Origin of the sequence: Burkholderia sp. AU39826, from assembly GCF_020419965.1 — a bacterium.
Classification (GTDB): domain Bacteria; phylum Pseudomonadota; class Gammaproteobacteria; order Burkholderiales; family Burkholderiaceae; genus Burkholderia; species Burkholderia semiarida.
Genome location: NZ_JAIZQG010000001.1, coordinates 456,037 through 513,707, shown reverse-complemented (window position 1 = coordinate 513,707; position 57,671 = coordinate 456,037). Strand labels below are relative to the sequence as shown.

The following is a 57,671-nucleotide window of genomic DNA, read 5'->3' as shown; positions in this document are numbered from 1 at the left end:
CGCTCACGTACGGATTTCTCGTGCGCTGAGCCGGGGCGCCGGCCGCGCCGTTGTCGCGCCCCCGTCGCGTGCGTTCAGGTTGTCGTACCAGGTTTGGCGCGTCGTTCCGGTTGCCGGGCACGCGCCTTTTTTGCGTGAGCGCCGCCGCAACACCGCGGCGCGTGTGTCGGCGCAAGGCCGCCGCGGGTCGGCCCGCGCGAGTTTGGTACGATGCAGCCTTTTCAGCCGAGCTCCACCCGCGTGAATCGCCGAAACGTGTCGTCAGTGCGTGCCTTGTGCGCCAGATGGGTCGCGCGCGCCCAACCCGTCGCAGCGGCCGCCGTCGCGCGGCTCAAGCCTCTCGCCGCCACCGCGTGGCGCCATGTCCGCCGCCCGACGCGCCGTGGCGTGCTGCTCTCGGCCGCCGCCGTGCCGGCGCTGTTCGCGCTGTACGTGGTCGTGCTCATCCCGTTCACGCCGGGCATCGGCGACATCCGCAAGGCGCGCGTCGACCAGCCCGCGCAGGTGCTGTCCGCCGACGGCAAGCTGCTGGCCGAATTCAAGCCGTCGAACCGCGAATGGGTGGCGCTCAAGCAGATCTCGCCGCACATGGTCGACGCGCTGATCGCGACCGAGGATCACCGCTTCTACGAACACCACGGACTCGACTGGAAGCGCACGGCGTCGGCCGCGCTCCATACGTTCTCGGGCAGCCGCCAGGGCGGCTCGACGATCACCCAGCAGCTCGCGCGCAACCTGTATCCGGACGAGATCGGCCGCGCGCCCACGCTCACGCGCAAGGTGAAGGAGGCGATCACCGCGCTGAAGATCGAGGCCGTCTACAGCAAGGACCAGATCCTCGAGACCTACCTGAACACGGTGCCGTTCCTGTACAACGCGTACGGCGTCGAGATGGCCGCGCGCACCTATTTCGACAAGTCGGCCGACGAGCTCGACGTGCTCGACAGCGCGACGCTCGTCGGGATGCTGAAAGGCAACAGCTACTACAACCCGGTGCTGAACCCCGAGCGCGCGCTGCAGCGGCGCAACACGGTGCTCGGCCAGATGGTGAAGTACGGCAAGCTGTCGCCCGCGCAGTTCGCGCAGTTGCAACGCCGGCCGCTGCGCATCGACTTCGAGCGCCAGAAGGAGCCGCCGGGGCCGGCGCCGCATTTCGCGCAGCAGTTGCGCAAATGGCTGATCGCGTGGGCCGACCGCAACGACTACAACATCTACTCGGACGGGCTGATCGTGCGCACGACGATCGACTCGCGGCTCCAGCAGATGGCGACGCAGGCGCTCACGCTGCAGGGCAATCAACTGCAGGGTATCGCGAACAATGCATGGAGCGGGCGCGACGGCTGCGGCACCGACAACGAGGTGTTCCGCACCTTCATGCGCGAATCGGCCGAGTACAAGGCCGCGCAGGACGCCGGCAAGGACGACGCTGCGGCGATGAAGCTGCTCGCGTCCGACCGCGGCTTCCTGCACGCGCTGTGCAAGGCGAAGACCGACGTGCAGGCCGGCTTCCTCGCGATCGACCCGCGTGACGGGCAGATTCGCGCGTGGGTCGGCAGCCGCGACTTCACCCGCGAGCCGTTCGACCACGTCGCGCAGGCGCGGCGTCAGCCGGGCTCGACGTTCAAGCCGTTCGTCTATGGCGCCGCGTTCGCGAGCGGGATGAAGCCGGACGATACGTTCATCGACCAGCCGGTCGAGATCCCGTTGAAGGGCGGCGAGATCTGGCGGCCGAACGACGACGTGCCGCCGTCGGGCAAGCCGATGACGCTGCGCGACGCGGTTGCGCTGTCGCGCAACCGGATCACCGCGCAGGTGATGGAGAAGGTCGGGCCGGGCGCCGTCGCGCGGCTGGCGCGCGACATGGGCGTGCGCGAAAGCCCGCTCGAACGCGTGCCGTCGCTCGCGCTCGGCACGAGCCCCGTCACGCTGAAGGAAATGGTCGCGTCGTACGCGACGATCGCGAACGGCGGGCTGTACGTCGAGCCGCAGATGGTCACGCGCATCGAGAACCGCCAGGGCGACGTGCTCGCCGAGTACGCACCGGCGCCGCCCGAGCGCGCGCTCGACGCCGAAACCGACAAGATGCTGCTCGACGTGATGCGCGACGTCGTGACGCGCGGCACGGGCGGCAGCATCCGCACGCGCTTCGGGGTGCGCGGCGACGTGGCCGGCAAGACCGGCACGACGCAGGACAATGCGGACGGCTGGTTCATCCTGATGCAGCCGGGCCTCGTCGCCGGCGCGTGGGTCGGGTTCGACGACGGCCGCGTGACGCTGCGCAGCGATTACTGGGGGCAGGGCGCGCACAGCGCGCTGCCGATCGTCGGCGATTTCTTCCAGCGCGCGCAGCGCGCCCGCATCGTCGATACGAAGGCGAAATTCGATACCGAGCCGTCGCCGGGCTGGTTCGGCTCGCTGCGCGAGCGCGTGACCGACCTGTTCGACACGTGGTTCCCGTCCGAGCCGAAGAAGGCGTCCGCGCCGGTCAGGACGCCGCGCGTCGAACGCCCGGCCGAGACCGACGAAGGGGCGGCGTCGGAAGCGTCGGCCGCGTCGGCCGCGTCGGCGCCGGATGCCGCGTCCGGCGGCATCGTCGAGGAATGGGTGCCGGCGTCGGAAGTAGCCGCGGCGCTGTCGTCGGGCGCATCGCAGCCGCCGCAGCCTGCGCAGCCGCCCGCGGGCGCGAGTACGACGAACGGAAGCGGCGCCGGTGCCGGCGCCGCCCCTTCGGCCGTGCCGGCCCCACCGCCGATGCCGGAGCCGGCGCCGGCCGCGCCTGACTCGACCGGCGCTTCGCAGTGACGAAGCCATTCAGATTCCGCGCGATGCTGCCGTAATCAAGTTGTCACGATAGCTCGCGCGGTCGCCCCCGCGCTTCTCCGATGCGACTTTCCACTGACTATGCCGCGCTCGCGCGCGACGACCTTTCCGTGGGCGTCCCGCTCGGCTTCGACCTCTACGACGCCGACGGCGCCGCGCTGCTGCCGGCCGGCACGACGCTGGCCGACCCGGCGCAGCACGCTTTCCTGTTCGACCATTTCCGCCCCGTGCGCCAACGCGACGTCGCCGACACCGATCCACGCGCGTCCGCGGCGACGGGCGCCCCCGCCACGCGCATGGGCTTGTCGGCGGGCGCCGCGATCGGCATCCGCCGGCGGGTCGGCACGGCGCGCGCGCTGCAGCGGTGCCGGCTGATCGGCGTCGGCGCGTCGGGGGCGCTGTTCGTCGAGCCGCAGCCCGCCACCGCGCTCGAGTTCGTGCGCGGCGACGACGTCGAAGCGGTAGCGGTCGGCCGCGCCGCGGTGTCCCGTTTCGGCGCGACGGTCGAATCGGTGCAGGCGTCGGGCGCGGCGCCATTCATGATCCTGTCGCCGCCCGGTTTCGTCGACCGGCTGCGCACGCGCGCCGAGCCGCGCGTGCCGGTGCGCATCGCGGCCGGCTGCCGCGGCGCGGCGGACGAAGCGGAAAGCATCGGGGTGATGCACGACATCAGCCTGAGCGGTCTGTCGATCGCCGTCGGCCGGGCGATCGCGGCACCCGGCGAGCCGTTGGGCGTGATGCTGCCGTACGAAACCGGCGGCCGTGTCGAGCGGCTGGCGCTCGCCGGCACGGTGCGGGCCGTGCATGCCGACCCGGCGGTGCCGGCGCTGACGCTGCACCATGCGGCGTTCGACGACATCGACGCCGCCGACCTGATTCGCCTCAAGGCACTGCTGTTCGACAGGCAGATGGCGTCGGCGGATATCGAACGCCTGCGCTGACGCCCGGCCCGCGCATGGCCGTCACCGAATCGCGGTATTTGGTGTACGAACGTCGATAATCATCTGATGAATCGGCCTATTCCGGCGCGATTGTACGGTTTCGGTCAACAGTGAATTTGCGATTTAAGTATTTACCCTGATAGTCGAGCCTCCTAGACTTTCACTCATGCGCAACGACTCCGAGTCCGAAGCGCCTGACAAAACAATCCTGGAGGTAACGCATCATGAAATCGCTGATCAAGGCAGTTGCACTGGCCGCCCTGGTGGCCGCACCGGTCGTCTCGTTCGCCCAATCGAACCAGCAGCCGCTGACGCGCGCGCAAGTGCGCGCCGAACTGGTCCAGCTCGAAAAGGCCGGCTACAACCCGAACGACTGGATCAACTATCCGGAAAACATCCAGGCCGCCCAGGCCAAGATCGCAGCCGCGCAGAACGCCGGCGCGCAAGCCGACGCAACCGGCTATGGTTCGAACCCGGTCGCGACCTCGCAGTCGGGCCAGCGCGCGGTCGTGCCGGCCGTGAGCGACCGCTCGTCGGTGTACTTCGGTCACTGAGCCGGCTGTTGTCTCGCGGCCCCGAAGGCCGAGGCCGAAGCCGTATCGGAAAAGCCCGCACACGTATCGTGTGCGGGCTTTTTGCATCTCTTCCATCGAGTACGGCAACGCACGAATTGCCGTCGGCCGAACCGGTCGCAAATAGCCTGCGGCTTGCATGAGCGACACGCCGGCCACCGATCGGCGCTGATTCAGCAATACCTTGCCGTGAACGGGTCACGCCTCTTGCCGCGCCGACCCGCTGACAATCCGCCGCGCGTGCGCTAGCATCGCGGTCGATGTCGGCGCGGTGGCGCGGCCCATGCACACGGGGCGCGACAAGGCACCGGGTTCCACACTTCAACGAACAACAAAGGAGCATCCATGCGTGTCTTGACCGGTCTGCTGGGCTCGCTGGCGCTGGTGGCGGGCGTCGCCCATGCGCAGGCGAATTGCGCGGACGCGACGGATCAGGCGACGATGACGGCGTGTGCCGATCGCGCGTACAAGAAATCCGACGGGGAACTGAACCGGACCTACCAGGCCGTCACCGCGCGCCTGCGCGATGCGCAGCCGCTTGCCGACAAGCTCGTGAGCGCGCAGCGCGCGTGGATCGCGTACCGCGATGCAGAATGCCGTTTCTCGAGCGCGAATGTCGAGGGCGGCAGTGCATACCCGATGGTCGTATCGACCTGCCTCGACGATCTGACGAAAGCGCGCACCGAAACGTTGAAGGGCTATCTCGCCTGCGAGGAGGGCGACCTCGCGTGCCCGGTGCCGGCGAAGTAACCGCCATGCGCGGGCCCGCCGAGGCCCGTGCCGCACCGGCTACACGTCGCCGTTACACGTCGTCCGTTACACGTCGTCCGTTTCGTCGAGCAGCTTGTGCCGCATCGCGTAACGCACGAGCGCCGCTTCATGCGGCATCTGCATCTTTTCGAGGATCCGGGTTTTGTAGGTGCTGACCGTCTTCGCGCTCACGCACAGCGCATTCGCGATCTCGGTCAGCGTCTGGCCCGCGGCGATTCGCCGGAACACGTCGAATTCGCGATCGGACAGCCGCTGGTGCGGCAGCGTCTCGGCCGGCTCGTTCAGGCTCTGCGCGAACTGCTCGGCCATCGCCAGGCTCACGTAGACGCCGCCCGACGCCACTTTCGTGACCGCGCCGACCAGCTCCGCGCTCGCGCTTTCCTTCGTCAGATAGCCGGACGCGCCCGCGCGGAACGCGCGCACCGCGTACTGCTGCTCCGCGTGCATCGTCAGCACGAGCACGCGCAGCGCGGGCTTCTCGTCCTTGATCTGCTTGATCAGCTCGACACCGTTGCGGCCCGGCATCGACAGGTCGAGCACGAGCACCTGCGCGGGCGTCGCACGCACCAGCGCGATCGTCGACGGGCCGTCGCAGGCCTCGCCGGCCACCTCGAATCCGGTGGCGTTCTGGAGGATGTGCCGCAGACCGTCGCGTACGAGCGTATGGTCGTCGGCGATGAGCACCTTGATCATGTGATGAGCGTGTCCTGTTGAACGGTGGCGAGCGGAAACGCGACGGTAATCGAGAAGCCGCGCGCGAGCGCGGTGTCGATCGTCACTGTGCCGCCCAGCATGTGTGCGCGTTCGCGAATGCCGATCAGGCCGAACGACTTGTCTTCGTGGGCCGCACCGCCGGGCGCCGCGCCGCGGCCGTTGTCCGCGACGCGCAGCACGCAAAAGCCTTCCTCGACGTCGAGCCGCAACGCCACGCGCGTCGCATCCGCATGGCGCGCGACGTTCGTCAGCGCTTCCTGGACGATGCGGAACAGCGTGGTCGCACCCGCGCTGGTGAACGTGAGGCCGCCCGTCTCGATGTGGCGCTCGACATCGATCCCGTAGCGGTTCGTGAAATCGTTCGCGAGCCATTCGATCGCCGGCACGAGGCCGAGATCGTCGAGCATCACCGGCCGCAGGTCGGCCGCGATGCGCCGCACCGACGCGACCGTAGCGTCGATCAGCCGCCGCATGCCTTGCAGGTGGGCCTGCACGCCATCGTCGGGGTGCGCGCGGCCGGGCGTGCGCAGTTGCTGCTCGACGACCGAGAGGTCCATCTTCAGCGCGGTGAGCTGCTGCCCGAGGTCGTCGTGCAGCTCGCGCGCGATGCGCGTCTTCTCCTCTTCGCGTACGTTCTGCAGGTTCGCCGACAGTTCGCGCAATTCCTCGCGCGATCGCTTCAGCGCGTTCTCGGCCCGCAGCCGCTCGGTGATGTCGCGCAGCATCACCGTATAAAGCTTGCCCGACGCGTCGCGGATCTGCGAGATCGACGCTTCGATCGGGAATTCCTCGCCGTTGGCCCGCAGCCCGAACAATACGCGCTGGCGGCCCATCTGCCGCTCGGACACGCCCGTCACGCCGAACTGGTCGACGTGTTTCGCGTGCGCGGCGCGGAACCGCTCCGGAATGAAGCGCGACAGCGGCGCACCGATCGCCTCCATCGCGGACACGCCGAACACCTGCTCGGCCATCGGATTGAAGATCACGACCGTCTGCTTCTCGTCGATCGTGATGATCGCTTCCATCGACGAGCGGATGATGCCCATCATCCGTGCCTCGTTGAGGAGGCCGCGGCTGCTCGCGCCGGCATCGGCGCGGCTGCGCAGCAGCGCATGGACGAGCGCCGCGAACCCGAACGACGCGATCAGCCCGGCGGCGAGCACGGTGCCGGCCGCACGCTGCGCGCCGGTCGCGCTCGGCCGGCCGTCCGCGGAATAGGCGAGCGTCAGCGCGGTGCCGCCGAAATTCAGCACGTCGGTGCGCCGCATCAGGTCGGGCGACGCCGACGCTTCGTCGGTCGTCGTCTCGACGCTGGCGATCGCGCGCGGATCGCCGCCGGCGCTCATCCACAGGTCGATCCCGCGTTCAGTATCGAGCGCGCGCTCGAGCAGGCGCCGCGGGCTCAACGCCGCGAACAGCACGCCGTCGGCGGCGGTTTCGCGCGCGCCGGACGGTCTGGCCGCCGCAAGCGACGAGGCCGTCGCGGGCAGGAACAGCGTCAACGTGCGGGCGTCGCGGGACGTATCGTCGTCGGCCGAATGAACGCCGAGCGCGATATCGCCGGTCCGCAGCGCATGCGCGAGCGGCGCCGCGTCGGACGCGCCGAAGCGCTCGACCGGCGCATTCGACGCGGGGGCGCTGAGCGTCGCTGCCGCGAGCGGGCCGGCCGGCGGCGGTTTCGTGCCGGCGAGGGCGCTGCGCGCCGCGGGCGTCAGCGGCGCATAGCCGATCTGCCGGACCGGCGAGCGGGCGCTGTCGAGATCGAGCGTCTCCGCATAGCGACGCCATTGCTCGGGCGTCATGGTCGGGACGAGGCCGAACGCGCCGCGCGCGCCTTCGAGCACCGCGACGCCGGTCTGCAGTTCGTGGCGCAGCATCGCGGTCACGTGCGCCGTGCGGCGTTCGAAACGCGTATGAACGGTGGCTTGCCACTGCTCGCGCACCAGCAGCGCGACGCCAAGCGACAACACCGCGCCCGCGCACAGCGCAACGACGCCGGCCGCGAGCGGCTGGCGTAACATGATCTGCAGGGGCGCGGGCCCTCGGGCGCCACGCGTCGGGGTTCCACTGGCGGTCATTCGATGGCCATTCTGTTGTTCGGGCTACCCAAGGCGCTCGGGCAGGGCGGCACAACCGGAAAACCTCGCACCGGCTGCGTGCAACGACTATTTTGAAGATGAAATTGTGCGCGTTTTACACGTTTTTTGTAATGGGGTCGGTTGAAATCGCGGCAAACGGCGTGAAGCAGGGGCGCGCCGACCCACTTGATGCGCGTCAACGCGCGTGTCGGCACGTGGGGCAGACTGTTCGGCAGGCAAGCCGGCGCCAGGCCGGCTTGCGGCAACGGGCCTTCGTCGCGCAACGCGCGATGCGCGCCCGGTCGGAGGGACGGACCATGTACAAGCGGATTTTCGTCGGGCTCGACGGCAGCCCGAGCGCGCGTCTCGCGCTGAACGAGGCGATCCGGATCGCGGCGGCGTCCGGCGGCGAAGTGACCTGTGCGTACGTCGTCGAACATCGGCCGCAGCTCGTCGACGTCGACGCAGGCTTCGCCGCCGAGCGCGACGGCGATGTCGCGGCGACCGATGCCGCGACGCCGGTGCTCGACGACGCGAAAGCGGCGCTCGCGCAGCAGCATGTGCGGGGCACGGTGCGCGCGCTCGACGCGTATGGCGAGGACATCGCGGCGGTCCTGATGCGCACGGCGGCCGAAGCCGACGCCGACCTGATCGTGATGGGCACGAGCGGCCGGCACGGACTGCGCAGGCTGTTGCTCGGTAGCGTGGCGGAATCGCTGCTGCGCGCGGCCGACCGCCCCGTGCTGCTGGTGCGGCACGGCGAGGCGCGGACGTCGGCGACCGCGTAATCGACGGCGGTACGGTCGGCGATGCCGCCCGTGCCTCTGCGGGCAGCAGGCTGCCTCGCGCGCTTGGCCGGATATCGGCACGATCCGCGTGCCGGGGCGGGCCGCCGGGATTCTCGGCGGTGAGCGATCGAGCGTCGACGGTTGCATCCCGGCACGCAGTTCTGGCAGCATCGGCCGGTGTCCGCTTGTTCGCCGCGCGCATGGCCGCGGCGATCGACGCACGGACATCCGGCGGCACCGGTCGCCTGAATCGGGACCGGACGGGCCGCCGAATGCCGGTTTCCAACCTTACCGACGTCATCCGCCATGCCGATTTCCGCGACCGACCTGATTCGCCAGTTCGACCTGCAGCCGCATCCCGAAGGCGGCTATTTCCGTGAAACCTACCGCGCGATCGATTCGGTCGTGCGCCCGGCCGATGGCGCGCGACGTGCCGCATCGACCGCGATCTACTATCTGCTGTGCGACGGCGCGTATTCGTCGTGGCATCGCATCCGCTCCGACGAGGTCTGGCATTTCTATGCGGGCGACCCGATCGAAGTGTGGGTACTCGATGCGCGCGACGGGCTGACGATCCACCGGCTCGGCAACCCCCTCACGCATCCCGGCACCGTGTTCCAGGCGGTCGTGCCGGCGGGAAGCTGGTTCGGCGCGCGCTGTGCATCGCCCGAGCATGTCGCGCTCGTCGGCTGCACGGTGGCGCCGGGGTTCGAGTTCGCGGAATTCGAGCTGGCGGATGCGGCCGCGCTGGCGGCCGAGTTTCCCGACTACGCGGAACACGTCGCGCAGCTCGCGCCGCGCTCGGACGCGTGACTGTCACGGCCGCGTCACGCCGGGCGCAAAGCCCGTGCCGATGGTCGGTGTTCCGCGCGAGCGCGGCCAAACCCGTTTAGAATGCGCAGGATGCACCGGTCGGTCGCGGACATGCCGCGGCGGCCGTTGCGCCGCCGTACCGACGGCCCTGTCGCGCGGCCCGCATGTCTTCCAGGAGCGCCGCCGTGTGGCACTTTCCGATTGCTATTCCATCGTCGCTCGGCCCGTGGGCCGTCTTCGCGAGCGTGTTGATCACGCAGCTCGGCGTGCCGGTGCCGGCCGTGCCGATGCTGATTCTCGGCGGCACGATGGCGGCGATGGGGCAGGCGTCCTGGGCCAGCATGTTCGCGGCGGCGATCGGGGCGACGATGCTGGCCGATTCGCTGTGGTTCTTCATGGGCCGCACACGCGGCCGGCGCCTGCTGAATGGCCTCGTGCGCTTCTCGCTGTCGCTCGACACGACGCTGCGCTTCGCCCGTAACGTATTCGAAAGGTACGGCGCGCCGCTGCTCGTGCTGTCGAAATTCCTGCCGGGTCTCGGCCTCGTGTCGGCGCCGCTGCTCGGCACGACCGCGATCGGCATTGGCGTGTTCCTGTTCTGGGATCTGGCCGGCGCGTCGCTGTGGGCGGCGTTCTGGCTGATCGGCGGCGCGGCCATTCACGACCAGATCGTCCAGTTCGTGCTGTGGGTACGCGCGAGCGGCGGCACGATCCTCGACGCGTTCCTCGCGATCTTCATCACGTTCCTGCTGTACCGCTGGGTGCGCCGCGTGCAGTTCCGCCGCTATCTCGCGCAGGTACGCATCTCGCCGCCGCAGCTCGTCGAGATGATGACGTCCGACGAACCGCCGCTGATCTTCGATGCGCGGCCGAAAGCGATTCGCGAACGCGAGCCGTACCGGATTGCCGGCGCGCTGCCGGTCGATCTCGATTCCCCTGACCTGCTCGACCCGGAACTGCTGAAGCGGCCGATCGTCGTCTATTGCGTGTGCCCGAACGAGGCCACGGCCAAGCGTCTGATCGCGAAGATGCAGCGCAAGAAGATGATCCACAACATCCGGGCGCTGAAGGGCGGCCTCGATGCGTGGGAAAAGCACGGTTATCCGGTCGAGCCGCTGCCGGCCGATCTGGATTCGTCGCGGTACTTCGTGCGGCCCGATCACGGTGGGCTGGAAGGCGAATATACGGTGCGGGCGACGTTGTCGAAGTGATGCAACCGGCATTGCTGGTTTCGGCGCTCGAGAGCGCATATTTTTCCCATCTTGGTTTATACATTTTCGACAAGCGAGTTTCGCGACACTATCGCCGCTTATCTCGCGATCGGTCGGCCAACAATATCATGAGCATCCGGCCGCGATCGGACGATTGGCACAGTGTCTAAAGCCACGTCGAGCCTATCCCAATAAAATCTCATCCCACCTCAGAATTAACAATCTGAAAACATTATAAAAATATTAATTCTTCGGAATTTTTTAAAATCTCCGGCTCCGGAGCAGGGAACGCCGATGCTCCTCGTATCGCGTTAATCTTTTCTGACAGTGTGCGGTGATTGCTTCTGCTAGCATCGCGCAGTGGATAAGAGGAGACCCATTGCGAGCGCCGTCTCGCAATCGCGACATGCATGAGAGGCGTTGTCGCTCTGACTATCCGTTGCAAGCGCGTTCAAGACCACACAGCGAATTACGTTCGGTCCTATCGACGCTGAATTCAAATAAGACTGCAAGCAGGGGCGCAGTGCGCGTCAACGAAGAATGAACAAGAAATGCTATCGGGTTGTGTTCAATCGCGCGCGGGGCGCGATGATGGTCGTTCGGGAAAACGGTAGTTCACCGCATGCAGCCGGGAATTCCAAAGGCGTGAGTGCGCCATCGCGCTTGCGTATCGTTTGGCAGCCGATCGCGATGGCTGCTGCATTGCTGTTCGGTGTGCCGTTATTCAGCTTCGCGCAAATCGCGCCGACTCCGGGCACGAGGACTCATGTAATTCAGACGCAGAGCGGCATCCCGCAGGTGAATATTGCCGCACCGTCAGGCGCTGGCGTGTCGGTGAACACGTACAACCAGTTCGACGTACAAAAGCCGGGCGCGATCCTGAACAACTCGCCGACGATCGTCAACACGCAGCAGGCGGGGATGATCAACGGCAACCCGAATTTCGGTGCGGGCCAGTCTGCGCGGATCATCGTCAACCAGGTCAACAGCAATGCGCCGTCGCAACTGCGAGGTTACGTCGAGGTTGCGGGCAATCGCGCCGAAGTGATCTTGTCGAACAGTGCCGGTATTCAGGTTGACGGCGGCGGATTCATCAATACGTCGAGAGCCGTTCTCACCACTGGCACGCCGTATTACGGCGCCGATGGATCGCTGGGTGGATTCAACGTGTCGCGCGGCCTGATTTCCGTCAGCGGTGCTGGCCTGAATGCATCGAATGTCGATCAGGTCGACTTGATTTCGCGTGCAGTGCAGGCCAATGCAGCCATTTACGCAAAGAATCTGAACGTCGTTGCAGGTGCGAACCAAGTCAACCACGACACGCTGGCGGCGACACCGATCGCTGGCGACGGTGCCGCACCCGCTATCGCGATCGACGTGAGCCAACTCGGCGGCATGTACGCGAACAGGGTCTTTCTCGTATCGAACGAGAACGGCGTCGGTGTCGCGAACGCCGGGACGATCGCGGCACAAGCGGGCGACCTGACGCTGCAATCCAACGGGCAGCTCGTACTCACGGGCAAGACGACCGCGAGCGGAAATCTGACGGCAACCGCAAATAGCGTTCAAAACAGCGGCACGACGTATGCGCAACAGAGTGCAAACGTTTCAACAGCCGGTACGTTGTCGAACAGCGGCACGCTCGCCGCACAGCAAAATACGACGGTCAGCGCAGGCAGTATCAATTCGACCGGGACGCTCGGCGCGGGTGTAAATAGCGATGAATCCGTCGGTAAAAGCGGCGATCTGAATCTGTCGAGCACCGGCCAATTGACTGCGACCGGGCAGAACGTTGCAGGTGGGAGCGCATCGATTTCAGGTGCTGCGGTGAGCCTCACGGGTAGCCAGACGGCCGCGAACGGTAACGTGTCGCTGAACGCCAGCGCCGGGGACCTGAACCTCTCGAATTCGACAACGAGTGCGCAGGGCGCTCTCAATGCGAACGCGGCGGGTGCGTTGATCAACGATCACGGCACGCTGTCGAGCCAAGGTAACGCAACGTTGACCGCAGGCGGCATTTCGAATCAAAGCGGCAAGATCTCGGCGCAAGGTCCGCTGAACGTGCAGTCGAACGGCGCGATCGCGAATCAGGGCGGCACACTGGTTTCCGAAAACGCAATGCAGGTGCGCGGCGGTGCAATCGCGAACAACCAGGGCACGATCCAGAGCGCGGCCGGAATGAATATTTCGGGAAGCTCGTTGGACAACAGCGCAGGTCGCGTGACGTCGCTGAATTCGGACGGGCTGTCCATTGCCACGACGGGGCAACTGACGAATGCAGCCGGTACGACCGCACTCGGTGCCCAAGGCGGTGTCATCGGCGGCAACGGCGGCGTGGCGATTCAATCGGGCAGCGTCGTCAACCACGGCACGGTCAGTGCGCAAACGAATCTGAATGTCGACACGCAATCGCTCGACAACGGCAGCGGTACGTTGTCGGCTGCGCAAAACGCAGTGATCAATGCGGGTACGCAGTTGACGAACGGTTCGGGCAGCATCACGGCCGGACAATCCGCGACCATGAATGCCGCGACGCTGAGCAACGATGCGGGTTCGGTACAGGCAGCGCAGTTGTCGCTCGCGGCGACGAATTTATCGAACCACGGCGGCACCATTACACAAACCGGGACCGGCGCAATGAATGTCGCCGTCTCGAACACACTCGATAATTCAAGCAACGGCGTTATTCAGACCAACAGCACCGACCTGAACCTGACGCCCGCGACGCTGATCAACGACCACGGGAAAATCACTCACGCCGGAAGCGGTGCGCTGTCGATTTCGACCGGCGCATTGTCGAACCAAGGCGGCACGATCGCGACCAACGGTGCATTGAGCCTGAAAGCGGCGACCGTATCGAATAGCGCAGGTACGCTGGCCGCGCAGCGACAGGCAGCGCTCGACGTGCAGTCGCTCGATAACCATGCGGGCGGCTACGTCGGCGCGGACAGCATTACGTTGAAGGCTCAAGGCGCTGTCGACAACCGTGCGGGCACGCTCGAAGCGAACAACGGCGTTTCAGTGACGGCCGACAGTCTCGCCAATGATGGCGGTTCGCTCAAAAACGTAGGCACGAGCGCGCTGTCGGTTACGACGACAAATGCGCTGACGAATACGGCGGGCGGCACCATTGGCGGCAACGGGGACGTCTCAGTGTCGGCAGGCAGCGTCGATAATTCCGGTGGCTCCGTGCTGGCTGGACAAGCGCTTTCGGTGCAGTCGAACGGTGCGATCGCGAATGCAGCCGGTCTTGTTCAGGCGAACGGGAATTTGTCGCTGCGAGCACAGGGCGCGATCAACAACAACGCAGGGCAAATCGAAGCGAACGGCACGAATTCGACGCTCGCGCTGTCGGGGAGCAACGTCGACAACAGCGACGGGCGTATCGCGAATATCGGCAACGGTGCAACGACGATCGACGGCGGCGCGTCGATCACGAACACGAACGCGTCCGGCAAAGCGGGGGCGGGCACGATCGGCGGCAATGGCGATGTTACGCTGACCGCCCAAATGCTCACGAATGCACAAGGCGGTCAGACGCTTTCCGGCCACGATCTGACGTTGAACGTTGCGAATAACGTAAGTAATGCGAGTGGTGTACTGTCCGCCGCGAACAACCTCAAGCTGAACGCGGTAAACGCTGCGTTGTCGAATCAGGCCGGATCGATCCGTGCAAACGGCGTGCTGTCATTGAACACGGCATCGATCGACAACACGTCCGGCAAAATCGGCAACGACGCAGGCAGCGGCGGCAGTATTTCAATCCAGACCGGCACGTTTTCCAACCAGAACGGCGTTATCGGCAGCGATCAGGACCTGACGTTGACCGCGAGCGCGTTGAGCGGTGACGGATCGATCGTAGCAGGCCGAAACGGTACGGTGACGCTCGGGAGCGACTACACGCAAACCACGGCGAACAAGTTGCACGCAAACGGCGACCTCACGTTTTCCACGTCGGGCAAGCTGACAAACCAAGGCGTGCTGGACGCCAACGGCGCGCTGACGGTGAATGCCGCGAACGTTGAAAACCAAGCGGGCGCCGATCTGAATTCCAGCACGACGACCGTCAACGCGAACGGCGGCACGATCGATAACGCAGGTCGCATCGAAGGCGATACGGTCGCGACCAACAGCGCGACGCTGAACAACACCGCCACGATCATCGGGCGCGAAGTCACCACCAATGCGAGCACGATCACCAATACCGGTGCGGCGGCGGTGATCGCCGCAGCCGAAAGGGTGAATTTGTACGCGACCAACCAGTTTTCAAACACGGGCGGCGCGAATGTCTTCAGCGTTGGCGACATCAATATCGCCGCGAACGGTCAGCGCGATGCGAACGGGTTTCTCGCGAACCGTACGCAAAATGTCTTGAACGATCAGTCCACGATCGAAGCCCAAGGCAGCATCGAACTCGCGGCTGGCACATTCACGAACACGCGTCCGGCTCCGGTGGTGACCACTGAAACCACGAGCACGACGAGCAAGCACGAAACGAAGCGTCAGAAGTACATCGTGTGCGCGACGATGAATGCGGACCCGAACGGCGGGTGCTCGCAGGCAATGTGGGTGAACGGCTATAAGACGCCGCTCACCTCGACCTATAGCCCTTCGCAGGTTGTTTCGGAAACGTCCGGACCTAGCGCGACTGACAAGGTGTTGGTCGTGAACGTGAACGGCAAGCAGCAGACGATTTACTACAACACGCTGACGACCAACGCGGACGGTACGGTTACGGTCAACTATTGGGATGCGTACGATCCGCACGTCAACTACGTTCCGGATACGGAATACACGACGCGCAGCGATGGCCACAACGGTTATCAGCGTGTCGAAATCTGGCGCGACACGACGACCACGGTTCAGCAGGACAAGATCGCAAGCCAGGCGCAGCAAGCGCAACTCGTAGCTGGTAACAACATCGTGATGAAGAACGTCGGCACGATCAACAACGAATACAGCTCGATTGCGGCGGGCGGCGCGATCAAGATCGGCGATTCGGATGTATCCGGTAGTGCAGGCTCAGGCAGCTACGGCGGTACGGTCGTGAACAACGTCGGGCGGACGCTGTATCAGTATCAGACCGACAACATCGTATCGATGTACGCGTGGAACGAGGATACGACGCAGGATCGCGGCACGATCGTTCAGCCTTCGAAGGTGTATACACCGGTTGCCATCGGCGGCACGGGTGGCACGATCATCGCCAACCAGTCGGTGATCATCGACGCGAAGGATGTCAACAACCAGAACGTTGCCGCGCAGAATTCTTCTACTGGTGCAACCGGTGGCACGCTTGGAAACAATTCGGCCAATGGGGGCGTATCCGGTGGCAAGTTGACGCCGGTTGGGGCCGCAGGCGGCTCGTCGACACCGGTTGGCGCACAGCAATCGGTCGCGAATGCGTCGGGCGCACTGCCGATCACGTTGCCGACAAGCGGTCTTTATTCGATTCACGACGCCCCGGGCCAGCCGTATCTGATCGTGACCGATCCGCGCCTGACGAGCTATACGAACTTCATTTCGAGCGACTACATGCTCGGCCAGTTGAACCTGAACCCGGCGAGCATCGAAAAGCGCCTGGGTGACGGGATGTACGAGCAGCAGATGGTGCGCAATCAGATCACGCAACTGACGGGCCGCACGTTCTTGCCGGGCTACGCGAGTGCCGAGGATGAATATCGCGCGCTGATGACGAACGGGGCGAACTACGCAAAAGAGTTCGGCCTGGTGCCGGGGATGGCGCTGACGGCCGCGCAGATGGACGCGCTGACGAGCGATATCGTATGGCTGGTCGATCAGACGGTAACGTTGCCGAACGGCAGCACGACGCACGTGCTGGCGCCTGTCGTCTACATGGCGCAGACGCATGCGAACGATCTGCAACCGACTGGCGCGTTGATCGCGGCGGACGATGTGGAAATTCATGCGACGGGTAGCGCAACGAATTCCGGCGTGATCAAGGGTGGGACGAAAACGGTCATTACCGCCACCGATATCCTGAATCGTGGCGGTACGATTTCGAGCAGCGGCAAGAACGGCACAACGGTCGTGTCGGCAAGCAATGATGTGGTGAATGCGTCGGGGATGATCACCGGCAATCGGGTCGCAGTGTCAGCCGGTCACGATATCGTCAATACAACGTTGGTCGATACGGTTGGCGCAACCGGCACGTCGGGCGCAAGCAAGGTCAGCACGAGTCTGATCGGCCAGCAAGGCACGATCGCGGCAACGGGTGATCTGTCCGTTCAGGCCGCACGCGATTTGACCATTCACGGCGCGAATTTGTCGGCGGGCGGTGACGCACTGGTGACGGCAGGTCGGGATATCAACGTCGATACGGTCCAGTCCACGACGAACCAATCGATGTATCTGAATGATCAGCATCATTGGGAAGAATCCACGACGAAGAACGTGACGAGCGGCATCACCTCAGGCGGAAGCTTGGGGATGCAAAGCGGCAACGACATGACGCTGAAGGGCGCGACTGTATCCGCCGGAAAAGACTTGTCCGCACTTGCAGGCGGGAATTTGACGGCAACGACGGTCACGGATACCGCGAAGCTCGACAATGTGGCGGCGGACAGCAAGACGCGGAAGGAAGTCGATCACAACTACGACGAGCACGCTGTTGGCACGCAATTCACGGCAGGCGGCAATGCGGCGCTCGGCGCGGCGAGCGCCGATGTGTCGAAAGGCAACGTCACGCTGACAGGTTCGTCGCTGACGGCGGGCATGACGAACGGTGTTGAGAACGGCACCGGCGCGGCGAACATCGTTGCAACGGGCAACGTCACGGTGAACGAGGCCCGCGAGGAACACGACAAGTACCAGTCGGTGCAGGTCCAACGCGGCAGCTTCGTCAGCAGCACGAAAACCGATTCGATGCAGAATACGCAGGCGAATGTCGGCGTCGGAAGCACCGTGTCGGGTAATACGGTCAACATTCAGTCAGGCCGTGACCTGACCGTTCAAGGTAGCACGGTCGTCGGGACGAACGATGTCAATCTCTCGGCGGCGAACAACGTCAATATCACCACGTCCAAGGATACGGTCACGCAGGACAGCTACTATCACGAAACGCATTCGGGTATTGGAACCAGCGGCTTGAGCGTGAGTATCGGCACGCAAACGAAGAAAGATACGGATCATGCTTCGTCCGTCACGAACAACGCGAGCACGGTGGGCTCGCTCAATGGCGATCTGACTATCAAGGCTGGCGATACGTTGCACGTGACAGGTAGCGACTTGATCGCCCGGAATAATTTGGCCGGCGTAGCGTCGAATGTTGTGATCGATTCGGCAACCGATACCAGCAACAGGACCCATAGCGAGACAACCAGTAGCAGTGGCGTCACGCTCGGCTTGTCGGGTAGCATTGGCGATGCGATCAACGGCGCTTACCAACAAGCGCAGGCAGCGAAGAGCGGAAGCGGCGACGGTCGGGCGACGGCCCTGCATGCGATTGCAGCGGCAGGTAATGCAGCAATGGGTGTGGCCGGTTTGACAGGCGGTGCGCTTGCGGGCGGCGGTACACCGAGCATCGGCGTTCAAGTCAGCGTCGGGTCGAGTCATAGCAGACTCGATACGTCGGAGAACCAGACTACGCAACGCGGATCGAGCGTCAGCGCTGGCGGCACTACATCGCTGATTGCGACCGGCAACGGCGCGCCTGGTAGCGGCAATATCACGGTGGCCGGTTCGAACGTTTCCGGCAACGATGTGCTGTTGGCCGCGAAGAATCAGATTGACGTGCAGAACACGACGAACACCGATTCGACGCGCAGTTCGAATTCGTCATCAAGCGCGAGTGTCGGCGTGTCGATCGGCACGAACGGTATCGGGGTGTCGGCCGCCATGTCGCGCGCGCATGGTGACGGCAACAGCGATGCGGTGATGCAGAACAACTCGCACGTGACCGGTGCGAATAGCGTGACGCTTGTTAGCGGTGGTGATACGAATGTAATCGGCTCGACTGTATCGGGCCGCACCGTCACTGCGGACGTGGGCGGCAATCTGAACATGCGCAGCGTGCAGGACACGACCGTCAGTAGCGCGCATCAAAGTAGCGCGGGCGGCGGCATCAGCGTCAGCACGATGGGGGGGAGTGCCAGCTTCAGTTCGTCGCACGGAAACGCGAACGGCAATTACGCGGCCGTGAACGAACAGGCCGGGATTCAGGCAGGTGAGGGCGGGTTCAATGTAAACGTCAAGGGCAATACGGACCTGACGGGCGCGGCGATCGCCAGCACAGCCGATCCGTCGAAAAACACGCTGACGACTGGTACGCTGACCTATCGGGATATCGAAAACCATTCGACCTACAACGCGGATAGCAGCGGTTTTAGCGCGGGCGCAGGCGTTGGTGTCACCGGGAAGTCGATCGGACCGGGATCGGTCAGCGGCGCGGGTGGCGTGACGCCGATGATTTCGCAGTCGGATAGTGGTAGTGAAAACGCGACCACACGAAGCGGCGTGAGCGTGGGCACGATCGATATCACCAACCCGGCGGGCCAGACGCAAGACGTGGCAAACCTGAACCGCGACACGTCGAACCTGAACGGAACGGTATCGAAAACACCGGACGTGCAGAATCTGCTGGATAAGCAAGCCGATACGATGAACGCTGCGCAAGCTGCAGGACAGGTCGTCGCGCAAGGCATCGGCGCTTACGCGGATATGAAGCAGAAGGAAGCCCAACACGCTGCCGATGCGGCCAAGCTGGCAGGCGATACGACGGCGCAAGCCGCCTATCAAGCCGAAGCGGATTCTTGGGACGAAGGCGGAACTAACCGACTTTATCTGCACATAGCAGGCGGTGCGCTGATCGGTGGCTTGGGTGGCGGCGGAGTCGGGAGCGCGGCGCAGGGTGCAGCTGGAGCAGGACTGGCAGCATTGCTGGCCGATCAGACGAAGCAGGCCGCAAATGCGGTGGCCGGTGCGACGGATTCGACCCTTGCCGGGAAGGTGTCAGGGAACTTGCTCATTGGTGCGTTGGGCGGGCTGGTCGGAGGGACAGCGGGCGCGGCTACTGCTTCGAACGTGAACCTGTACAACCAGTGGAGCCACACGGATACGGACACGCTTGAAGAGGTCAGTGGGCAAGGCACGCCCCGGAGGAAAACGACAGCGCTCGATTTGATATTTCAGGGCATCGCGAACGGGCTGAACGCGATTAGTGGGTTTGGTGGCGGTAAGCCGCCTACGGCAAGTCCGGGGCTGGTGTTGGCGGGAGAGGCAGGGGCAGGTGGGCAACTCGTTAAGCCGGGTGTTGCGGGGTATGGACCGGATACGGCTACACTGGCAAAAAATGGGCAGTCGTCGGGTGCTAACGATTCCAACACTCCAATGTTGGGCGCTGACGGTGCGCAGTTTCCTAGCAAGACCATTTGGAAGGGCGATGGCAAGGAGCGAATCGACGTGGAAAATCCGAATCCGGGTCAACGTCCGGGCCAAATACACTATCAGGATAATCAGGGAAATAAGTATCTGTACGATCCGAATACGAACTCGTTCCCGGGTGCGCCGAACTCAGTTAACAAGATGCTAAATAATTCTAGCTTCTATTCCGCAATTCAAAAGGGACTCAGCAAATACCTTGGGGGTAAATGATGAAAATTAATCATGCCATGAAGAGGGCGTTGAGCGAGGTTCAGTTGAATTGTCCGTTAAATCCACCACTAAAGAGCATCGCAGATAACGGATTCTGCTTTACTGAGGGATGTTACTTCCTTCGTAGCCTACTGGGATCAACGAACGCGACGCGAGGGAGTTTTGCCGATTGCACTGGCTATGAATGCTTCGTTAATTCTTTGCATGTTGAAGACTACGATTCGGCGGCGCCACTTTCACAGGCTGTCCTGCTCGTGAAAGAAGTATTTGCGGTATGGCGTGTAATGCAACGAACATTGAAACTCGTCGCCATCATAAGCGCCGACGAATTTAGTGTTGTTACAAAATTTCATCTCCAGCGACCCGGAGAGCAATGGTTAAGCGATAACATCGATGGTTATGATGATCCAGTTATGTCGATTAATTCAGACGAAGATGTTATTTCTCAAATAGTAACGCTTCGATGAGCTGATATGCTACGTGATGTGATGGTGAACAGTTACGTCGATTTCTGGTGACATGTGCAAGCATCGGTAGAATTCGAGCAAACAGGAAGGCGCGAGAGTGATGCGGAATCAATTGATTGAGCGGTCCGTCAATCTGCTTTTGAGCAATAATCCAGATGCATTGGGCGTAGCTCTGCGCGGATTTTTACGAGTTTGAAACATGCATTTTTGATTAATTGCATACCAGATCAGGCTGAAGATATTTATTGGGCATTGATTGGCCCGATGAGTATCGCGCAGGTCGATATTATAAGGGGCGAAGATGCGAAGTTTTATTCGCCAAAGTTACAAATGGTTGAGCTTGCCATATATCAAAATAATCGGCACTCACGGGAGGTTCGGGGGAAGCTAGCTATAGCGCTAGAGTTGATTAAGTCCTTGCCGTGATTTGGATCCCGCGCCTGTCAATCGAGCCGCTCCGGCTCAGACTAACGTTAAACGCGATCGACAGTCGCAGCAGCAACACGATACAGCCGAAGGCATGGCCGCTCTTCATGTTGCTGTCGGATGGGCTAGGTGGGCGAACTCCCTGGGAAGGAGTCGAGAGGAGTGAGGTATTTGAGGGAGAGTGGGAAATTGGGCGAAAAATGATGAATATATGTAGTAAGGCGCCTCATTTAAGTTGAATCACAAGAAATGCGAGAGACCAAAAAACTTCCGCTCGTCGTTGATCTGGACGGCACGTTGACGGTTTCGGATACCTTGATGGAATCCGTGATCCGTGTCGTCAAGCGAAAGCCAGCAAACCTACTGCGCCTGCCTTTCTGGCTCGCGGGCGGTCGCGCCGCCTTCAAGGCCAAGGTCGCGGAGCATGCCGATTTGCGAGCGGAAACGCTTCCGTACCGCGAACCGCTAATCGACTACCTCACCCGTGAACGCGAGAACGGTCGAAAAATCGTCCTCGCAACTGCCGCACATTGTTCGATCGCTGAGCGTGTGAGCACGCATCTTGGCCTGTTCGATCGTGTCATCGCCACCAGTGGCGACACGAATCTCAAGGGAGGGGCGAAGCTGGCCTGCATTCGCGAGCAGATCGGCGACGACTTCGTGTATGCGGGCGACAGCAAAGCTGACTTGCCGGTTTGGGCGGGCGCGAGAGGTGCCGTACTTGCTGGCGTTTCCTCTGATGTCGCCGCAGATGTCCGCGGCCACGTCCCCATCGAACACGAGTTCACGAATGTGCGTCCAACGTTCTTGACGTGGTGCAGGGCCCTGCGTGTCCACCAATGGCTAAAGAACCTGCTGCTGTTCGTCCCGCTGCTGACAGCCTTTGCATTTCTTGACGTCGACAAAGTCGGCGTGCTTGCACTGGCGTTCTTGTCAATGTCGCTTGGCGCGTCGGCAACCTACATCTGCAACGATCTTTGGGATCTGGACAGTGATCGCAGACATCCAAGAAAGCGCAATCGTCCGTTTGCGAGCGGGGTGTTGTCGATCGGTCAAGGCATCGCGTGCGCAGCGGTACTGCTGACATTGGCGTTTGCATTGGCGTCGGCGGTGTCGGCCGAATTTACCGGCATGTTCGCGCTCTATCTGCTCCTGACGACCGCGTACAGTTGGCGCTTGAAGTCAGTCGTGCTACTCGATGTGGTCGTTCTGTCATTGCTGTACACGTACCGAATCGTCGCAGGGGCAGTTGCAGCGGAAATTCTGGTGAGTCGATGGCTCCTTGCGTTTTCCGTGTTTGCTTTTCTCAGCCTCGCGCTCGTGAAACGTTGCTCCGAGTTGGTGTTCTTGCGCCAGAATGACAAAAGCGCAACGGCCGGTCGGGATTATCGAGTAAGTGACCTCGAAGTCCTTTGGCCGTTCGGCATCGGTGCTTCCCTGGCTGCGGTGGTCGTGTTTGGTCTGTTCATCAACGCCCTGGAAACGGTAGCTCGTTACACGGTTCCGCACCTTCTCTGGTTCGTGCAGATCGGGTTGATCTATCTGTTCGGTCGTCTATGGATCGCAACAGTACGGGGTGCGATGCACGACGATCCGATCGTCCATATTCTCGAGAATCGCGGTAGCTTCAGCATGCTTTGCATCATGGTGGTGATCGTGCTGGCCGCTCACTTCTTGCCAGCTCCGTGAGCGGCACAGTTCCTATGACAGAAAAAAACCAAAACCGCGTGCTGGCGTTCTGCCGCTTCGCCATCGTCTATGTGCTGCTGTTCGTATGCGCGGGAAACATCACCAACAGCATGTTGCTGAAGTGGGGTTTTCGCGACGACCAGAAAGGGGATTTCGCAACCAGCTACAGCCTCGTCGGCATGATGAACGGCGAGGCACCAAAGCCGTATGTCTATCGCTCGTCGTTCCCGCGAGCCGCAAAATGGGTAGCCGAGCGGCTTGGACAGGAAAAGCAGGAAAAGCTTTTCAAATCGATCAAACGACATGATTCGCTGCACAACGCCTATTTCACCAGTGTGCCGGACGAATATTGGACACCGATCGTGGCACTCGTCTATCACCTGACGTACATCGCGATCGTGTTGTCGACGCTGTTCGCGCTGTTGCTGGTCTACAAGCTGGCCAGACTACACGGCCTGAACTTCGGGCAATCCGTTGGCTTTCTGGCGGCGTTCGGCTTCGTCTATCCGCTCACGTTTCAGCAGGGCGGTTACTACTATGACTTTTTCGAACTGCTCGGCGTACTCGGTGCCTGCTATTTCCTGTTGAAGAAGCGGATGCTGGCGTGTACGTTGATGGTTTCCATCTTCTCCCTGAACAAGGAAACGTTCTTCCTTGTTCCGCTCGCGCTATTTTTCCTACACGAGCGTGACGTTCCGGTATTGAAACGAGTCGGTTGGCTGGTGCTGCAGCTTGTGATCTGCGTGGGCACGCGCCATTTCATCATGAGCGGCTACGACGCGAATGCAGGTGGTTTCGTCGAATTTCACGTCTGGGATAACGTGAAATTCTGGCTTAATCCCTTGTCTTACCTGTCGTTCTACAACCTGATCGGCAAGGGCATCTTTACGCCAAGTCTCGAAAATCCGCTGATGCTTGTACCGCTTGCGGTGTTCTTCGGCTCGGCGTGGCGCGCGACGCCACATCGATACCGTATCTATTTTTTTGCGGCATTCCTGCCGGTGCTGGTGTTGTTCTTCTTTTTCGGCTACCGCGATGAGGCACGAAACTTTTCGGTCGTCTTTCCCGCCATCGTGCTGATCGCGCTCCATGGCGCGAATCGATTCAATATGATTTTTGATGGAAAAACGGGCGCATCCGATGGCATCCGCACAAACACCGGGCCGCGGCCGGATGTGGCGGTCGTGACGGAGGCCGCGCGGTGAACTGGCTGATCGTCGTCGCAAGTGGCTTTTTCGGTGGTCTCGCGAGCATATTGCTCCGAGTTGCGGCTATCAAGGGAATCGCACTGGGTGAGTCGAGCGTGTTGCCATGGATCGCCCGCGGGGCAGCCATAGGCGCCTACGGAGTCGGGTTCCTCCTTTACGCAATCGCGCTGCGCAAAACAACGCTAGGCGTTGCGTATCCGGCGATGGTGGCGATTTCCATGCTCGTTGTGTTGTCGTTCACGGCGTTACACGAACACCTGCTGCGGCCGATGCAGGTCGTCGGCGCTGTCGTCATCCTGATTGGGGTCTGGATGGTCACGCGGTACGCGTAATCGAGAGAATCAAATACATGAAGAAGAAAATCCGGGGGGGGAGCCTTGTCGCGGGGTCGTTGCTTATCGCATCGACCTGTGCGATGGCACAGTCGGTACAGCCGCTTGGTAACGAACAACAGGCTCGTCAGCAGGAGGAAGCGCGCGAGCGTGAACGAATCGTTTCCGCGCCGGGAGTTCGTTCGAGTGTCGCGGCGAGTGCTGGCTATCCACATCTTCCGACCGAAACACCGTGCTTCCGCATTGATCGTTTCACGGTCGACGTTCCCGATTCACTGCCGGACGGCGTGAAAGCGCAGGGTGCGTCCGTACTGCCCATGGATCGCTTCGCGTTCGCGCGTGAATGGCTTGAGCATTACACGGGGCAGTGCGTTGGCAAGCAAGGGCTTGATGTGCTCATCAAGGCGCTGTCGCAAGACATTTTGTCGCGCGGGTACATCACGACGCGCGTGCTGCTCCCCGAACAGGATTTGTCGTCCGGTACGTTGAAAGTCTCGCTGATTCCCGGCGTGATCCGACACGTGCGCTTCGCCGATGAAAAACTGCGTGGCACATGGAAAACCGCATTCCCGACGCGCGACGGCGAACTGTTGAACCTGCGCGACCTCGAGCAAGGTCTGGAGCAGATGAAGCGCGTACAGAGTCAAGACGTATCGATGCAGATCGTTCCGGGCGATGTACCGGGCGAAAGCGATGTCGTGCTCGATGTGAAGCGTGGCAAACCGTGGACTGTGGTGGCGTCGATCGACAACTCCGGCACGCGCGCGACCGGGAAGCTACAGGGCAACCTGTCGATCGGCATCGACAACCCACTCGGGCTAAACGACATCTTCAACGTCGGCGTGAGCCAGGACCTTGAACTTGGCGACAAGCGCCTTGGTTCGCACGGCTGGAACGGCTTCTACTCGATTCCGTGGGGTTACTGGACCGCGACGTTATCGGCCTACACGAACACGTACTACCAGCAGATCGCCGGCGTTAATCAGACATTCGTTGCAAGCGGCAATTCGAAGACGATCGATTTCAAGCTTGCTCGAGTGCTTGCCCGTAGCCAGAACGACGTATTCGGCGGCTATGTCCGCTTGTCCCGTCGCTTCGGTCAGAGCTTCATCGAAGATACGGAAATCTCGCAGCAGCGGCGCAACAACACGTTCGTTGAATTCGGCCTGACCGACCGTCACTACTTCGACGGCGCGCAGTTCGACGGCACGCTGGCGTACCGACAGGGCGTCGGGGGTTTGGGCGCGCAGGACGACATTCTTGCTGCCGGCGGCGGTCCGACTTACCGCTTCAAGATGGCGGTACTCGACGCGAACCTGTCGGTGCCTTTTGCGATCGCGAAGCAGCCGTTCCGATACGTGACGAGCATCCACGGCCAATATACCGGGAACTCGCTGTACTACATCGATGACTTGACGATCGGCAGTCGCTACACGGTTCGCGGTTTCGACGGCGAAACGATGCTGGCGGCGGCACGCGGTTTCTACTGGCGCAACGAACTGCAGATGCCGATCGGACAAACCGGACAGGCGATTTATGCAGGATTGGACTACGGTCGCGTTTGGGGGCCGCAGCCGGTTGCGTTGGTCGGTACGCAGTTGGCCGGGGCGGTAATTGGCATCAAAGGCAGCGTAGCGACACGTTTCGGCGGCTACGGTTACGACCTGTTCGCCGGTACGCCGGTCTACAAGCCGTCTGGATTTCCGACCGCACGCGTGACGGTCGGATTTCAGGTGACGGCCCAATTTTGACCGGAATCGTGACGCCCGTCGCGATCTCGTGTTGTATTTCGCATAGTCGGCAATCGCGAAGTCCCGACAGCAATCGAAGCAGGAAAACAGGGAACTGACCGGCTTCCGCGGCTAAGCGAGCCATCCAGCACGGTCGCATACAATGGCCCGTGTCCTTCAGGCACCTGACCGAACGGCCGACGGTCGGCGACCTGCGACGACCTCTGTCGGTGCGCATGTCCGACGCGGCCGAAGCTGGTGGCGTCGCAGTCGCTCCCATATATCGGCGTCTGAAGATCAGAACGCGCGCGCCATCCCGCGCATTTCAATCCACAACCACTTTCACCCGCCGCGATTTTCCCCAAAATCGCCTGGCGTGAAACCGCCGATCCTCCCTATAATCCCGCCTGCATATTGCGTGTGCTTGATTGCACACATTCGACGCGCGTTCGTTCGCACCGAAGGCGATGGATCCCGTTACGGCTCGTCACGCGCACAGCCGCGTCACGCGGGCCGCCCGGGTGTATTCCGTGAAAGGCCATATCCGTTTTCCAGGTGGCGCAGGGAAATACGGATAATCCACGACAATTCCAACCGAATTGACGCGGTATCCGTGTCGTTTCTCATTCGGAAATCGACAACGGGGATTATTTCGTTTTCGGCTGCCGAAATCGGCATGAACGGTCGCGCATTGTCATCGACACAATGACGGCGGCCCGCTCGCGGCTGCCAGGAGACGAATTTGAAACAACCAGAAGACCAGCTGCACCGCGGGCTGGAAGAACGGCACATCAACCTGATGGCGCTCGGTGCGACGATCGGCGTCGGCCTGCTCCTCGGCTCGGCCACCGCGATCCGCACGGCCGGCCCGGCCATCCTGCTGACCTATCTGCTCGGCGGCCTCGCGATCTTCCTGATCATGCGCGCGCTCGGCGAAATGGCGATCACCAACCCGGTCGCCGGCGCCTTCAGCCGCTATGCGCGCGACTACCTCGGCCCGTTCGCCGGTTACCTGACCGGCTGGACCTACTGGTTCGTGTGGATCGTCACCTGCATGGCGGAAATCACGGCGGTCGGCGTCTACATGCACATGTGGGTCCCGGGCGTGCCGAACTGGATCTGGGCGCTCGCGGCGTTGCTGGCGATGGGCTCGGTGAACTTCATCGCGGTCAAACTGTATGGCGAATTCGAATTCTGGTTCGCGCTGATCAAGATCGTCACGATCGTGCTGATGATCATCGGCGGCGGCTTGATGATCGCGTTCGGCATCGGCAACGGCGGTATCGCGACCGGCATCTCGAATCTGTGGTCGCACGGCGGATTCATGCCGAATGGAATCCATGGCGTGATCGCCGCGCTGCCGATCGTGATGTTCGCGTATCTCGGCGTGGAGATGCTCGGCCTCACGGCCGGCGAGGCGCGCAACCCGGAGAAGTCGCTGACGAAAGCCGTGAATTCGGTGTTCTGGCGCGTGCTGATTTTCTACATCGGCGCGCTGTTCGTGATCATGTCGCTCTATCCATGGGACCAGATCGGCACGCAGGGCAGCCCGTTCGTGATGACGTTCTCGCGGCTCGGCATTCCCGCCGCCGCCGGCATCATCAACTTCGTCGTGCTGACCGCGGCGCTGTCGTCGTGCAACAGCGGCCTGTTCAGCACCGCGCGGATGCTCTATAACCTCGCGCAGCAGGGCCAGGCGCCGGCCGCCCTCGGTCGCGTGAACCGCAGCGGCGTGCCCGTGTACGGTGTGGCCGTGTCGGTCGCGCTGCTGCTGATCGGCGTGTTGCTCAACTATCTCGCGCCGCAGCACGTGTTCACGTGGCTCACGTCGGTGTCGACGTTCGGCGCGATCTGGACGTGGTGCGTGATCCTGATCGCGCAAATGCGTTTTCGTCGCACGCTGTCGGCCGACAGGATCGCGCGCCTGCCGATCCGCGTGCCGTTCTATCCGCTCGGTTCGTTCGTCGCGCTCGGCTTTCTCGCGCTGGTCGTCGTGCTGATGGCGCTCACGCCCGACACGCGCGTCGCGCTCGTGATCGGGCCGGTGTGGATCGTGCTGCTCGGCATCGCGTACGCGCTGTTCCATGCGAACCGTCCGGCCGAGTCGATGCCGACGAAGTCGTAAGCCGCGCGGGGAGGATGCCGCGCGACCGTTCGCGATCATTGATCGCGATCATGCACGCGCGGGCCGGACGGCCTATGCTGAACGAACGCATTGCTTGTCCGCGCTTCGCGTGGCACCGCGCCGGTCCCCGCGACCGCGGCGGCAGTCCGGCCGCCGCGTGCCGCTACCGCGCGAAGCGCCCGTCGTCGTTCAGCGACGACGTGCACGCACGGAGGCCTTCGCCATGCAGCCTGCCCAGCCCATCCCGACGCTCGCTCGGATCGCACTGGCCGTCGATTCGACGCCCGAATCGTTGACCGCCGCGCGTTACGTGCGCACGCTGCTGCGTCCCGGCATGCGATTGCGCATCATTTGCGCGGTCGACAATCCGCGTCTCGTGCTGCCCGACATTCCGCGCATCGACGCGCTACTGACGTCCGCGCGCGAGGACATGATGCGCGAAGCGCAGGCTACCGGCGAGCGGATCGCGGCGCTGTTCGACGACAGCGACATCGAAGTCGAACTGGCGGTCATCGATACGTCGGTCACGGGCGGCTCGGTAGCGGACGCGCTGGTGAACGATACGTCGACGTGGCATGCGGACGTGCTGGTGATCGGCGCGAATCCGCATCACGGGCTGTTGCGGCTCGTCGAAGGCGCGATGTCGGACATGCTGACGAAACGCGCGCGCTGCGCGCTGCTGATCGTGCCGGGCACCTATGGACGGCCGTCGGACGGCACGCTGCAGCGGCTGATGTTCGCGGTCGACGGCAGCGAGCCGTCGCTGCACGCGGTGCGCGTCGGCCTCGGCTTCGCGGCGCCGACGACGTTGCTGTATGCGGCGTACGTGATCGATCGCGCGGTTCGTCTGACGGATGTCGTGCCGGTACGCGCGCTCGAGGATGCGTACCGCGCGGAGGGCGAGGATGCGCTCGCGAAGGTCGGCCCGCTGTTCCATGCGACGGGCAATCCAACCAAGCGCGCCATCGTCGAAACGCGTCCGACCAGCGACGACGTGGCCCATGCGCTGATGCGCGATGCCGTGCACTGGCGGGCGGAGCTGCTGGTGGTCGGCACGCATGGCCGTCGCGGCATCGCCGCGTGGCTGATCGGCAGCGTCGCGCGGCGGGTCGCGCATCTCGCGGAAGTGCCCGTGCTGCTGGTGCGCGGCGCGGACTGAGTCGCGCATCGTGGCGGTGGAAGCGGTTCTGGATTGACTTGCATCAGAAACGCCGCGCATATCGCGTGAGACAGTGATGGAACATCCGGCGCCGCGGCCGGTCTGCCGCGCCTGCATGCGAGTGGCGATCACGGTCGCACGCGCCGCCGTCACATGTCACATCGTTTCAGGAGTCGCGCCACGTATTTGTCCGGCGCGTCAACCGACCGGGAACTCTCTGGCACGAGGGTAGGCAACCGACGGTTGCCTTGGAGGACGGGCGGGGTGGAAGTCACCCCGTCCGCTTTCCGCGTGGCCCCGTCGAATTCACTTCCCCGAACGAATGGTTTGGAACGCGGCCGCGTCGAGCGGCGCGTCGTCGAGCGCGGTCACCTCGATACGGATCGCGTCGAGCATGGCGGATGCACGGCGCGACGCCGGCGTGGCGGCCGGGTCGTGACGCGCGCGCAACCATTGCATGGCCCCGTGCCGCGCATCGGTTACGTGCGCGGATCAGAGGGTACGAAGAATCGATCGCAGGTCGTGCCGGCGGCCCGCGCCGCGTCGTACCCGCCCATGCGGACGCACGACATGCAGCGGCGCGCATGCGCTGCACGTGCGGCTGCGCAAACGATTCGCATGCGGCCAGCCCGGGCGCGCCTTGCGACGCGGCTCCGATGCGGCCGGCGCGTCGGCCGCGTTTCGCGCACACAGTGCCGCGGCGAACCGCTGCAATGCGAGGACCGAGCCCGCGACGCTCTGATACTTTTCGCGGCCGATCTGTCCGTCCAGCGTGACGAGCAATCCGGCCTCGCGTGCGAGCGCGAGCAAGGTGTCGAGGTCGTCGGACGGACGGTTGCCGGCCGACGCGGCCCGGTCGGGCAGGGCGCGCGCGTTGCCCGACGTGCGCCGCTGGCCGTCCCGGCCCGGTAAGTTGCGATGTGCCATGGTTGGTCTCCTGCGCGGAACCCCGCGTGCCGGCTCGGTGGCCGGCTGAGCGATGTTCCGGTATGAACGCCTGGTTCATGTGATCAGTATCGTGTGGCGGCGGCGCGCTGCCAAGCGGTGCGTGCTGAAGTCGTTGTCAGGAAATGGCGCGACACGTATCGGAATCCGCTGACACACGTGGCGGCCGACCGGCCGATTCGGCGCGTTCGTTCGACGAATGGACGGTACGCGCGCGGCGCGGCTTGACGCATGATTTCGGCCGGTCTAAGTTCGCGTCTGCACCGGCGTCGCATGGCGTTCCACCTGCCGTCCGTCACCAGTGCCGCGCCCCGGGGTGGCGTGGCAGGGTTTCCGGTGTCGTTCGCAGGCCATGTGCCCCCGCGAACTTCGCGGGGCCGGTCCGGAAACGGATCGGCGCGGCGGCACGCAACGTGCCGTTGATCGCGCGCAAACACGCGTCGGCGCATCGTACGCCGCGCGTCCATCCAGTCTTAAGCTTCCAGTACCGTCATCCGTTTCGTTCCTCGACCGCCAGGAGTCCGTCGATGTCCAAGGACAATTTGCTCGATTCACTGAAGGAAGCCGCCGAACGGCGCGCGATCGGCGCGGATCAGCTGCGTGCGATGCTCGACGACGAAGTGCGCGCGCTGTCGTCGGGCGCGCGCGTGCACGACTACATCCACGTATTCGCGATCCGCCATCTGCGTGAGCGGATGCGCCAGAAGGACGACCTCGACCGTGACACGCGCGCCGATGCGGCGCCCGCGGACACCGATCCGCGGCCGAGCCGTCGGCTGTAGCGGATGGCGGCCGGTTGGGGGCCCGGCGCACGGCGCGCCCGTCGCGCCAGCCATCCTGACGGTCCGCCGACAGTCGCCGGCGCCTTTCGTCATATGTTTCACTGAATCGTCACGACGACCTCAAGAAAGTGGTGCGATTTGCCGTTTACCCGGTGAATTCGTCCACCGGGCGTTCGCCCGCTCTTACCGAGTCGTTGCCATGTTTTCGTCCATTCGCGCCCGCATTCTCGCCGCGTGCGTCTCCATCGTCGTATTCGCGCTCGTCGCCACGACCCTGATCAACTATTTCATCGCACGCTCGTACAACGACGACGCGATCGACCGCAACCTGGTTTCAGTCGCGAGCGGCCACGTGGTGGGGATCGCCGACTGGGTCGCGACCCGCAGCCGGATGATCGCGTCGCTGCAGGATGCCGCGCTGACGCCCGATCCGCTGCCGGTGTTCAAGCAGATGGCCGCGGCCGGTGGCTTCACGAACGTCTATGCCGGTTATGCGGACAAGGCGTTCCACTTCTCCGACCCGACCGGCATCCCGCCCGACTACGACCCGACCGGCCGCCCGTGGTACAAGCAGGCCGCGCAGGCCGGCAAGCCGGTCGTGACGCCGCCGTACGTCGATGCCGGCACCGGCAACCTCGTCGTCACGTTCGCGGTGCCGATCCTGCGCGACGGCGCGCTGAAGGGCGTGGTCGCCGCGGACCTGTCGATGGACAGCGTGATCGCCAACGTCAAGTCGATCCGCCCGACGCCGGCGAGCTTCGGGATGCTGATCGACAGCAGCGGCCACGTCGTCGCGCACCCGGATGCGAAGCTCACGCTGAAGCCGGTCGCCGACGTATCGCCCGAACTCGGTTCGCTGGGCGTCGCATCGATCGCGGCGGCGAACGCGCCGGTCGAGGTCGGCGTCGGCGGCGACGCGAAGCTGGTGCGCGCGAAACCCGTGCCGGGCACCGACTGGTACGCGCTGGTGCTGCTCGACAAGGCCGAAGCGACGGCCGGCATGCGTTCGCTGCTGACCGCGTCGCTGATTACGCTGATCGTGATCGTCGGCGTGGCGTCGCTGATCATCGGCGCGCTCACCACGACGGCATTCCGCCGCCTGTCGCAGGTGCGCCAGGCGATGGCCGCGATCGGCTCGGGCGCCGGCGACCTGACGCAGCGCCTGCCGGCCGCCGGCCGCGACGAAGTGGCCGACATCGCACGCTCGTTCAACAGCTTCGTCGACAAGCTGAACGACGTGATGCGCCAGATCCGCGACGCGAGCGAATCGGTGCGCACGGCCGCGAACGAGATCGCGGCCGGCAACCAGGACCTGTCATCGCGTACCGAATCGGCGGCGGCGAGCCTCGAGCAAACCGCGGCGTCGATGGAAGAGATCACCGCGACCGTCGGTCAGTCGGCCGCCGCCGCCAGCCAGGCCGACGAACGCGCGGCGGCCGCATCACGGATCGCGTCGCACGGCGGCGTGGTCGTGTCGGACGTCGTCGCGACGATGGGGAAGATCGAGGAAGCGTCGGGCCGGATCGGCGACATCATCGGCGTGATCGACGGGATCGCGTTCCAGACCAACATCCTCGCGCTGAACGCGGCCGTCGAAGCGGCGCGGGCGGGCGAGCAGGGCCGCGGCTTCGCGGTCGTCGCGCAGGAAGTGCGCAGCCTCGCGCAACGCAGCGCGCAGGCCGCGCGCGAAGTGAAGGTGCTGGTGGAATCGACGGTCGCGAGCGTGTCGGCCGGGTCCGGGCAGGTGCGCCAGGCCGGCGACACGATGCGCGAGATCGTGTCCAACGTGGCGAACGTGACGACCATCATCTCCGAGATCACGCACGCGGCGAACGAGCAGACGCGCGGCATCCAGGAAGTGAACCGCGCGGTCAGCCAGCTCGACGAAATGGTGCAGCAGAACGCGGCGCTGGTCGAACAGTCGACGGCGGCGGCGACCGCGCTGCAGTCCCAGGCGAATGCGCTGGCGACGACGGTCGGGCAGTTCAAGGTCGCCTGACGCGCCCAGTGGCCGGGTGGCTCGCGGCCCGCGCCATGCGGGCCGCGCCGCTCACGAGCCGCCCTGGTCGCGCATCAGCGCGAGCCGGTTGTAGAGCGTCTTCAGGCTGATGCCGAGCGCCTTGGCCGCGCGCGGCTTGTTGCCGTCGAAGTGACGCAACGTCTCCGCGATGAAGCGTTGCTGCACATGGTGCAGCGTCGCGCCGAGCGGCAGCGCCATCGCGCCTTCCGACGTGCTGGCGGCCGCCGGCAGCGGCTGCTTGGGCAGCGCGACGTCGATGCCTTCGTCCGACAGGATGTATGCACGCTCGATCGTATTGTGCAGTTCGCGCACGTTGCCGGGCCACGAATACGCGCGCAACGCGGCGATCGCCGCGTCGGTCAGCCGCTTGTGCGCGCGATGCCGCGCGTTCAGCGTGTCGACGAATTCCTGCGCGATCGTCTCGACGTCGCCGTCGCGCTGGCGCAGCGGCGGCACGTAGATCGCGAACGCGGCGAGCCGGTAGAACAGATCCTCGCGCAACCGGCCGTCGCGCACGGCGTCGGCCGGATTGTGACGGGTGGCCGAAACGAACCGCACGTCGAGCGGAATCGATTCGGTGCCGCCCACGCGCACGATCGTGTTCGACTCGATCGCCCGCAGCAGCTTCACCTGCAGCGCCGCGGGCATTTCCGCGACCTCGTCGAGCAGCAGCGTGCCGCCGCGCGCGGCTTCAAAGAAGCCTTCACGCTGCGTGATCGCACCGGTAAAGCTGCCTTTCTCGTGCCCGAACAGATGCGCCTCGGCCAGGTCGGGCGGAATCGCGCCGCAGTTCATCGGCACGAACGGACCGTCGCGTCGCGCGCTCAGATCGTGCAGCCGCCGCGCGACGATATCCTTGCCGACCCCGCTTTCGCCGGCAATCATCACGCTCGCGCGGGTCGGCGCGATTTTCTCGATGCGGGCGAGCAGCGTGCGCATCGCGGCGGACCGGCCGGACAGCCGGCGACCGTCTGCGCGCTGCTTCGCCCGGTTGGCGGATTCACCCATAGGCGTTCACGGGCCGTTTTGAAAAACGGCATCGCACGTTCCGTTGATTGCAATATTTATCATCGACAGCGAAACGACCGCGAAGGTGCCGCCGAATAGAAAATTCCAATGTGCGCGGCGTGAGTGAAAGCAACCGGCCATCGGGCTTCTCGCGCGTCCTGCGCGGAAGGCCCTTCGGTCAGGACCGAAGCTTTTTTACAGAAACTCGATAAAAAAGCGGCCGGCGACACATCGCGGCGGCGCGCGCGGCCACCCCAACCCCCACCGGGGCCGGCCCCAGCGGGCGTCGGGGCGGGCTCTGGCCGTGGGTTGCCGCGAACGCGCCCCCCGGGTACGTCCCTTGCTGACGCCCTCAAGCTCGCCCCGGCGCGTTCGACGGCATGCCGGATGGCCGAAAGGCGGCATTCCCCCCGCACGACGGGAGCCGGCGCGATGCAAGGATGCAATGAGGACTCTGACCCGTGAGCTATTCCGGCAGGGTGCATGGGTCGTACTGGCCGTCGGGCTCGCGTCCGCGCTGCAGGCGTGGGCGATCCGGGCTGTCGGCGAGCACGCGCCATTTGCGCCGCTGCCTTTTTATGCCGGCGTGGCGGCTGCCGCATGGCTGACGTCGTTCGGCGGCGGTCTGGTCGCGACCGCCGCCAGCGTCGGCGTGATCGCCGCATGGTGGTGGCGCGCCGCGCCGCTGGCGACGCTGCTCGCGCAAGCCGGCACGTTCGTCGCGATCGGTTTCGTCGAATGCGTGCTGGTGGCGTCCGTGAAGCCGCTGCTCGCGAACGATCGTCCGCGCGCGTTCGACGACGCCCGCGGCGGCCCGCACCCGCCGCACCGCGAGCCTTCCGCCGGCGCGGGCGTGACCGACGACGGGCTGCTGCGTCAGGTGGTCGATGCGTCGCCCGATGCGATCGTCGGGATCGACGCCGCGCGCCGCATCACCAGCTGGAATCCGGCCGCGGCACGAATCTTCGGCATCGATGCGGCGCAGGCGCGCGGACGCGACGTCGTCACGATGATCGCGCCGCGCTGGTTGCGCCGGCATGCGGTGCCGGCGTCGTTCGCGGACCTGCGCGCGCCGGTCGGGCCGCTCGACGTACTGTGCGTGCGCCACGACGGCGGCCGGTTTCGCGCCACCTTCGCCGCTTCGCCGATCGTCGATGCAGAGGGCCATTGCACGGGCCTGTCGCTGATGTTGCGCGAAGCGGGCGAACGCCGCCGCGGCGAGCGCCGCGACCTGCGTTCCCTGCGTGGCGCTCGCGACGCGCGCGTGCAGGCCGATGCGTCGAACCGGCTGAAGGACGAGCTGCTGGCCACGGTCTCGCACGAACTGCGCACGCCGCTGAACGTGATCTACGGCTGGGTCGAGGTACTGCGCAACGCCGACGGGCAGGGCTTCGCGCAACAGGCGGTCGACGCGATCGACCGCAGCGCGCGGTCGCTGTCGCACATGGTCGCCGATCTGCTCGACGCGTCGTCCCTCGCGACCGGTCGGCTGCGCCTCGAACGCGTGCCGGTCGATCTCGTGCGGATCGTGCGCGATGCGGCGCGCGAACTCGACGCGACGGCGCAGGCAAACGGGCTCGTGCTGTCGACCGAATACGCGATGCCGGCCTGCGTGATTCCGGCGGACGGCGAACGCCTGCGCCAGGTCCTGTCGAACCTGCTGTCGAACGCGATCAAGTTCACGCCGCCGGGCGGCCGCATCAACGTGTCGCTGACGCGCGCGGGCGAACGCGTACGGTTGTCGGTCGCCGACACCGGGCAAGGTATCGCGCCGGAACGCCTGCCGCATCTGTTCGAGACGTTCAGCCGGCCGGAAGGCGCGTTCACGTCGCCGAAGCGCGGCCTCGGGCTCGGCCTGTCGATCGTGCGCAACATCGTGCAGCTGCACGGCGGCGACGTCGTCGCGACGAGCGCGGGCGCCGGGCGCGGAACGACCGTCACGGTGACGCTGCCGGCCGGCTGGGATGCCGACGATCCGGTGGAGCGGCCGGCGCGCGCGAAGGGCATGACCAATACGGTCGCACTCGACGGTCAGCGCGTGCTGGTGGTCGACGACGACGCGACGTCGCGCACCAGCCTCGCGGCCGCGCTCGAAACGATGGGCGCACAGGTATCGACCGCGCGTTCGGGGCACGACGCGCTCGACGCGGTGGCGCGGCAGCCGCCGAGCGTCGTGCTGTCGGATCTCGCGATGCCGGATGGCGATGGCTACTGGCTGCTGGACCGGATCCGGCGCCTGCCGAACGGCGGCGGGCATCTGCCGGTCGTCGCGGTGACCGCGCACGCCGGCAAGACCGACCGGCGCCGCGTGATGGCCGCCGGGTTCGATGCGTACCTGTGCAAGCCGGTCGACATGCCGACCCTCGCGAGCGTGATCGTCGATGTCGCCCCGGACGACGCGGGCGACGCGGGCGACGCGAAGCCGCGCGAGCGGTGACGGCCAATACACGGGCGCGGCTATCCGGCCGCCTGACCGCCGCGGCCGCATACGAAAAAGGAGGCACGATGGACGCAACGGAAAGCACGCGGCGCGCCGGCACGGGCGGCAAGCCGGCACGCACCCGACGCGGGACGCCGATCGGGCGGATCGCGAGCATACTGATGTTGTCGTGTGCATGGATCGCGACGCCCCGCTACGCATCGGCCGAGGAGGGCACGCGTGCGAAGCTGGCGAGCCAGGCGTCGGCCGTCGGGGGCCAGATCCGCGACGCGACGCTCGCGTCCCGCGTCAGGGCCGCGCTCGTCGCCGAACGCGGCCTGGCTTCCGGCGACATCGACGTGCAGGTCCATGACCGCGTGGTCGAATTGACGGGCAACGTGCCCGACGATCGGCAACGCGCGGCCGCGGTCCGCGTCGCGCACGACGTCAGCGGCGTGAGCGGCGTGCGCGACAAGCTGCAGATCCGCCGGAAGTAATGTGATGCGCGGGGCAGCGCCGGGCCGATCGGGCGTCGCGCGCCCGCGACCCTGCGCGTCACCGGGCAGGAGGGTTCGACATGGACACCATCATCGCGGGCCGTTTCTCGCGGCTCGAGCAGGCGGAACGCTGCGCGGAGCAACTGCGCGGCCACGCCATCCATCGGGACGATGTGAAGGTCTTCTTTCTCAATCCACCCGGGCAGCACGCGCTGTTCTGGCTCGGCGGCGACGTCTATGCGGACTCCGCCGCGCGGCCGGGTGGCCTCGGCGCGCTGGAAGGCGTGGCCATCGGCGCGGTCGTCGGGCTCGCCGGCGCCGCGGTGCTCCATCTGGGCGGGCTTCATTCCCCGCTCGCGTGGATCGGCGTGCCGCTCGTCGGCGCCTATGTCGGCGCGTTGTGCGGCGCGCTCGGCCGGATGCGCGGCGATGCACCGGAGGGACATGGCGCACTGAAGCAATGCGAAAACGGCGTGGTGCTGGCCGCGCACGTGACGCGGCGCACGATCGCGTTCGCGGAGCGGACGATGCTCGCCGCCGGCGCGCTGTCGGTGGAGCGCACCGAGGGTGCATGGCACAACGGCGCGTGGACCGATTTCTTCACGTCGGCCCATCGTCCCGCGTGAAGGGAAGCCGCGCGGCCGGCCCCGCTTCGTCGCCCGACATCGGAGGCCCGGATGAATAAAACGAACCGGACGAAACAACGCGGGCGTCGGCCGGTAGTCATCATGCTGATGGCCGCCGCCGGTGTCGGGACGTTCGCGCTGCCGGACGCGCAGGCGCCGCCCGCTTCGTCCGCGCAGGTCGCGCCGGGCGTCATCCGGCCGGGCTCGACCGCCGACGAGGCCGGTATGACGCAGCGGCCGGCCGGGCTCGACGCCGAGTTCGTCGACAAGGCCGGCATGATCGGCAAGGTACAACGACAGGCCGGCCAGCTCGCGCTCGATCGATCGTCGAACGCAGACGTGAAAGCCTTCGCCCGCCGGATGGTCGACGATCACGCGCGTATCGCAGACGAATTGCGGCATCTCGGCGCGCAGAAGGGCGTGCCGGTCCAGACGCGGATGCTCGTGGATCCGGAGGTGACGGCATTGCGAGCGAAGGACGGGCGCGCATTCGATACGGCGTACGTGGCGCTGGCCGGGCCCCGCGCGCATGAAGCGGCGGTTCGGCTCTACGAAACCGAGGCGAAAGACGGTCGCGACCCGCAGCTTCGCGCGTTCGCGGCCCGCACGCTGCCGACGCTGAAGGCGCACCTCGGCGCCGCGCGGCAAATCGCGAAGACGGTGGCCACCGCGCAGTGACCCGCATTGCGGCGGGTGCGCTTCAGTGCTGCCGCGTGCCGTCTTCAGGGCCGCCGGGGGATGCCTCGTACGGCGGCGAATCGAGCGCCGTTTCGCCTTCCTCGATCAGCCAGTAAGGCGAGCTGCCGTAGTACGCGTGCAGCGCTTCGGCCCATTCGGGGTCGGCCATCGCGGGCCACCGGCTCTTGTCGAAGCCGGGCGCCTCGCGCACGCGCGCGGTGTCGACCGGCAGCACGAAGCATTCGCGCTCGGCGTCGAGAACGAGCGCGTTCCACGGCACCGCGAGCAGCTTGTCGCCAATCCCGAGCAAGCCGCCCGACGACACGACCGCGTACGCGATCCGTCCAGCGCGTACGTCGAGCATGATGTGGCTCACCTTGCCGATGTCGTCGCCGTCCATCGTCAGCACGCGATCGTCTTCGAGCGTGCGAGCGGCCATCACGTCGGGCCCCGGCCCGCCGGCGGCCGTGCGCGGGTTCGCGCCGACGATGCGCGCGGCGTCGCGCGACGGTTTGTCCGTTGTCATCGAAACCTCCTGGTCGAAGCGGCACCGCGGTCTGCGCGCAAATCCATCGCGCGGGTACGGCGCCGGGGTAGCGGGCAACGCAGAACGATGAGAGATGCGGGTCAGCGGCGGCGCGGCAGCGATACGTCCTCGAGGGTATTGGCCAGTTCGTCGCGTGCCGGGCCGCCCGCGCGCGTCGCGATGTCGCCGAGCGATACCATGCCCACCAGCTTCCGGCTGCGATCGAGCACCGGCAGCCGGTGCAACTGCACGTCGGCCATCCGCTGCTGAATGTCGCCGACGCCGTCGTCTTCCACGCACCACTGCACCGGCCTGGATGCGACCGCGTGCACCGGCGTATCGGGAGAATGACCGTGCGACAGCGCCCGCACCGCCAGATCGCGGTCGGTTACGATCGCGACGAGCTCGGTGCCCTCGCACACGGGCAGCACGCCGATGTCGAAGCGCTGCATCAATTCGGCCGCACGGCGAATCGTGTCGGTCGGTGCGACGCACACTACGTCGCGCGACATGATCTCGTTGACGCGATACATGAACGCCTCCTTCGTGAACGGATCCAGACGGGAGCAGGCCGCGTGCCGCGCGCGATGCGCGCACGCGGGGCCCGGACGGCCGGAGGACGGAGAAATTTGCCAGCCCGCTTGTACATCTTCCACGGCGGCGGCCGCCTCGCGGCAGGGGCATCAACGCGGGACGTCAGTGGCCAATCCCCGTCATCGTGACGATCGCCAGCACCACCGCGCTTTCGATCGCGGCCAGTGCCGCGACGCCGGCCGCGCCACTGATTTCATGCCATCTGCGTTCAAGGACTTTCATCGAATCGCTCCTGATTTCGCCGCCCCGCGCATGCGCTGCCGCACCGCAGGCCGGGTGCCGCCGTCAGCCGTGATCGGGTGGCGGTGAAGGGACGTGCGGCGCGCGACGTTCCTGCTCGCCGGACGGCTTGGCGGGGTCGATACGGGTCGCACCGCCGACGGCGGGCGGATCGCTGGCCGGGAACGTCTCCTCAAGCCCTTCGTCGATGCGCTCCTCCGTCTTGTCTTCGGACGGCGGGCGCGACGTGGCGAGCCGGAGCACTCCGGCAACCGGTGACACGGCGTCGCGGCGGCCGGTGGCGTGAACGATCATGGTCGGACCTCCTTGTCGATGAGAAGCGCAAGCGGCGTACCCGCGGCGCACGCGGCACGGCGCTTGCAAGCCGGCCAGGACGGCCGGGCACACGTCCGGTCTGGACGAGAGGACATCGCGATGAATGCAGCCAGGGAAAGGATACGTTACGACGCGAACGTATGCGGCGGCGATTTCGGCCACGTGCGCGAGCGTTTCGATACATGGAGGCGCGAATCGCGGGTCTACCGGCCGGAGCGGCGCATGTTCGATGGCAAGGACGAAGTGCGCGAGCTGAACGACGTCGTCTACGACAGCCCGGAGCGGGCCCAGCAGGCGCTGGTCGCGCAATGCGAACCGTCCGACCCGTTCGCGCTCGCCGTGCAACTGTCCGCCGAGGGGCGCACGATGTGGCTCGTCATGGCCGCTTACGACGATTGAACGGAACAGCGGGAGAGCGGGCACGGCGCTTGCGGGGCTCGCCTCGCCATCGAGATGCGCGCGCCGTCGCGCAGGAGTGACATGAAGACGCCATCCATGCTGCACCGCCCCGAACCGACGACACCCGACGTCGAACCGGATCCGCCGCCGCCCGGGCACGACGACCCGGTCGACCCGCCCGTGCCCGACGGGCTGCCGCAGGGCGACCCGCCGTCGAACCCGCCGCCGATGCGGATGCCGGCCGCGGCAGTGCGTCACCACCGGCCGCGCGAACACTGAAAAGGAGGACCGTCATGGACATTCACGTGCAATCGCCAGACAAGCGCGCGATCGCTCAGGTACTGGGCCGCTATTTCGAATCGCGTTCGCTGCACTATCACATCGAGGAATTGCCGGGCGGCGTGCTGCAGATCGGCTTTCGCGCGAGCGGCCGCCCGGTCGCCGTGACCGTTTCGTTCGACGATGTCGCGTACGACACCTTTACGCACTGGGACGCCAGCCAGAAGCAGCTGGCGCTCGGCCGGCTCGCCGACGGTTTCTCCCGGATGATGTCGACGCGCAGTCCGGCCGCGCTCGCCGGCGACTATCACGTCGAGCGTTTCTGATTCCGCAATCATCCGCCGGCTCATGCCGGCTTCCGGCAAAGTGCCCGCATACAGCGGGCGCTTTGCGTCTGTGCGCGCGTCGCGTAGGATGTCCATTAATTCAGCGCATGCTACGTTCGCGCCGCAGGCTGCGTGCCGTTGCAGCCGACGAAGCGCGACGCGCTTTCCCTCAGGTTCCTTTCATGCAACCGACGGAGACCGCCTTGACCCCTGTTGCTCGCCTGTTGCTGTCCCCCGGCGCACGCCGGTTCGTATCCAGCCTGTCGGCATTCGCGGCGCTCGCCGCCGCCGACGCCCGCGACGCGTCGGCCCAGACGCCTTCGCCGCTCGGCGAATGGCAATACACGGCGGGCGTACCGCTGCGCAAACTCTTCGATCCGAATATCCCGACCTGGCAGGTCAGCGTCGGCGCCGCGATGACGCTGCAGCCGCGCTATGCGGGCTCCGACCGCTATCGCGTGATGGGCGGCCCGAATTTCGATATCCGCTATCGCGACCTGTTCTTCCTGTCGACCGGCGAGGGGCTCGGCGCGAACGTGCTGCGCGGGCCGAACTGGCGCGTGAGTTTGTCGGTCGGCTATGACCTCGGGCGCCGTTCGGCCGATGATCTCGGCCATCTGAACGGTCTCGACAACATCAATGCGGCGCCCGTGATGAAGCTCGCGGCCGACTACGTGGTCTCGAAGGATTTCCCGCTCGTGCTGCGCGCGGACGTGCGGCGCAGCATCGGCGGGTCGAACGGCTGGACCGGCGATTTTTCCGCGTACATGCCGATGCCCGGCAGCAACGAACACTTCTTCTGGTTCGCGGGGCCCACCGTGTCGTTCGCCGATTCCCGCTACATGAACAGCTGGTTCGGCGTGAACCAGGGGGCGGCGGCGCGCTCGGGGCTGCCGGCCTATTCGTCCGGGGCCGGGATCAAGTCGGCCGGCGTGGGCGTGACGATGGTGTGGTTCGTGAACAAGCACTGGTTCGTCACGATGGACGGCGCGCTCGAGCAGCTCGTCGGCCGCGCGGCGCGCAGCCCGATCACGCAGCAGTCGACCAACGGCGTGTTCGACATGTCGGTGAATTACCAGTTCTGACCGAAGCCGGGGCAGCGGAACGGCGATACCGCGTGCGGCATTGGCCGCCACATTTGATATGATTGCGACCTGTACAAATGTACAGTGATCGATCCCCGTGACGCCTGCTTCGCCGACGCCTCCGGCGTTTTACTATCTGACCAATTTCGAACGCGCGCTGGCCTGGCTCGGCGAGCGTTACGACGACCTGTTCGACGCGCACGAGCATGGGTTCGTCCGGCAGTTCGCGACGCTGCCGCAGGCGTCGCGCGCGCTGCTCGTGCGGATGCTGATGCGCAACGGCTCGGATTTCCGCGCGAGCAAGCTCGTGTACGACGAGATCGGCTGCACGCTCGACGCCGCCGCGCCGCTCGTCGCGCTCGGCTGGGTCGATCCGGCGCCCGCGCTCACGCTCGACGAGCTGTTCGCGCTGTCGACCAAGGCCGATCTGCTGCGCATCTTTCCGTCGCTCGCCGCGCATGCTGGCGAGCGCAAGGCCGACTGGCTCGAACGGCTGAGGCCCGCGCACGACGTCGCGCAACCGCTCGACGCGTGGTGCGCGCAGGCCGACGACCGCGTGCTGCGCGTGACGGTCGGCCCGCTGTGCGACCGGCTGCGGCTGATGTTCTTCGGCAATCTGCATCAAGACTGGAGCGAGTTCGTGCTCGCCGATCTCGGCGTATTCCAGTACGAAAGCGTGCCGATCGCGCCGTCGTCGCGCGCGTTCCAGCAGCGTGGCGACGTCGATGCATATCTCGCGCTGCAGATGTGCCGCGACGCGCTCGACGCATGGCCCGACGATCTGCCGTTCGACGATCTGATCCGCGCGCTGGACGCGGTCGACTGTGCGCAGCCGTGGCTCGCGACGCGCCGCGCGAAGCTGCTGTTCGCGCTGGGCCAGGCATGCGAACGTCGTGCCGACTGGTGCGCCGCGCTCGACGCGTACACGCGCAGCGCGTGGCCCGGCAGCCGCCATCGGCGCATCCGCGTACTCGAACGCTGCGGGCGCGACGGCGACGCGCTCGCGCTGGCGCTCGACGCGCGCGGCGGCTTCGAGAGCGACGAGGAGCGCCAGCGCGTCGAGCGCATGCTGCCGCGCCTGCAGCGCCGCGCCGGCCAGCGGGTCGAACGCGCGGCCGCCGCCGCGGCGGTCCCGCGCGAGACGCTCGTGCTCGCGCGTCCCGACGCATCCGTCAGCGTCGAATTCGCGGTGCGCGACCATCTCGCGCAGCCGGCGTCGCCGGTCCACTACGTCGAAAACACGCTGATCAATTCGCTGTTCGGTCTGCTGTGCTGGGAACCCGTGTTCGCGGCGGTGCCCGGCGCGTTCTTTCACCCGTTCCAGCGCGGCCCGGCCGACCTGCACGCGCCCGATTTCGCCGCGCGTCGCGCGGCGGCCTTCGACGCGTGCTTCGCGCAGCTCGATTCGGGTGCGTACCGCGACACGATCCGTCGGCATTTCGCGACGAAGGCAGGCGTGCAGTCGCCGTTCGTGTTCTGGGGCGTGCTGACCGACGCGTTGCTCGACGAAGCGCTCGCGTGCCTGCCGCCCGAGCACCTGCGGCTGTGGTTCACGCGCCTGCTCGCGGATATCCGCGGCAACCGGTCCGGCTTGCCCGATCTCGTGCGCTTCTGGCCCGACGAACGCCGCTACGAGCTGATCGAGGTGAAGGGCCCCGGCGACCGGCTGCAGGACAACCAGACGCGCTGGCTCGCCTACTGCCTCGCGCACCGCATGCCGGTGCGCGTCGTCGACGTCGAGTGGGCCGGCGAGGGCGTCGCGCACGCCGAGGCGGCGGGGTTGTCCGCATGAGCTACGTCGTCGCGGTGCGGGCGATGTGCGAGTTCACCGCGCGGCGCGGCGATCTCGACCTGCGCTTCACGCCCGCGCCGACCGCGCTCGAAGGCATCGCCGGCCACGGCGCGGTCACGTCGAAGCGCGGCGCGCGCTACGAAACCGAGATCGCGCTGACGGGCACGTGGGGCATGCTCACCGTGCGCGGCCGCGCGGACGGCTACGATCCCGTGGCGAACCGGCTCGAGGAAATCAAGACCTACCGCGGCAGCCTCGATGCGATGCCGGCCAACCACCGCGCGCTGCACTGGGCGCAGGCGAAGGTCTATGCGCACCTGATGTGCGCTGCGCGCGATCTGAAGGAAATCGACGTCGCGCTCGTGTATTTCGACATCGTCTCCGAGCGCGAGACCGTGTTGACGGAAACGCTCGATGCCGGCGCGCTCGCGACGTTCTTCGCCGAGCAGTGCGCGTGCTTCGTCGGCTGGGCCGAACGCGAGACGGCCCATCGCGCCGCGCGCGACGCGGCGCTGCGCGCGCTCGCGTTTCCGCATGGGCAGTTCCGCAGCGGCCAGCGCGAGCTGGCCGTGGCCGTCTATCGCGCGGCACGCGACGAACGCTGCCTGATGGCGCAGGCGCCGACCGGCATCGGCAAGACGCTCGGCACCGTGTTCCCGTTGCTGAAGGCCTGCGGCGAGGGCGAACTCGATCACGTATTTTTCCTGACTGCGAAAACACCCGGCCGCGCGCTCGCGCTCGAAGCGGCGACGACGCTCGGCGCCGGCACGCCCGCGCTGCCGCTGCGTGTGCTGGAACTCGTCGCGCGCGACAAGGCGTGCAAGCATCCGGACAACGCGTGCCACGGCGAATCGTGCCCGCTCGCGAAAGGCTTCTACGACCGGCTGCCGGCCGCGCGCGAGGCGGCGATCGAGGCCGGGCTGCTCGATCGGGAGACCGTGCGCGCCGCCGCGCTCGCGCACGACGTCTGTCCGTACTACCTGGCGCAGGAGCTCGCGCGCTGGTCGGACATGATGATCGGCGACTACAACTACTACTACGACGGCAGCGCAATGCTGCATACGCTCGCGCAGCAGAACCAGTGGCGCGTCGGCGTGCTCGTGGACGAAGCGCACAACCTGCTCGACCGCGCCCGCAAGATGTACAGCGCGTCGCTCGATCCATTCGCGTTCGCGGCCGCGCGCGAAGCCGCGCCCGCCGCGCTGCGCAAGGCATTCGACCGGCTCGCCCGCGCGTGGGGTACGCTCAATCGCGCGCAGGCCGAGCGCTATGCCGCCTATCCCGAGGTGCCGGGCCCGATCGTGTCGGCCGTGCAGAACCTCGTCGCGGCGATCGGCGAACACCTGACCGACGCGCCTCGCGCGAACGGCGACGCGCTGCTGCGTTTTCATTTCGAGGCGATCCAGTTCGGCGTGCTGGCCGAGGCGTTCGACAGCGCGTCGATCTTCGACGCGACGCTGCATGGCGAACCGATGCCGCGCCAGCCGGCGCTCGACGGCGTCGCGACGGCCGGCCGCCGGCGCCGTGTCCAGTCGACGCTGTGCGTGCGCAACGTGATCCCGGCCGGGTTCCTCGCACCGCGCTACGAAGCCGCGCGCGCGACCGTACTGTTCTCGGGCACGCTGAGCCCGTTCCATTTCTATCGCGACACGCTCGGGCTGCCCGGCGATACCGGCTGGCTCGACGTCGACGGGCCGTTCCGCGCCGAACAACTGACGGTGCGCGTCGCGAGCCACGTGTCGACGCGCTGGCGCGACCGCGATCGTTCGCTCGAACCAATCGCCGACCTGATCGCCGCGCAATACGCAGCACGGCCCGGCAACTATCTCGGCTTCCTGAGCAGCTTCGACTACCTCGGGCGTGTGGTCGCGCTGATGCAGACGCGCCATCCGGACGTCCCCGTGTGGGCGCAGGCGCCCGGCATGGCCGAAAGCGAGCGCGACGCGTTTCTCGCGCGCTTCGACGCGGGCGGACGCGGCGTCGGCTTCGCGGTGCTGGGCGGCGCCTTCTCGGAAGGCGTCGACCTGGTCGGCGAGCGGTTGATCGGCGCGTTCATCGCGACGCTCGGACTGCCGCAGGTCAACGACATCAACGAGCAGATGCGGCGCGCGATGGACGCGCGCTTCGGCAACGGTTACGACTACATGTACCTGTATCCGGGGCTGCAGAAGGTCGTGCAGGCGGCCGGGCGCGTGATCCGCACCGAGCACGACGAGGGCGTCGTGCATCTGATCGACGACCGTTACCGGCGGCGCGAAGTGCGCGATCTGCTGCCGCGGTGGTGGCGGATCGGGTGACGGCGGCGGCGCCGGCTGCTACAGCACGTTGAGCATCGCGAGCGCGGCTTCCTGCAGATGCGGCAGCACGCGCCGCACGGCCGCGTCGGTCGTCTCCGCGCCGATTGGCATGTTCGTGCTCAGCGCGGCGACGACTTCGCCGTGACGGTTCTTCAGCGGCACCGCGATCCCGCGTACGCCGACCTGCAATTGCTGCTCGATCGCCGCGTAGCCGGCTTCGCGCGCCCGGTCGACCTGTTCGAGCAGCCGCGCCTTGTTGGTGATCGTGTGCGGCGTGAACGGCGCCAGCTCGGTCTCGTCGAGCCACGCGCGCACGGCTTCGCGATCGGGATGATGGGCGAGCAGGACGACACCGGGCGACGTCAGCGGCGCCGGCACGCGCGCGCCGAGCACGAAGCCCGTCGTCATCACGCGCGAGACGCCGTTGCGCGCGATGAACACGAGCTCCCAGCCGTCGAGCACGCTGACGTACGCCGATTCGTTCAGCGACGCGCTCAACTGCTGCAGATAAGGCTGGACCGTGCGCGGCAGGCGCGCCGAATCGAAGTACGACCAGCCGACCCGCAGCACGCGCGGCGTGAGGCCATACAGCTTGCCGTCGGTGTACACGTAGCCGAGCGATTCCAGCGTCAGCAGGTAGCGACGCGCGGCCGTGCGCGTGAGGCCGGTGCGCGCGGCGGCTTGCGTGGGCGTCATGCGCGCGTGCTGGCTGTCGAAGGCCTCCAGGATCATCAGGCCTTTTTCGAGGCCGGCAATCCAGTCGCGTCGGTCGAGGTCGGGCTTTTTCGTCATCACGGGTGGGCGGTGGCGCGCGGTGTTCGCGCGGGAGTGGGCGATTATCGCGCGAGTTGTGGGGGAGCGGGAGGTCGGTTGATCCGCCATCCTTGCCCGTGGGATAGGGGCCGATATAGAGTCGGCGACATCCATTCAAGGAGGACGTATGCGGGTTGCAAAGTGGGGGAATAGTCTGGCCGTGCGCCTTCCGGTCGGTCTGGTCGACGCGTTGGGGCTACGTGAAGGCGACGAAGTCGAAATAGTCGTTCACCGTGCCGGTGCTTTGGCCGCGAGCCGCCACGCGAGCCCCGAAGCGCTTCTGCTGCCGTTGAGGCGTTTCAGAGGCAAGCTGCCGGGCGATTTCAGGTTCAGGCGGAACGACGCAAACGAGCCGGATTGAGTCGACCCATTCAAGCGCCGGAACGCGCCTGCGGCGGCGCCCAGCTTACTTGTGTTCGTGCCAGAGCGCGGCAATGCGCCATCGGGCGTCGATCACGCACCACTGCTCAACGAAATCGAAGCGGGAATCGATTGCCTGGTCGATCCGTACCGATCCGATGCCCGTTATCGTCGCGCACCGTCCGCGCGTAACGATTTGCATGGTTTCGTCCCGATATGCGATAGCCGGTCTGTCCGGTGTGCGTTCGGCCGCTACGACGCGCATTCGCGCAAGAAATTGCGCTTTCGGGCGAATGCGAGCTTCGTGCCGGACAAAGAAATGCGGGCTCGCGACGAAATCGAGTTGTTCGACATCGGCGTGACGATACGCGTCGATCCAGACGTCGCGCATCTGCGCCAGGGTGAATCGAGGTTCCATAGGCTGTGCATTTTCGTGCTGGAGGGAGGATGTGCGGTTTTTTGCACTTTCCGCCGGATCAGGAAAGCAGGCTATGGCCGGGCTCACGTTTCGGCAATTGGACGGGTCCGAATCTGGTTTTCCGCGAGCGGGAAAAGCCGGCGGGTCGCGGGAGTAGACGTCCCGATGACGCATCGTCAGGCTGACGCCGACTACGGGAAAAGGCGTGAAGCAGCACGCAGCGTGCTGACGCGGACTGATGGCAACCGATGGCAGAACGCCGCGCGGCCGCGCATGGAAACGGCCGATACGGCATAAAAAGCAGCAACCGGATGCGACGCGACCGTTACGCGCGCCGCATCCGTCACGACCTTACTCGCTGCTCGTCCACTCGACGTTCGCACCGACCGAACGCAGGTTTTCGACGAAATGCGGATGTGCGCGGCGAATCGGCAGCGCGTTCATGATTTCCGAGCGGCCTTCGATGCTCGCGGCCACCATCAGCAACGCGATCGCGACGCGAATGATGTACGGGCTCTCGACGCGCGCCGGCGTCAGTTGCAGCCCGCCGAACGTGATCAGCCGGTGCGGATCGGACAGCAGCACGTGCGCGCCGAACTTCGACAGTTCGCCAGACCAGCCGAGCGCGCCGTCGTAGACCTTGTTCCAGAACATCGCGCTGCCTTCCGCGCGCACGCCGAGCGCGATGAAGATCGGCAGCAGGTCGACCGGCAGGTACGGCCACGGCGCGGCCTCGACCTTGGTCAGGATGTTCTGCGTGAACGGCCGGCGCACGCGCAGCGGGCCGTCGCGCTCCGCGCGCGACCAGCCGTCGCGGTGCGTGACGGTGACGCCGAATTTCGCGAACGTGCGGTCGATCAGCGGGAAATGCTCGGGCGACGAGTTGCGCACCGTGATGTCGCCGCCCGTGATCGCGCCGAGCGCGAGGAACGTCGCGATCTCGTGGAAATCCTCGGCGAAGCGGAACTCGCCGCCGCCGAGCTTGCCGCCGCCCGTCACGCACAGCCGCGACGTGCCGATCCCCTCGATCGCGACGCCGATCATCGCGAGGAACTGGCAGAACTCCTGCACGTGCGGCTCGGATGCCGCGTTCATCAGCGTCGACGTGCCGTTCGCGGCCGTCGCGCACAGCGCGAAGTTCTCGGTGGTCGTCACCGACGCGTAGTCGAGCCAGTGATCGTTGGCCGTCAGCGGGCCGTCGGTACGGACGATCAGCGAATCGGGCGTGCGTTCGATGTGCGCGCCGAACCGCTCGAACACCTCGACGTGCGGATCGATCTCGCGCACGCCGAGCGTGCAGCCTTTCACGTCGTTCTCGAGGCGCGCGACGCCGAAGCGCGCGAGCAGCGGCGGAATCAGCATGATCGACGAACGCATCGCCTCGGGCAGCCGGTGGACGGCCGGATCGAACGTCGTGTTGCGATGGTGAAGCTCGAGCAGACCCGTCGTGAAATCGACCGACACGTCGCTGCCGAGCGTGCGGAAGATGTCGAGGATCTTGCGCACGTCGGTGATGTCGGGCACGCCGACGAGGCGCAGCGGCTGATCGGTCAACAGGGTGGCGCACAGAATCGGCAGGACGGCGTTCTTGTTCGCGGACGGCTTGATGTCCCCGCGCAGCGGAGTGCCGCCGTGGACGATGAGATTCGACATGATATGGGGGCGTATCGGTGACTGACGTAGGCCCATATGATGCCATTGGTCGGCACGCGGCGTGGAATGTTCGCAGGGGAAAAGGGGAATCGGCGCGCGTAACTGACAGTGTTTGACGTCGCGCCCGTGAAGCAGCAGGTCGAATGCCGGCCGGCATGGCCGAATGACCGGCCGCGTGGCCGACCGCGGAGGGCGACCGGCCACGCGCTCATCGCGTCATTGCGCCGCCCGCATCCGTGCGGCGACCACCAGCGAGATCAGGCAGCCGGCCGCCAGATAGCCGGCGACGAGGTGCCACGAACCGCCGGCCACGCTGACGAGGCCGACCGCGATGAACGGCGTGAACCCGCCGCCGACGACGCTCGCGAACTGGTAGCCGACGCCCGCGCCGCTGTAGCGGTACTCGGCGCCGAACAGCTCGGTGAACAGCGGTTGCTGGACGCTCACGACCATGTCGTGCGCGGCGTTCGCCAGCAGGATCGAGAAGATCACGATCCACGCGATCGACCGCGCTTCCAGTGCGAGGAAGAACGGCACCGCGGACGCAAGGCCGATCAGCGCGCCGATCAGATAGATGCGGCGCAGGCCGTAGCGGTCGGCCAGCCACGCGAAGCAGGGGATCGTCACGCAGCTCACCGCGCCCACCAGCAGGCCGATGTTCAGGAACAGGTCGCGCGACATGCCGAGGTTCGTCGTCGAATAACTGAGCGCGAACGCGGTGACGATATACATCGTGAACAGTTCGGCGAGCCGCAGCGCGACGATCAGCAGGAACGCCTTCGGATGGCGCGTCAGCGCTTCCAGCACCGGCAGGCGCAGCTTGCGGTTGCCGTGCTCGACCTTCTCGACGAATTCCTGCGATTCGTCCATGTTCTTGCGCACCCACAGCCCGATCAGCACCAGCACGATGCTGAACACGAACGGCAGGCGCCAGCCCCACGACTTGAACGCGGCCTCGCCGAGCGTATGGCTCAGGATCGATACGATGCCGGTGGCCAGCACGAGCCCGACGCCGTAGCCGACCTGCACGCCGCTGCTGTAGAACGCCTTCTTCTGCTTCGGCGCGCTTTCGACGGCCATCAGCGCCGCGCCGCCCCATTCGCCGCCGACCGCGAAACCCTGGATCGCGCGCATCAGCACCAGCAGCACGGGCGCCCACCAGCCGATCGTCGAGAACGTCGGCAGCAGGCCGATCGCGACGGTCGACAGCCCCATCAGCATCACGGTCAGCACGAGCATCCGCTTGCGGCCGAGCCGGTCGCCGTAGTGGCCGAACACGATGCCGCCGAGCGGCCGGAACAGGAAGCCGACGCCGAAGGTGGCGAACGCCGCGAGCGTGCCCATCGTCGGGCTGACTTTCGGGAAGAACTCCGAATTGAACACCAGCGCGGCGACGATCCCGTACAGCAGGAAGTCGTACCAGTCGACGACGGCGCCGACGAAGCTGCCGATCGCGGCCTTGCGGGCCTGGTTGCGCGCACGGGCGCCTGCAGCGGCGTCGAGCGTGTCGAAGGTGGGGGTCATGGCGATGTCTCCTGGCACGGCGCATCGTGGAATCGTGGCGGCGCCGCGTCCGATGCTGCATTGAAGTCGATGAGTGAACGGAGAATAGGGCGCGCGCCGCACGGCGGCAATCGGCCAATCGGATAAATTGCGCGATTATCGTTCAAGTCCGTGCGATTATCGAACGATTTTCGGGTTTGCACTAGGCGGCCCGACGATATCCCGTTCGGCCGGGGTGTGCCGCCGTGAACGATCTGGTTAAAATCTGCAGCATCGACAACTCGCCCGTCCGGGCGCACGTGCGGCCGCCACCTCGGCCGCGCATGCCGCGCGCGACAGGCACGCTACCCCATCGACGCATGTCCCCGGAGACTGGAATGCCCGGCAATTCCCACCCCCTGTCCAGCGATACGCCGCCCGTCGCCGATCCGGCCGCCAATCCGCTCGGGATGGCCGGCCTCGAATTCGTCGAATTCGCGGCGCCCGTGCCGGACGCGCTCGCGCGGCGCTTCGAGCAGCTCGGATTCAAGGCGATCGCGCGGCACGTCAGCAAGAACGTCACGCTATATCGGCAGGGGCAGATGCATTTCCTGATCAACGCCGAGCCCGATTCGTTCGCCGCGCGCTATGCGGAGGAATACGGGATGGGCGTCTGCGCGATCGGGTTGCGCGTGGCGAACGCCCGGCGCGCGTTCGAGCGTGCGATCCAGCTCGGTGCGTGGGCGTTCGAGGGCGAAAAGGTCGGCGTCGGCGAACTCAAGATTCCGGCGATCCAGGGCATCGGCGATTCGCACCTGTATTTCGTCGACCGCTGGCGCGGGCGGGATGGCCAGCGCGGCGGTGTCGGCGACATCTCGATCTTCGACATCGATTTCCGGCCGATCGACATCGCGACCGCCCATACCGATCTCGATTGCGCCGGCGTCGGCCTGCAGCAGGTCGACCACTTCACGCAAACCGTCGGCGCGGGCCGCATGCAGGAGTGGCTGGATTTCTACCACGACCTGCTGCATTTTCGCGAGATCCACCAGATCGACGCGCATTGGCATGTGTCGGAGGAATCGCGCGTGATGGTGTCGCCGTGCGGCGCGGTGCGGATTCCCGTGTACGAGGAAGGCACGCGGCGCACCGAGCTGATGCATGCGTACCTGCCCGACCATCCGGGCGAGGGCGTCCAGCACGTCGCACTGGCGACCGACGACATCCTGTCGTGCGTCGATGCGCTGCGTGCGAACGGCGTCGAGTTCATCGAGCCGCCCGCACGCTATTACGACGACGTCGATGCGCGACTGCCCGGGCACGGCGTCGATCTCGATGCGCTGCGCCGCCGCGCGGTGCTGGTCGACGGCGAGATCGGCCGCGACGGCGTGCCGAGGCTGTTCTTCCAGACCTTCGTCAAGCGCCGGCCCGGCGAGATCTTCTTCGAGATCGTGCAGCGCAAGGGGCATCACGGGTTCGGCGAGGGCAACCTCGCGGCACTCGCCCGCGCGCGCGACGCGGGCTGAACGATCAAGCGCCGGCGGCCGGCGCGCGGTCCGGCGCGGGGGCGCTCGATGCCGTATCGGCGACGGCGTCACGGCTTCCGTTCCGTCGGGGCTGCCCGTCGATCCAGGGCTGACGTGTTGCCGCGAAGGCCGACAGCCCGTCGCGGCCCGTCGGTGTGTCACGCCGAATCGGCCGTTGCGAGCTTGCGGCTGTGCCGACGCATGCCGGCGAAAATCGCATCCGCGACGTCCGCCGGAAAATCCGCCGGGATCTGCGCGGCGGCTTCGGCAATCGCGGGTTCCGTGCGGGCGGCGACGGCCGCCATCGCGGCGCGCACGTCGTCTTCGGTCAGGCCGACGCGCCGGCCCTGCGCGATCCAGTGGCGCGGCTGGACTTCACCGATCACGTAATGCCGGTTCTTCCCGCAGACGGCCATCGCGAGGCGTGCGCGGCGCGGCGGAATCTGGTTGCGGCTCGTACCGATGATCGGATGCGCGGACAGCACGTCGTACAGCGGCGTGCTGCGATACGCATTGCCGGGCAGGTGCGCGATGCTGAAGTTCTTCGCGTGGCCGTCGATCGCGGCCAGCACCCAGAACACGAGCTGGGCGACGAAGAAATTCATCCGGTCGCGGGCCGCATCGGCCGAATTCGCGAGGATGCCCATGATCGTCTCGATGCCGGGGCCGCCGTCCGACTCGTATTTCGCCCCCGACGGCGTGCCGGTCGCCTGGCACATGTCCTCCTGCGGCAGTCGCAGGATCCACGAGCCGTCGCGCGACGGACGCCGGTCGAAGCGCTCGACGATCAGCGCCTTCTGGTCGTCGAACCGGCCGATCTCGCACGGCGCGACCGACAGGCCGTACGCGGCGACGAGCTTCGAACACAGCCATTCGTTTTCGACGGACGTGCGCATGTCGGCCTGCATGTTGCCGACGCGCCCGAGCGGCAGCTTGAAGATGTGGGTCGTCGGCGTGCTGCCCGACGGACGCAGCCAGCGGTTTCCCTGACGCAGCAGCGCGGTTTTTTCCTGCGCGCCGGCAATCGACAGGCGCAGATCGCTTTCCGGCTCCGCGTGGCCGGGCAGCGGCGCGGCGGTCGCGTGGCGCAGCACGTCGGCAACGGCTGCATCGTCGAGCGTCGCGCCTTCGATCGCCTCGAGGTCGGCGGGCGTCTCGCCGGGCGGCAGCATCTGGATCGCGCCGACGCAATCGCGGCCGACCGACGCGAGCAATTCGAACGGCGCCGTCGATCCGAGCCGGTAACGCTGCGCGATGCGGCGGCGGATCGGCTCGCTGTCGGGCAGCAGGTTGTCGAAGTAGTCGGCCACGATCGCGCCCTGGTGCGGCTGGTTGCCGGGCGTAAAGGGCAGCGACAGCGACAGTGGCCGGCCCTGGGGATCGTCGAGCCAGTCCGGCAGGTACACGAGACGCTCGACCCCGCGCCGGATTTCCCAATAGCCGACGGGAATGCCGTTCATCCACAGGTCGAGCCGATCATGGCGGGCGCGTGCGGCCATCGTCACCAGTCCTCCCGCTTCGACACGCGTGGCCTGGCCCGAGTCGTCGCTGCCGGGCGCTTCCGCGCCGCGTCGGCCGCGGCCCCGGCCGGGGATTGCGCGGCCGTGGTGCCGCGCTTGCTCGCGGCCGGCTTGCGGCGCGCCGGCGGCTCGGCATCGGAAGCCGGATCGGCCGCTTCCGCCCGCGCATCCCGCTCGTCCAGGCTGAGCATCATGCGAACGCCGAGCGCGTTCAACACCTTCAAAAGCCGTTCGATACTGGCCGCCGACGGGTTGGCTTCGAGCTGCGCATAGGATTGCTGGGTGATGCCGAGGCGCGCGGCCAGTTGCGCCTGCGTGAGCCCCGCGGATTTGCGGAAGCCGACGAGTATCGGACGCAACTGGGTCAAGGTCTGGACAGGAAAGGCCATTGGGCGCTCCGCGAGATGACAGGCGATCGTTTGTAATCGGAAAATACAGTCTATGGCATGTATTGCAAAAATACAAATGATAGCCTGTATTGACAAAAAACAAACGATAACCTGTTAAAGGGAGCCCGATCGGGCAGGCAACGGCACGCATCGGCCGTCAGGCGATACCTGCGGCGTTCACGATCCGCGCGTCGAGCGATTCGCCCAATCGGCCCATGCCGGCCACTGCATCCAGCCGCGCCGGATGAATCCGGCGCCCGTGCCGATCACGAGCGCGCCGATCGCGAGCGCAGCCAGATCGTCGAGCCGGCCGAAGCCGACCAGCGCCGCACTCATTGCGAGCGCCGCGAGCAACGACGACAGCGCATCGGTTCGCACGTGCCAGCCGCTCGCCTCGAGCAGCGCGGAGCCGGTCTCGCGCGCCTTGCGCAGCATCCAGTACGACAGCACGGCCTTGCCGGCGAGCATGACGGCAACCAGCGCGAATGCGGTCGCGCCCGGCTGCACGACGGGCGGCGTATCGAACCCGGTCAGCGCATGCCAGATCATCCGCCCGCCGGTCGCGGCCAGCAACGCGCCGAGGCCCGCGAGCGCGAGCGGCTCGTAGGTCGGGCGGCGCGCCGGCGGCAGGCGCGCGTCGAGCCGGCAGGCGACGAGGATCAGCGCATCGGCCGCGAGATCGATCGCCGCATGCACGACGTCCGCGAGCAAACCCGACGAATGCGCGGACCGTGCCGCCGCCGTCTCGACGGCGAGCAGCAGGAGGTTGATCGCGAGGCTGACGGCAAGGGCGCGGGACGTGGCCGCGTAGACGTGGGGCGTGGCGCGCGACGGGCGCTGCATGGCGGATCGCTTGTCGGGATCGGGGACGGCTTCGAACGTTACCGGCCTACGGTGGCACGCCGATGACACGCCGAACGAACGCGCCGCGCGAGGAATCCGGCCTTCCTGACGCGCCAGATGAATCACATGGATTCATGTGATCTCGACATTATAGAAATAATGTCAAATTACATCGCTCGATTGGTTGGATATTTAACGGTTTACGTTATATTATCAACTAAATTCTCGACCAAACCTGCCATGTCCGATCTCGCCGCCGACGAACCTCGCCTGACCGCCGAAATCGAGCGGCTCAAGGCCGCCTTCCCGAAAACGCGCGAGTTGTACCGCGAAGTGTGTGCGCTGCTGTTCTTCCGCTTCGGTATCACGCCGACGGCGAACCGCCTGTATCAACTCGTTCGCAAGGGCAGCATGAGCACGCCGACGGCCGTCCTCGGCGAGTTCTGGGCCGAGTTGCGGGAAAAGAGCCGCGTGCGCATCGAGCATCCCGACCTGCCGGCCGACTTGCAGGCGGCGGCAGGCGAACTCGTCGCGGCGTTGTGGAATCGATCGAGTACCGACGCGGCCGCCGCGCTCGATGCGCTGCGCGCGGAAGTCGAGACCGAGCGGGCAAACGCGCAAGCGGAAGTCGCGACGCTGCGGGCCGAACTGGTCCGCACCGAAACCGCGCTGGAGCAACGCACGGCCGCCTTGTTGGCCGCGCAGGTCCGCATTCAGGAACTGGAGCAGGCGAGGGCGGCGGACGATGCATCGCGGCAAGCGCTGCAAGCGGATATCGAGCGCCTGAAAGCCGACAACGCGGCGGGCGACCGCGCGCTCGCGCAGGCCCGCGTGGATTTCACCGTCCAGCTCGACAGGTTGCGCGACGATGCCGGCCGCGCCGAAGAGCGGCTGCGCGCGTCGGAGAAGCGGGCGCTTCAGGAAATCGATCGCGAGCGGCTCGCGGCCGCGCGATTGCAAAAGGAACTCGACGCAGCGACATCGCGCGCGGAACAACGCGACTCGCAGCAGCGAAAGGAAATGGCGGCGCTACAGGCCCAACTCGGCGATGCGCTGCATCGCTGCGGCGTGCTTCAGGGGCAACTCGACGGCGCACTGGCGACCGGCGCGGCGCGCGGCCACGAACTCGACGCGCTGAGGCGCGAGATGGCAGCGCTCGTGCGCCGGCCGCCGTTGCGCGGCGTCAAGACCGTCCCGGCCGCCGAGCGCAGCGAGCGGCGGGCGCGCACCAGAAAGCGCGCCGACGAAGCGCCGCGCTGACATCGAAACCGGGTCGCCGATATGACGCGCCACCCGCAGACGGACGAACGAGCGAGGAGAACGCCGGCCGGGGCATTGGGCGCGCGACGGGGATCGGGTAAAGTGCCGCTCAACATGCCGGCTCGACGTTACTAGACGACCGGTCTAATCGTTGCTACCATACGCCATCATGAATGCATCTTCAGGCGCCGAAGTCCGCCAGCACATCCTGAACATCGCGAAGCCGATCATGCTCCACAAGGGCTTTTCGGCGGTCGGTCTGAACGAGATTCTCGCCGCGGCGGGCATCCCGAAGGGCTCGTTCTACCATTACTTCGGCTCGAAAGAGGCATTCGGCGAAGCGTTGCTCGAATCGTATTTCGAAGGCTATCTCGCGCATCTCGACAAGCTGTTCAAGCAGCAGTCCGGCACGGGCGCCGAGCGCCTGATGACGTACTGGGGCAACTGGCTGCACACGCAATGCGCGGACGATCCGGAAGGCAAGTGCCTCGCGGTCAAGCTCGGCGCCGAAGTGTCGGACCTGTCGGAAGCGATGCGCGCGGTACTGCGGCGCGGCACCAGTCAGATCATCGAGCGGCTCGCGGGCGGCATCGAGGCCGGGCTGGCCGACGGTTCGCTGAGCGGCGTCGACGATCCGTCGCACGCAGCAGCGATCCTGTACGAGCTCTGGCTGGGCGCGACACTGCTGGAAAAGATTCACCGCAACCGCAAACCGCTCGAGAGGGCGATGATCGAAACGCGGCGCATGCTGAATCTGCCGCCGGCCGCGTCCGACGGCGCGCAGTCGTAATTCCGGCGCGCATGGCGCGCCTTGTTTTTGCCCTGGTTATAGACGACTGGTCTACTCAATCATTCATGACGAACGCTATACGCCGCGTTACGCTGTCCCGATCGCTCCCACCGCCTGCCTGCGACCGCCCCGGCCACACCGCCGCGGCCGTCGGGGCGCGCACTTCCTGCTGGTCCATCCCTGATCCGATCGTGCCCACGACGCACGTTCATTCCTGTTGACGGAGGCTCACATGCCGCAAAGCAAGACTGCAAACCGCCAGATCGTCCTGAATTCGCGCCCGGTCGGCGCACCGACACCGGACAACTTCCGAGCCGAAACCGGCGCCGTGCC

Annotated in this window: 48 protein-coding genes (2 of these 48 only partly in view); 33 read left to right on the top strand and 15 right to left on the bottom strand. The window is 65.8% G+C overall.

Features of this window, described 5'->3' with window-relative positions; all coding sequences use genetic code 11:
* The 5 genes from lhpH to LGM42_RS02280 all read left to right on the top strand — a co-directional run.
* A protein-coding gene (gene lhpH, locus LGM42_RS02300; protein ID WP_226231459.1) for a trans-3-hydroxy-L-proline dehydratase crosses the window boundary here: on the top strand, positions 1 to 29 show its final stretch. The gene continues 979 nt to the left of window position 1, outside the view; 29 of the gene's 1,008 nt are visible here — the last part of the coding sequence; the start codon falls outside the window, past its left edge; its stop codon occupies positions 27 to 29.
* A 181-nt stretch (positions 30 to 210) separates the two neighbouring features.
* Positions 211 to 2,802, top strand: a complete 2,592-nt coding sequence (locus LGM42_RS02295; protein WP_226231458.1) for a penicillin-binding protein 1A — start codon at positions 211 to 213, stop codon at positions 2,800 to 2,802.
* A gap of 80 nt (positions 2,803 to 2,882) precedes the next feature.
* Positions 2,883 to 3,761 carry a PilZ domain-containing protein gene (locus LGM42_RS02290; RefSeq protein WP_226231457.1) on the top strand — a complete coding sequence of 293 codons (879 nt, stop codon included), beginning with the start codon at positions 2,883 to 2,885 and terminating at the stop codon, positions 3,759 to 3,761.
* A gap of 224 nt (positions 3,762 to 3,985) precedes the next feature.
* The gene (locus LGM42_RS02285; RefSeq protein ID WP_027783001.1) at positions 3,986 to 4,315 is read left to right on the top strand and encodes a DUF4148 domain-containing protein; all 330 of its coding nucleotides are present in this window, start codon (positions 3,986 to 3,988) and stop codon (positions 4,313 to 4,315) included.
* A 363-nt stretch (positions 4,316 to 4,678) separates the two neighbouring features.
* Positions 4,679 to 5,083, top strand: a complete 405-nt coding sequence (locus tag LGM42_RS02280; protein WP_059639457.1) for a lysozyme inhibitor LprI family protein — start codon at positions 4,679 to 4,681, stop codon at positions 5,081 to 5,083.
* 66 nt (positions 5,084 to 5,149) lie between these two features.
* On the opposite strand, the gene LGM42_RS02275 is transcribed toward LGM42_RS02280, so the two are convergent.
* On the bottom strand, positions 5,150 to 5,797 hold the full coding sequence (locus LGM42_RS02275) for a response regulator transcription factor (RefSeq protein ID WP_006483707.1): 648 nt from the start codon (positions 5,795 to 5,797) through the stop codon (positions 5,150 to 5,152).
* Complete coding sequence (locus LGM42_RS02270; RefSeq protein ID WP_060310967.1) at positions 5,794 to 7,896, bottom strand: PAS domain S-box protein; 2,103 nt, start codon at positions 7,894 to 7,896, stop codon at positions 5,794 to 5,796. Before LGM42_RS02270 ends, LGM42_RS02275 begins: the two co-directional genes overlap by 4 nt.
* 317 nt (positions 7,897 to 8,213) lie before the next feature.
* Between LGM42_RS02270 and LGM42_RS02265 the strand changes: the two genes are divergently transcribed.
* From LGM42_RS02265 to LGM42_RS02215, 11 genes are all read left to right on the top strand, one after another.
* Positions 8,214 to 8,684: a universal stress protein gene (locus LGM42_RS02265; RefSeq protein WP_226231456.1), complete on the top strand. Its 471-nt coding sequence runs from the start codon at positions 8,214 to 8,216 to the stop codon at positions 8,682 to 8,684.
* A gap of 306 nt (positions 8,685 to 8,990) precedes the next feature.
* Positions 8,991 to 9,497 carry a cupin domain-containing protein gene (locus LGM42_RS02260; RefSeq protein WP_226231455.1) on the top strand — a complete coding sequence of 169 codons (507 nt, stop codon included), beginning with the start codon at positions 8,991 to 8,993 and terminating at the stop codon, positions 9,495 to 9,497.
* A 185-nt stretch (positions 9,498 to 9,682) separates the two neighbouring features.
* Positions 9,683 to 10,708, top strand: a complete 1,026-nt coding sequence (locus LGM42_RS02255; protein ID WP_060968924.1) for a DedA family protein/thiosulfate sulfurtransferase GlpE — start codon at positions 9,683 to 9,685, stop codon at positions 10,706 to 10,708.
* A 540-nt stretch (positions 10,709 to 11,248) separates the two neighbouring features.
* Positions 11,249 to 20,320 (top strand): hemagglutinin repeat-containing protein, encoded by a 9,072-nt coding sequence (locus LGM42_RS02250; RefSeq protein WP_226231454.1) that lies wholly within the window; start codon positions 11,249 to 11,251, stop codon positions 20,318 to 20,320.
* Between the two features lie 29 nt (positions 20,321 to 20,349).
* Complete coding sequence (locus LGM42_RS02245) at positions 20,350 to 20,787, top strand: hypothetical protein (protein WP_226231453.1); 438 nt, start codon at positions 20,350 to 20,352, stop codon at positions 20,785 to 20,787.
* Positions 20,788 to 21,462: 675 nt separating this feature from the next.
* Positions 21,463 to 22,902: a UbiA family prenyltransferase gene (locus LGM42_RS02240; RefSeq protein WP_226231452.1), complete on the top strand. Its 1,440-nt coding sequence runs from the start codon at positions 21,463 to 21,465 to the stop codon at positions 22,900 to 22,902.
* A gap of 14 nt (positions 22,903 to 22,916) precedes the next feature.
* Positions 22,917 to 24,107, top strand: coding sequence for a hypothetical protein (locus LGM42_RS02235; protein WP_226231451.1), 1,191 nt, complete (start codon positions 22,917 to 22,919; stop codon positions 24,105 to 24,107).
* On the top strand, positions 24,104 to 24,442 hold the full coding sequence (locus LGM42_RS02230; protein ID WP_124859007.1) for a small multidrug resistance protein: 339 nt from the start codon (positions 24,104 to 24,106) through the stop codon (positions 24,440 to 24,442). The genes LGM42_RS02235 and LGM42_RS02230 overlap by 4 nt, the downstream gene beginning before the upstream one ends.
* An 83-nt stretch (positions 24,443 to 24,525) precedes the next feature.
* Entirely contained in the window at positions 24,526 to 26,193 is a 1,668-nt protein-coding gene (locus LGM42_RS02225) for a ShlB/FhaC/HecB family hemolysin secretion/activation protein (RefSeq protein ID WP_185716477.1), read from the top strand.
* 721 nt (positions 26,194 to 26,914) lie between these two features.
* Positions 26,915 to 28,297 carry an amino acid permease gene (locus tag LGM42_RS02220; protein WP_226231450.1) on the top strand — a complete coding sequence of 461 codons (1,383 nt, stop codon included), beginning with the start codon at positions 26,915 to 26,917 and terminating at the stop codon, positions 28,295 to 28,297.
* Positions 28,298 to 28,520: 223 nt separating this feature from the next.
* Positions 28,521 to 29,456, top strand: coding sequence for a universal stress protein (locus tag LGM42_RS02215; RefSeq protein ID WP_060310965.1), 936 nt, complete (start codon positions 28,521 to 28,523; stop codon positions 29,454 to 29,456).
* Positions 29,457 to 29,762: 306 nt separating this feature from the next.
* On the opposite strand, the gene LGM42_RS02210 is transcribed toward LGM42_RS02215, so the two are convergent.
* Together LGM42_RS02210 and LGM42_RS02205 are read right to left on the bottom strand one after the other, a co-directional pair.
* Positions 29,763 to 29,915 carry a hypothetical protein gene (locus tag LGM42_RS02210; RefSeq protein ID WP_155644494.1) on the bottom strand — a complete coding sequence of 51 codons (153 nt, stop codon included), beginning with the start codon at positions 29,913 to 29,915 and terminating at the stop codon, positions 29,763 to 29,765.
* 33 nt (positions 29,916 to 29,948) lie between these two features.
* The gene (locus LGM42_RS02205) at positions 29,949 to 30,383 is read right to left on the bottom strand and encodes a hypothetical protein (protein WP_059639465.1); all 435 of its coding nucleotides are present in this window, start codon (positions 30,381 to 30,383) and stop codon (positions 29,949 to 29,951) included.
* Positions 30,384 to 30,928: 545 nt separating this feature from the next.
* Here LGM42_RS02205 and LGM42_RS02200 point away from each other — a divergent pair.
* The gene (locus tag LGM42_RS02200; protein ID WP_059574414.1) at positions 30,929 to 31,183 is read left to right on the top strand and encodes a DUF3562 domain-containing protein; all 255 of its coding nucleotides are present in this window, start codon (positions 30,929 to 30,931) and stop codon (positions 31,181 to 31,183) included.
* Positions 31,184 to 31,382: 199 nt separating this feature from the next.
* Positions 31,383 to 33,182: a methyl-accepting chemotaxis protein gene (locus LGM42_RS02195; RefSeq protein ID WP_226231449.1), complete on the top strand. Its 1,800-nt coding sequence runs from the start codon at positions 31,383 to 31,385 to the stop codon at positions 33,180 to 33,182.
* 51 nt (positions 33,183 to 33,233) lie between these two features.
* On the opposite strand, the gene LGM42_RS02190 is transcribed toward LGM42_RS02195, so the two are convergent.
* A complete protein-coding gene (locus LGM42_RS02190) occupies positions 33,234 to 34,211 on the bottom strand; it encodes a sigma-54 interaction domain-containing protein (RefSeq protein WP_059639467.1) in 978 nt (325 codons plus the stop codon).
* A gap of 445 nt (positions 34,212 to 34,656) precedes the next feature.
* Between LGM42_RS02190 and LGM42_RS02185 the strand changes: the two genes are divergently transcribed.
* From LGM42_RS02185 to LGM42_RS02170, 4 genes are all read left to right on the top strand, one after another.
* On the top strand, positions 34,657 to 36,648 hold the full coding sequence (locus tag LGM42_RS02185; protein ID WP_226231448.1) for an ATP-binding protein: 1,992 nt from the start codon (positions 34,657 to 34,659) through the stop codon (positions 36,646 to 36,648).
* A 68-nt stretch (positions 36,649 to 36,716) separates the two neighbouring features.
* Positions 36,717 to 37,127 (top strand): BON domain-containing protein, encoded by a 411-nt coding sequence (locus tag LGM42_RS02180; protein WP_226231447.1) that lies wholly within the window; start codon positions 36,717 to 36,719, stop codon positions 37,125 to 37,127.
* 80 nt (positions 37,128 to 37,207) lie between these two features.
* Positions 37,208 to 37,753 carry a hypothetical protein gene (locus LGM42_RS02175; protein ID WP_059574409.1) on the top strand — a complete coding sequence of 182 codons (546 nt, stop codon included), beginning with the start codon at positions 37,208 to 37,210 and terminating at the stop codon, positions 37,751 to 37,753.
* 102 nt (positions 37,754 to 37,855) lie between these two features.
* Positions 37,856 to 38,431 (top strand): DUF4142 domain-containing protein, encoded by a 576-nt coding sequence (locus tag LGM42_RS02170; protein ID WP_226231446.1) that lies wholly within the window; start codon positions 37,856 to 37,858, stop codon positions 38,429 to 38,431.
* 22 nt (positions 38,432 to 38,453) lie between these two features.
* On the opposite strand, the gene LGM42_RS02165 is transcribed toward LGM42_RS02170, so the two are convergent.
* The 3 genes from LGM42_RS02165 to LGM42_RS02155 form a co-directional block, all read right to left on the bottom strand.
* Positions 38,454 to 38,957 carry a PRC-barrel domain-containing protein gene (locus LGM42_RS02165; protein ID WP_226222096.1) on the bottom strand — a complete coding sequence of 168 codons (504 nt, stop codon included), beginning with the start codon at positions 38,955 to 38,957 and terminating at the stop codon, positions 38,454 to 38,456.
* Between the two features lie 101 nt (positions 38,958 to 39,058).
* A complete protein-coding gene (locus LGM42_RS02160; RefSeq protein ID WP_059574406.1) occupies positions 39,059 to 39,490 on the bottom strand; it encodes a CBS domain-containing protein in 432 nt (143 codons plus the stop codon).
* 346 nt (positions 39,491 to 39,836) lie between these two features.
* Positions 39,837 to 40,085 (bottom strand): hypothetical protein, encoded by a 249-nt coding sequence (locus tag LGM42_RS02155; protein WP_060310959.1) that lies wholly within the window; start codon positions 40,083 to 40,085, stop codon positions 39,837 to 39,839.
* A gap of 120 nt (positions 40,086 to 40,205) precedes the next feature.
* Between LGM42_RS02155 and LGM42_RS02150 the strand changes: the two genes are divergently transcribed.
* From LGM42_RS02150 to LGM42_RS02125, 6 genes are all read left to right on the top strand, one after another.
* Positions 40,206 to 40,505 carry a hypothetical protein gene (locus LGM42_RS02150; protein ID WP_060310958.1) on the top strand — a complete coding sequence of 100 codons (300 nt, stop codon included), beginning with the start codon at positions 40,206 to 40,208 and terminating at the stop codon, positions 40,503 to 40,505.
* 81 nt (positions 40,506 to 40,586) lie between these two features.
* Complete coding sequence (locus LGM42_RS02145; RefSeq protein ID WP_060310957.1) at positions 40,587 to 40,784, top strand: hypothetical protein; 198 nt, start codon at positions 40,587 to 40,589, stop codon at positions 40,782 to 40,784.
* A gap of 14 nt (positions 40,785 to 40,798) precedes the next feature.
* The gene (locus LGM42_RS02140) at positions 40,799 to 41,110 is read left to right on the top strand and encodes a hypothetical protein (RefSeq protein ID WP_059574402.1); all 312 of its coding nucleotides are present in this window, start codon (positions 40,799 to 40,801) and stop codon (positions 41,108 to 41,110) included.
* A 182-nt stretch (positions 41,111 to 41,292) separates the two neighbouring features.
* On the top strand, positions 41,293 to 42,195 hold the full coding sequence (locus tag LGM42_RS02135; protein WP_196493561.1) for a MipA/OmpV family protein: 903 nt from the start codon (positions 41,293 to 41,295) through the stop codon (positions 42,193 to 42,195).
* Positions 42,196 to 42,292: 97 nt separating this feature from the next.
* Positions 42,293 to 43,987, top strand: coding sequence for a VRR-NUC domain-containing protein (locus LGM42_RS02130; RefSeq protein ID WP_060310956.1), 1,695 nt, complete (start codon positions 42,293 to 42,295; stop codon positions 43,985 to 43,987).
* The gene (locus LGM42_RS02125; RefSeq protein WP_226231445.1) at positions 43,984 to 46,284 is read left to right on the top strand and encodes an ATP-dependent DNA helicase; all 2,301 of its coding nucleotides are present in this window, start codon (positions 43,984 to 43,986) and stop codon (positions 46,282 to 46,284) included. Before LGM42_RS02130 ends, LGM42_RS02125 begins: the two co-directional genes overlap by 4 nt.
* 18 nt (positions 46,285 to 46,302) lie before the next feature.
* Here the strand turns inward: LGM42_RS02125 and LGM42_RS02120 are convergent, their stop codons facing one another.
* A complete protein-coding gene (locus LGM42_RS02120) occupies positions 46,303 to 47,076 on the bottom strand; it encodes an IclR family transcriptional regulator C-terminal domain-containing protein (protein ID WP_059574399.1) in 774 nt (257 codons plus the stop codon).
* Between the two features lie 148 nt (positions 47,077 to 47,224).
* Here LGM42_RS02120 and LGM42_RS02115 point away from each other — a divergent pair, with 148 nt between their 5' ends.
* A complete protein-coding gene (locus LGM42_RS02115) occupies positions 47,225 to 47,458 on the top strand; it encodes an AbrB/MazE/SpoVT family DNA-binding domain-containing protein (protein ID WP_060310953.1) in 234 nt (77 codons plus the stop codon).
* Positions 47,459 to 47,503: 45 nt separating this feature from the next.
* On the opposite strand, the gene LGM42_RS02110 is transcribed toward LGM42_RS02115, so the two are convergent.
* The 3 genes from LGM42_RS02110 to shiA all read right to left on the bottom strand — a co-directional run bounded on the left by LGM42_RS02110 (position 47,504) and on the right by shiA (position 51,052).
* Positions 47,504 to 47,875: a DUF4440 domain-containing protein gene (locus tag LGM42_RS02110; RefSeq protein ID WP_059574397.1), complete on the bottom strand. Its 372-nt coding sequence runs from the start codon at positions 47,873 to 47,875 to the stop codon at positions 47,504 to 47,506.
* 351 nt (positions 47,876 to 48,226) lie between these two features.
* The gene (locus tag LGM42_RS02105; protein WP_060310952.1) at positions 48,227 to 49,528 is read right to left on the bottom strand and encodes a UDP-N-acetylglucosamine 1-carboxyvinyltransferase; all 1,302 of its coding nucleotides are present in this window, start codon (positions 49,526 to 49,528) and stop codon (positions 48,227 to 48,229) included.
* 216 nt (positions 49,529 to 49,744) lie between these two features.
* On the bottom strand, positions 49,745 to 51,052 hold the full coding sequence (gene shiA, locus LGM42_RS02100; RefSeq protein WP_060310951.1) for a shikimate transporter: 1,308 nt from the start codon (positions 51,050 to 51,052) through the stop codon (positions 49,745 to 49,747).
* Positions 51,053 to 51,408: 356 nt separating this feature from the next.
* On the opposite strand from shiA, the gene LGM42_RS02095 reads away from it, so the two are divergent.
* Positions 51,409 to 52,536, top strand: a complete 1,128-nt coding sequence (locus LGM42_RS02095) for a 4-hydroxyphenylpyruvate dioxygenase family protein (RefSeq protein ID WP_060310950.1) — start codon at positions 51,409 to 51,411, stop codon at positions 52,534 to 52,536.
* 158 nt (positions 52,537 to 52,694) lie between these two features.
* Here LGM42_RS02095 and LGM42_RS02090 read toward each other — a convergent pair whose 3' ends face one another.
* From LGM42_RS02090 to LGM42_RS02080, 3 genes are all read right to left on the bottom strand, one after another.
* Positions 52,695 to 54,035, bottom strand: a complete 1,341-nt coding sequence (locus tag LGM42_RS02090) for a type II toxin-antitoxin system HipA family toxin (RefSeq protein ID WP_060310949.1) — start codon at positions 54,033 to 54,035, stop codon at positions 52,695 to 52,697.
* Between the two features lie 2 nt (positions 54,036 to 54,037).
* Positions 54,038 to 54,445, bottom strand: coding sequence for a helix-turn-helix domain-containing protein (locus tag LGM42_RS02085; protein WP_059574393.1), 408 nt, complete (start codon positions 54,443 to 54,445; stop codon positions 54,038 to 54,040).
* A 177-nt stretch (positions 54,446 to 54,622) separates the two neighbouring features.
* Positions 54,623 to 55,288 (bottom strand): cation diffusion facilitator family transporter, encoded by a 666-nt coding sequence (locus tag LGM42_RS02080; RefSeq protein WP_060310948.1) that lies wholly within the window; start codon positions 55,286 to 55,288, stop codon positions 54,623 to 54,625.
* A gap of 240 nt (positions 55,289 to 55,528) precedes the next feature.
* On the opposite strand from LGM42_RS02080, the gene LGM42_RS02075 reads away from it, so the two are divergent.
* From LGM42_RS02075 to LGM42_RS02065, 3 genes are all read left to right on the top strand, one after another.
* Entirely contained in the window at positions 55,529 to 56,548 is a 1,020-nt protein-coding gene (locus LGM42_RS02075; protein ID WP_226231705.1) for a DNA-binding protein, read from the top strand.
* Positions 56,549 to 56,717: 169 nt separating this feature from the next.
* On the top strand, positions 56,718 to 57,338 hold the full coding sequence (locus LGM42_RS02070; protein WP_060310946.1) for a TetR/AcrR family transcriptional regulator: 621 nt from the start codon (positions 56,718 to 56,720) through the stop codon (positions 57,336 to 57,338).
* A gap of 232 nt (positions 57,339 to 57,570) precedes the next feature.
* On the top strand, positions 57,571 to 57,671 hold the start of the coding sequence (locus LGM42_RS02065; RefSeq protein WP_226231444.1) for an NADP-dependent oxidoreductase. 958 nt of this gene lie beyond the right edge of the window; the window shows 101 of its 1,059 coding nt (coding positions 1-101); the start codon lies at positions 57,571 to 57,573; the stop codon falls past the right edge of the window.

What these genes read in the sequence shown, in the direction of transcription:
- LGM42_RS02270 (WP_060310967.1), bottom strand. Translation starts at nt 7,896, where the DNA reads ATGACCGCCAGTGGAACCCCGACGCGTGGCGCCCGAGGGCCCGCGCCC.
- LGM42_RS02160 (WP_059574406.1), bottom strand. Translation starts at nt 39,490, where the DNA reads ATGTATCGCGTCAACGAGATCATGTCGCGCGACGTAGTGTGCGTCGCA.
- LGM42_RS02275 (WP_006483707.1), bottom strand. Translation starts at nt 5,797, where the DNA reads ATGATCAAGGTGCTCATCGCCGACGACCATACGCTCGTACGCGACGGT.
- LGM42_RS02175 (WP_059574409.1), top strand. Translation starts at nt 37,208, where the DNA reads ATGGACACCATCATCGCGGGCCGTTTCTCGCGGCTCGAGCAGGCGGAA.
- LGM42_RS02205 (WP_059639465.1), bottom strand. Translation starts at nt 30,383, where the DNA reads ATGGCACATCGCAACTTACCGGGCCGGGACGGCCAGCGGCGCACGTCG.
- LGM42_RS02105 (WP_060310952.1), bottom strand. Translation starts at nt 49,528, where the DNA reads ATGTCGAATCTCATCGTCCACGGCGGCACTCCGCTGCGCGGGGACATC.
- shiA (WP_060310951.1), bottom strand. Translation starts at nt 51,052, where the DNA reads ATGACCCCCACCTTCGACACGCTCGACGCCGCTGCAGGCGCCCGTGCG.
- LGM42_RS02260 (WP_226231455.1), top strand. Translation starts at nt 8,991, where the DNA reads ATGCCGATTTCCGCGACCGACCTGATTCGCCAGTTCGACCTGCAGCCG.
- LGM42_RS02250 (WP_226231454.1), top strand. Translation starts at nt 11,249, where the DNA reads ATGAACAAGAAATGCTATCGGGTTGTGTTCAATCGCGCGCGGGGCGCG.
- LGM42_RS02295 (WP_226231458.1), top strand. Translation starts at nt 211, where the DNA reads ATGCAGCCTTTTCAGCCGAGCTCCACCCGCGTGAATCGCCGAAACGTG.
- LGM42_RS02200 (WP_059574414.1), top strand. Translation starts at nt 30,929, where the DNA reads ATGTCCAAGGACAATTTGCTCGATTCACTGAAGGAAGCCGCCGAACGG.
- LGM42_RS02150 (WP_060310958.1), top strand. Translation starts at nt 40,206, where the DNA reads ATGAATGCAGCCAGGGAAAGGATACGTTACGACGCGAACGTATGCGGC.
- LGM42_RS02225 (WP_185716477.1), top strand. Translation starts at nt 24,526, where the DNA reads ATGGCACAGTCGGTACAGCCGCTTGGTAACGAACAACAGGCTCGTCAG.
- LGM42_RS02215 (WP_060310965.1), top strand. Translation starts at nt 28,521, where the DNA reads ATGCAGCCTGCCCAGCCCATCCCGACGCTCGCTCGGATCGCACTGGCC.
- LGM42_RS02070 (WP_060310946.1), top strand. Translation starts at nt 56,718, where the DNA reads ATGAATGCATCTTCAGGCGCCGAAGTCCGCCAGCACATCCTGAACATC.
- LGM42_RS02125 (WP_226231445.1), top strand. Translation starts at nt 43,984, where the DNA reads ATGAGCTACGTCGTCGCGGTGCGGGCGATGTGCGAGTTCACCGCGCGG.
- LGM42_RS02090 (WP_060310949.1), bottom strand. Translation starts at nt 54,035, where the DNA reads ATGGCCGCACGCGCCCGCCATGATCGGCTCGACCTGTGGATGAACGGC.
- LGM42_RS02265 (WP_226231456.1), top strand. Translation starts at nt 8,214, where the DNA reads ATGTACAAGCGGATTTTCGTCGGGCTCGACGGCAGCCCGAGCGCGCGT.
- LGM42_RS02290 (WP_226231457.1), top strand. Translation starts at nt 2,883, where the DNA reads ATGCGACTTTCCACTGACTATGCCGCGCTCGCGCGCGACGACCTTTCC.
- LGM42_RS02170 (WP_226231446.1), top strand. Translation starts at nt 37,856, where the DNA reads ATGCTGATGGCCGCCGCCGGTGTCGGGACGTTCGCGCTGCCGGACGCG.
- LGM42_RS02285 (WP_027783001.1), top strand. Translation starts at nt 3,986, where the DNA reads ATGAAATCGCTGATCAAGGCAGTTGCACTGGCCGCCCTGGTGGCCGCA.
- LGM42_RS02115 (WP_060310953.1), top strand. Translation starts at nt 47,225, where the DNA reads ATGCGGGTTGCAAAGTGGGGGAATAGTCTGGCCGTGCGCCTTCCGGTC.
- LGM42_RS02165 (WP_226222096.1), bottom strand. Translation starts at nt 38,957, where the DNA reads ATGACAACGGACAAACCGTCGCGCGACGCCGCGCGCATCGTCGGCGCG.
- LGM42_RS02235 (WP_226231451.1), top strand. Translation starts at nt 22,917, where the DNA reads ATGACAGAAAAAAACCAAAACCGCGTGCTGGCGTTCTGCCGCTTCGCC.
- LGM42_RS02135 (WP_196493561.1), top strand. Translation starts at nt 41,293, where the DNA reads ATGCAACCGACGGAGACCGCCTTGACCCCTGTTGCTCGCCTGTTGCTG.
- LGM42_RS02080 (WP_060310948.1), bottom strand. Translation starts at nt 55,288, where the DNA reads ATGCAGCGCCCGTCGCGCGCCACGCCCCACGTCTACGCGGCCACGTCC.
- LGM42_RS02140 (WP_059574402.1), top strand. Translation starts at nt 40,799, where the DNA reads ATGGACATTCACGTGCAATCGCCAGACAAGCGCGCGATCGCTCAGGTA.
- LGM42_RS02190 (WP_059639467.1), bottom strand. Translation starts at nt 34,211, where the DNA reads ATGGGTGAATCCGCCAACCGGGCGAAGCAGCGCGCAGACGGTCGCCGG.
- LGM42_RS02195 (WP_226231449.1), top strand. Translation starts at nt 31,383, where the DNA reads ATGTTTTCGTCCATTCGCGCCCGCATTCTCGCCGCGTGCGTCTCCATC.
- LGM42_RS02240 (WP_226231452.1), top strand. Translation starts at nt 21,463, where the DNA reads ATGCGAGAGACCAAAAAACTTCCGCTCGTCGTTGATCTGGACGGCACG.
- LGM42_RS02210 (WP_155644494.1), bottom strand. Translation starts at nt 29,915, where the DNA reads ATGCAATGGTTGCGCGCGCGTCACGACCCGGCCGCCACGCCGGCGTCG.
- LGM42_RS02110 (WP_059574397.1), bottom strand. Translation starts at nt 47,875, where the DNA reads ATGGAACCTCGATTCACCCTGGCGCAGATGCGCGACGTCTGGATCGAC.
- LGM42_RS02085 (WP_059574393.1), bottom strand. Translation starts at nt 54,445, where the DNA reads ATGGCCTTTCCTGTCCAGACCTTGACCCAGTTGCGTCCGATACTCGTC.
- LGM42_RS02185 (WP_226231448.1), top strand. Translation starts at nt 34,657, where the DNA reads ATGAGGACTCTGACCCGTGAGCTATTCCGGCAGGGTGCATGGGTCGTA.
- LGM42_RS02280 (WP_059639457.1), top strand. Translation starts at nt 4,679, where the DNA reads ATGCGTGTCTTGACCGGTCTGCTGGGCTCGCTGGCGCTGGTGGCGGGC.
- LGM42_RS02145 (WP_060310957.1), top strand. Translation starts at nt 40,587, where the DNA reads ATGAAGACGCCATCCATGCTGCACCGCCCCGAACCGACGACACCCGAC.
- LGM42_RS02075 (WP_226231705.1), top strand. Translation starts at nt 55,529, where the DNA reads ATGTCCGATCTCGCCGCCGACGAACCTCGCCTGACCGCCGAAATCGAG.
- LGM42_RS02095 (WP_060310950.1), top strand. Translation starts at nt 51,409, where the DNA reads ATGCCCGGCAATTCCCACCCCCTGTCCAGCGATACGCCGCCCGTCGCC.
- LGM42_RS02155 (WP_060310959.1), bottom strand. Translation starts at nt 40,085, where the DNA reads ATGATCGTTCACGCCACCGGCCGCCGCGACGCCGTGTCACCGGTTGCC.
- LGM42_RS02120 (WP_059574399.1), bottom strand. Translation starts at nt 47,076, where the DNA reads ATGACGAAAAAGCCCGACCTCGACCGACGCGACTGGATTGCCGGCCTC.
- LGM42_RS02180 (WP_226231447.1), top strand. Translation starts at nt 36,717, where the DNA reads ATGGACGCAACGGAAAGCACGCGGCGCGCCGGCACGGGCGGCAAGCCG.